This is a genomic window from Mesorhizobium dulcispinae (assembly GCF_033977345.1).
Classification (GTDB): domain Bacteria; phylum Pseudomonadota; class Alphaproteobacteria; order Rhizobiales; family Rhizobiaceae; genus Mesorhizobium; species Mesorhizobium dulcispinae.
Genome location: NZ_JAVIIY010000016.1, coordinates 1 through 57,671, shown reverse-complemented (window position 1 = coordinate 57,671; position 57,671 = coordinate 1). Strand labels below are relative to the sequence as shown.

Here is a 57,671-nt window from a genome sequence, read left to right as displayed (position 1 = left end):
GCCCTAGCTCCGTTGGACCTCGCTGCGATCGGCAGACAGGATCGCTATCCCGCAGATCGCTTTCAGGCTGTCAGCTAGGGCTGCCATAAGGGTTCTCGTAAAACAAACATTCAGGAGAACTTATGACTCGACCACATGAATATCTGCTTCGCCGGCTCTCCCAATGACACATAACACCAGATCCTCTTCAAATCCGTGATGATCCAAAAGGAAAACGAAAAATGCATACCTCAGAAAAAGACGCTGTGGCGCGCTCGAGGCTCCTGAAATTGCGCTCTCACTGGCCACGAACGATACTTGCTGCCACGGCATTGGCCATTGTAATGACCGCTCCAGCTCCAGCCGTCACCCAAGACGCTGACAAGCACTACTCCGACCAAAGCTTATTGGTTGGTGAAGACTGGATAAGTTGTATACTTGGGGCATTGTGCATTGGCGATCCAGAGGTCCTCGAAGACCTGCCGGTCACCTAGCCCGCTTGATGCACGGCGATGAGCTTTCGGCGGCCTGAGGCGGCGCTCTGGTCACCATTGCGGTACGTTTTGATAACCCTCGTCGGGCGCCGGGGTTGATCCGTCGGTGATGGCAGGCGGGGTTTTGCGGGTTGCGGTCAGCGGGTTCGTTTCGGGGCGTCTGCGCGCCATCGTTTATGTCGCGAGTTGCGGGATGCGACTGAGGACGAAGCGCAGGATGCGTTGGTCCGGGCAGGATGTCGGCAGGTGCAGGCGAATTTGGGTCTTCATCTCGACCACGCGCGCGCGGCGATCTTGATGAGGCGCAATCGCAACGTGTCGAATTGGGCGACTGCAAAGCTGGAGCGTTTCGGCATAGCGGCGCGCAGGCCCCACATCATCCAGTAGGCGCCGGCATGCAGGAACAGCCGGAACTGGGGTTGGCCGTCGCTCTGGTGCAGGAGGTGCGGTCGGCGGTTCTTCCACGACTTGATGTGGTTCTCGGCCGCGCCGCGCCGGCAGTAGAGGTCCGCATAGAGCGCCTTGGCCTTGCCACCGGCAAGGTTGGTGACGATGAAGCGGGTGTCAGTACCCTGGGCGCCGACCTCGACGCGGGCGATGATGCGCTCGACGCGGCTCCAGCTGCCGGCGCCGTCCAGGAACTCCTTGAACCTACGGACCTTACCCTTCTTCGCCGACGCTTCGAAGCGCGCCGTCGTGATGGCTTCCAGCTCCGCGACATGCTTGCGCAAGGTCGTGGCGGGCGCCACGCCGAGGATGAAGTCAACATCGTTGGCGCGGCACCAGTCGATGACCTGTGGACTGCAATAGTGGCTGTCGGCCCGGATCAGGATCCGCGTGTTCGGCCAGTTGCTCCGGATCGCCCGCACCAGGCGGCGCAGGTGAGGGCGGATTTCTGCCCCACTCGGCCGCCTCGCCGCGACGAAGCGGCCATCGCCATCGAACACCACGATCGGCTGGAAGCCGTACTCGTCGTGATGGGCATTGAACAGACGAAGCTACTGGCCGCCATGCACGGCGTCAAAGGTGTCGTCAATGTCAAGCACGATCCGCTTCGGAATCTGCCGGACGGAGGCGCAGTAAAGATCGACCATCGCCCGGCCCATCGCGACCAGTCCCCGCATGCCGGGCAGGTTCTCCAGCCGGCACATTGTCGATTGCGACGCCAGATCCCGACCCGAAGGGGTGCATCCTGGGCCATCTTGAAGATCGGATCGGAGCGCTGCCGGTTGGCATCATTGCCATCCTCATAACCGGCGGCAATCATCTTCATGCGCAAGCCGATCATATCGGCCAGGCTGTGGACGACCTGGCCCGGGCAGCGCGGATCATCGATGCAGCGTGCCAGACGCTCCGCCACCCGCAGCCACTTCTCCACCTCGGCCAGAGCCAGAACGCCACTGTTGGACGACAGCATGCCGCCGTCGAAACGGGCAACGACGGACTCGCCTCCGACAGATGATAACTGCTCAGCGGCGGCGTAGGATCGTGCATGGCGGGTGTGAGTCTCCGGAAATGATTAGGATTGGCGCAAGCAACCAAATCCTACGGCGTTTCAACGGCTTGCACCACATCCGCCAACCCTCATGAATCAGGCTAGCTGACCGGCATATGTCCGGCCTCCCGCAACGCGCCTAGGAAGAGAGCGGCATGGTCGTCGACATTAATCTTGGCCTGCATCGACAGGGGCATGCCGGTCCAATTCTCCAGTGGCGCGGTCAAACTCGAGAAAATTCCACCGACAATGCAATGGCGGATAGCAACGCCTTTAATGTCCAAAGCCAGCACGCCCGTCCGGTCACTTGGATATCGGATGGCCGCGATCCGCTGGACCGTCGCGTCACCGTCCACCCGCACGTCGAAAAGCAGGATACCGCGGCTCCTGGCGGCTATCGCCGCGGCTTTTTCAGTGAAGCCTATGGAGAGCGCGCCGACACTTTCGACCGCCATCTGGAATACCAGCGAATCCAGTTCATCCGCAGCCATGGGAGCAATTGCGCGCAACACAGAGGTGATTGCAATGACGCACACGGCTTGTTCACAGATGTCGGCCCACGCCCGATCGTTTGGTTTGGGTTGCCGGTCGGCAACTGACTGACGGTGTGCTCCGATTCGAGCCAATCCTGAGGCTGAAGGCGCGGGCTGGCTTCCGCTCGAGACCTATTAACAAACTCGGTTCCTTCGGTCCTCGAAGCTCGGGCACATGCAGTGAAGTGGGCGGTCTATCAGGTTCGTGTTTTTTGCAGGCTCGGCCCGCTTGAGCACAGCGGCACGTCAGCGCATCAAACTCTTCCTCAGTTCACAAACGAGGCTCCCTGGGGTACTGGGAGAGCAGAGAAATCTCCGGTCGCAGCCTACCCGGTCAAAACAGGAAACCCCAACGATGAAGACTCTCGTCGTCTGCTCCGGCGGATTGGACTCCATTTCCCTTGCTCACAAAGTGGCAGCGGAGCAGGAACTCGCCGGCCTCCTATCCTTCGATTACGGCCAAAGGCACGGCAAGGAATTGGACTTCGCCAGCCTTTGCGCGGAGCGTCTGAACGTCCCGCACCGCATCATCGACATCCGCGAAATCGGCCGCGGCCTTTCCGGCTCCGCGCTGACCGACAATGTGGAGGTACCCGATGGGCACTACGCCGAAGACATGATGAAGGTCACGGTGGTGCCCAACCGGAACGCCATCATGTTGGCCATCGCCTTCGGCTTCGCTGCCGCGCGCAAGTCCGAAGCGGTGGCGACGGCCGTGCATGGTGGCGATCACTTCATCTATCCTGACTGCCGGCCAGCCTTCATCGGCGCCTTCCAGATGATGCAAGACCGCGCGCTCGAAGGCTACGCGAATATTCGCCTCTATACGCCTTATGTGAATCTCACGAAGGCGGACATAGTTGAGGATGGAGCCCGACACGGCACGCCATTTGCGGAGACCTGGTCCTGCTACAAGGGCGGCCAGCGTCACTGTGGACGGTGCGGGACATGCGTCGAGCGGCGCGAGGCGTTTCATCTCTGTGGCCACCCAGATCCCACCGACTACGAGGACGCCGACTTCTGGCTCGACGCCTTGCGCAGGAGGAGCGTGTAATGTTCCGCATCACCAAGGAATTCCACTTTTCAGCCTCTCATCAACTCACGTCCTTGCCGCCTGACCACCAGTGCGCGCGCCTGCACGGGCATAACTACATCGTCGAAGTGGAGCTATCGGGCAAGGAACTGAACGAGCACGGCTTTGTCCGCGACTATCACGATTTGGCACCGCTCAAACGTTATATCGACGATAAATTCGACCACCGACATCTCAATGACGTGCTGGGACATGAAAAGGTTACCGCGGAATGTCTGGCCAGACACTTTTATGAATGGTGCAAGGCACGCTTGCCCGAAACCACGGCCGTGCGGGTTAGCGAGACGCCGAAAACATGGGCCGAATGCCGGCCATGACCGATACGCATCCCGCAATCCGCGTGAGTGAGATTTTCGGGCCGACGATCCAGGGCGAGGGCGTGCTCATCGGTCTGCCGACGGTCTTCGTCAGAACCGGCGGGTGTGATTATCGCTGTTCCTGGTGCGACAGTCTGCATGCGGTGGACAGGCAATTCCGGCACGAATGGGAGATGATGTCCTCCGACGCGGTGTGGCAAAATGTGGTCGCGCTTTCCGGCGGCCGCCCGTTGATGGTTTCGCTGTCAGGCGGCAATCCGGCTATCCAGCCTTTCGGTGCTCTCATCAAGCGAGGTCATGATGAGGGCTACCGATTTGCGCTGGAAACCCAAGGTTCCGTGGTCCGGGAATGGTTCGCCGAACTTGACGTGCTGGTCCTCAGCCCAAAGCCGCCGTCAAGTGAAATGAGGACCGATTGGGCTACTATCGAGGCATGCTTCCAGGCGGCGCAGGACAAGCCGCAAGTCGTGCTGAAGCTCGTTGTTTTCGACGAAAATGACTATGCCTTTGCGAAAGAGGCCGCCGCGAGATTTCCGCGACTTCCAGTCTATCTGCAACCCGGCAATCACACGCCGCCACACCCCGGAAATGAAGACGCGCCTGTCGACGTTGATGGAATAATGAAACGCATGGAGTGGCTGGTTGATCGCGTAACCCGCGACAGGTGGTTCGAAGCCCGCGTGTTACCACAGCTGCACGTTATGCTCTGGGGTAACAAACGAGGCGTCTAGCCAGCACTCGCCCGGGCGACAGCCTTCGGCATCCCATAGCAAGAAATCGACAATCAAGATGCCGATCGCGGCCTCGTAAAGAGCTTGCGTCGACGGCTTCCTGTGGCTGCCAGGCAGCATGTAGCGCCCAGAGCGACACTCCACCCTGACCGTCGGCCTTCTGTCGAATAGGCACGCGCCAGCGGCCAGTGCAGAAATCCGCATAAGCACGATATGAAGGATTGCTGACGAATGTCATTGCCAACGCGGTGGCGTCGCTCGCCGTCGCCCGCTCGCAGGGCGAGCCGGATAAAGTTCGACTGGCAAGGTCCTCCAGCGCCTTGCGGATCAAGTCTTCCCGCGGGTGAACGGCGCTCGCCGCCGGCCAGCTCGCGTGAACGCCGCGCAGGAATTGGGGGCGGGGCGAAAGCCGTCAAAGAGGCCAGCTGCTATCTGCAACCGATAGCCATGAACCCTCGCAATTTCCCGTGCTGCGGAAATGGCTAGCAATCGATCAAACGCGATTGACGCGAGTTTTACGATCAAAATGCTCAAACTGCCGCTGAGTGCCTGGCCGTTCCACGTTCGAAATACTTGTCGAACTTGACCGCAATGCTCCTCACGAAGGGACGGTTTTCCGTCGGCACGACGAAACTGTCGCCTCGGAGTTCAAGCAGTCGAGCAGGATCCTTAAGGGCGATGGAGCTTGCCTGACGAAGGAGCTTTTGGCCGGCTTTCCCGAAGTTCTCCACCAGGTCGATCGCCGAGAAGGCGAAATCGCACATCAGTCGCTCGATGATCCAGCCCCTGACGCGATCGTCGTCGGAAAATGCTACGCCGCGGACGACTGCCAGCTCCCCGCCTTCCACCCTGCGCCGATATTCGCCAGTCGAAGGCATGTTCTGAACGTAGCCGTGGCGAAACCGGCCAATGGACGAAGGGCCAAGTCCAATCAACGTCTCGCAGCGATCCTCGGTGTAGCCCTGAAAATTGCGATGCAACGCCCCCGCGCGGGCCGCAACCGCCAACGCATCGCCTGGCTTTGCGAAATGGTCGAGCCCGATTGATTCGTACCCCTTATCCTCGATCGCTCGCGCAGCAAGTCGCGATTGAGCGATTCGCTCCGTGGGACCGGGGAGCCATGCCTCGTCGATCATCGTCTGATGTTTCTTGAACCAAGGCACGTGAGCGTAGCCGAACAGCGCCATCCTGTCCGGTTCCAGGGTGAGCGCCTGCGCCACGGTGGAACGCACGCTCTCGCTGGTTTGATGCGGCAGGCCGTAGAGCAGATCAAGGTTCACGGAATCTGCTCCCCGGGAACGAACGCCGTCGACGACCGCCTTCGTCTGCAAAAAACTTTGCTCGCGGTTGATCGCCTTTTGCACTTTCGGATCGAAGTCCTGCACGCCGAGGCTTGCCCGCGTCATACCGATTTCGGCAAGCGCGTCGAGGCGGGCTTCGTCCATCTTGTTCGGATCGATCTCGACGCTGATCTTGGCATCGTCGAGAAAATCAAAATTGTCTCGCAGCGCCGTCCCCAATGCCACCATATGCTGCGGCTTCAGCATGGTCGGCGAACCGCCCCCGAAATGAACCGCGCGAATTCGGCCCTTGCCGCTGACAAGGCCGCCAACCGTCGCGATCTCAGCATACAACGAGCGCAAATAAGCGGCCACCGGCTCATAGTGGCGCGTCTGTTTGGTATGGCACGCGCAGAACCAGCAGAGCCTGTCGCAATAGGGAATGTGCAGGTAGAGCGATATTTCGCCGCCGCCTTCGAGCGCCTCCAGCCAGCCGCGGTAAACGACAGCATCGATACCCGGGTGGAAATGCGGCGCGCTCGGGTAACTGGTATAGCGGGGGACGTTCTCGCAAAGTCTGGCAGCTAGTTCCGGTCGCATGTAGTGGTCCACCTTGTTGCGTCGCCGGACTGTGGACTCGCAGATGAGCCAGAGCCCTGATTTCGGTCAGGCTCCAGCACGACAAACTGCCGCAAGGATTTTTCTACCGTCGATTGTTATCGTGCCGGCGCTTGGGCCGGGAGGGCGATCAGATCGGGAGAGCGATCAATGACAGTACGGCACGACATTCACAGTTCCGGCATCCCCGCCTATTGCCTGTCTTGCCAGGCACGGCGCCGCGGCCTCTGCAGCGCGCTCGATCCAGATCGTTTGGCCAAGCTCGCCAAGACTTCGTCGCGGCACAGCGTCGAACCGGGCGTCGAACTGATCGGCGATGCCGAGGCCCTCAACAGCTATTCGAACGTGCTATCGGGCGTGGTGAAGCTGACGAAGAGCCTTTCGGACGGCCGCCAGCAAATCGTCGGTCTCCAGTTCGCGTCGGATTTTCTGGGACAGCCGTTCAAGGCGAAAAGCGCGATCCATGCCGAAGCGGCAACGACAGTCTCGCTGTGCTCGTTTCCGAAAGCGGCAGTCGAACAGATGATGAAGCAATCACCGGAGCTCGAGCATCGCCTGCTCAGGCAGACGCTGAACGAACTCGACGAAGCACGCGAATGGATGGTGACTCTGGGCTGCAAGACCGCGCCTGAGAAGGTGGCGAGCTTTCTTCTCATGATCGCCCGCAACATCGGCTCCAGTGTTGGTCCGGCAGCCAGGTCGGCGTGCTTCGATCTGCCGCTAACGCGTGCCGACATCTCTGATTTCCTTGGAATTACGAACGAGACGGTGAGCCGTCAGTTGACCAGACTGAGAATGGACGGCGTGATCCGGATCGAGAACAACCGCCGTGTCACGGTAGACAACATGAGCCGGCTGGAAGAGCGTTGTGGTGGGCGGCGGCCGGGGCGCAACCGCCCCATTTACGAGACCTAGCGGCCGCTCCTGCCTCGCTTGCCTGGCCCGGGACAGGGCACGATCGCGTTCGAGCGCGATGCGTCGCCGCAAGCCTTCGATCTCCAATTCCTGAGCGGCGGCCGTTTCGGACAGGTCGAACGGCAGTTCCTGCACAACGCGATAGTGGCGATGACGTTGCGCGGCTGCCTCGTCAATCGCGGTGGCGATTGTTGCGGGCCTGAAGCGCTGGCCGGCGTATGACTTCCTCGTCTTGAAGGCCATGAGGAAATTGCCTTCTCCGCGTTTCATCAGAAGGCACTCCCCAGGTAGGTGTCGGTGATTTTCAGGCGCCCATGCCCCAGCTCGGCCGAGATCTCGTGGCGCGCCGCGCGGTCGGCGGCACGTTCGTTGCCGCTCATCTCGGCCCAGCGTTTGCCGCCTGCCAGCGGGCAGGACCGGCCGGTCAAAACACGGTAGCGCTGCTGGGCATAGGCGTGCCGCAGCCCATGGTGTTGCGCAGTCCCGCCTTCAGTGTCTGGTACTCGAACCGCTTGAGATGTTCGACATACGTCAGTTGCGCCGGGATCAACGATCCCCGGCCGGGGACAAGCCGCTTTGCTTCTTGGAGCACCTGCTGCTGTTCCAGCGTGGTGATCGCAATGGTTCGTGCGCGGCCGCCTTTCGTCCAACTGGCCTCCAAAGCGATATGGTCGCCGTGGATGGCTTCCTCCGGCTGGAACTTCATGGCTTCCTCGCGCCGCAGACCGAATGCGGACTGCAAGAGCAGGGATGTTTGAATATAGGGGCACTCGATGTCGCGGTGCTTGGCGGGGTCGAGGACTTGTGCGCGGTTGCGCGTGACCTCGCCGCGCTCGGCGACGCCGTACGCGGCATTGTCACGGTTGACGACATTGGGTTTGTTGACCTTCTCCGCCCACCAGCGCAACCAGGTGAGGCGGTTGCGGACACTGGCATCGGTGGTGTCCGCATCCAGCCAGCGCTCGACCAGCGCTTCGACGTGCTTGGGTTTGAGGGAACCGGCGGCCGGCAGCTTATAGCCGAGATCCGCGAGGTCATTTGCCATTGCGGTCAGGCCGCGCCGGCGGTTGTTCTGCGTGCCGTAAGAGCCGTCCCGGTTGCGCTGGCACAGCCGCACCAGGTCCATGGTTAGATCGTCCATCTTGCTCGCTTCTTATTTTTGGCTGAGTGTTGATGGCCGATGCACGTCCGTAGATCGTGGCACCCCGCGAAGGTCATTCGCGGCATGGCCGGAATGCGTAGTCTTCCTTACGGTATGAGCCTCCCGAGCCAGCCGGATGGCTGGCCGAAGTGGTTTGCCCTGTTGGGCATCCGGTTACCGAGAGGTCGAAACCGGAGGTGTGGCCGCGGCGGCGGCGCACGAATAGCTTGAGCAGGCATGTGTGCTCTCCTTTTGCCGGGGAAATGGTCGGGTGAGATAGATCGGGTTTTCTTGGCCCGCCCGGATAGTGAATGGGGTGGCCGCCCAATGGCCAGCGCATCGCGCCCGAAATGATGGACGCGTGCACAATCGAAGCGCAGCGTCATTTGCGGGTCATGCAGCAATGTTTGTGCGAACCTGTTGTCCACGGTGGGTTTGAGCGCGGTCTGTCACTCCCCAATCCATTGGCGAGTGACAGACCGCCGGCCGCCTGCTTTGTCGGACATCCTATGACCGACAAGCGGTCTCATCCCTCGCGCATCAGGCCAGCGCCGCTGGCCCGGCACCCGGATGACTCGGCGCGCGAGCGGTAGGCATCGTCCAGGCCGAAGCCAGGCTATCGTGGCCACCTGGAAACGCGTTTTCAGCGGTGAATCGCCGCGCCCTTGATTTGAAGAATGGGTCAGCCGCCTGGCGGCGTTTCTGCGTCTTTCGCTCCTTTGTGCCAGCCACGGGTCACAACGCCAGCAATGGGTCGTGTGTGCGCCGTCCGCGCCGGTCTGCAAGGCATCCAACCGTCTCCCTGCGGGACCGTCGGTCGGACCCTCCGTTGCAGGCCGGCTCAGCCCGTCCGGCGTCTTAAGCACCCGACCGGCCGCAATGACGTGGCCGGAGTATCAAAGGAGGAAGACGATGTCAGAAACTACCACCCAACGGCCGACCCACACCGTATTCGTTGCCGAGGGCGAGGGCGATAAGACCACCTGGACCGAAATTGGCGCGCTGTGGAGCCACGATGACCGCAAGGGCTTCAACCTCAACCCGAAGGCCATGCCGCTCAGCGGACGCCTGGTGAACCGCGAACGCCGCGCCAATACCAAGGCCAAGGAAAGCGTGGGGGCATGAGCCCGCACCGCTTTGGCGGCGCGGTGAGTGTCGCCGGCCACGCGTTCGCCGGCAGGGCTGCCGTGCCTATCCGATACCGGTTTATTCCAACGCAGCGGCTGGGACCCGTCCCGGCAGTCGCTGCCGTGACATGACCCAGCAATACCGTGCTGCACGGCGACTGCATCGAGGTGATGGCCGGACTCCCGGCCGAATGCGTCGATTTTATCCTGACCGACCCGCCGTACCTGTGCCGCTACCGCGACCGCAGCGGTCGCACGATCGCCAACGACGATGACCCGCGTTGGCAGCACCCAGCGTTTGCCGAGGCCTATCGCGTGCTGCGGCCGGGCAGCTTGTGTATCAGCTTCTACGGCTTGACCGCGGCAGATCAGTTCATCGAAGCGTGGCGCGCGGCGGGGTTCCGCACCGTCCGGCATCGGTCTTCAGCAAAAGCTACGCCTCTTCGAGGCGGTTCGTCGCGGCGCGGCATGAGTGCGCCAATATCCTTGCCAAGGGCAGCCTCCATTGCCATCGCAGACTCTTCCCCGACGTTTTGCCTTGGCGGTAAGCAGGCAACCGTCTACATCCAAAGGAAAGCCCGTCGAGCCGCTGCGGCGGCTAGTCGAGGCGTTCTGCCCCTAGACCCATAGACTTGCTGTTAAGGCGACCATTCCCTCCTGCCGCGCTCAGCGGCATGCTGTTACAGCGACTCGGACGTCTTGGAGGCAAATAGCCCCAATGCAATCGTCCCGACGGGCGAGTCATATTCTTGATGTCCAGCCGTTGCCCGCGCAGCAAATCGTTCACGCGCGACCATGCTCAGCGATCCGCGGAAAGCGGAATTCACGCCTCATTCAACTGCAATCCACGCTTCCGCATGTCGGACGATGCCTTGCCTATTTCTAGCCCACCCTCGGCCAGACGCCGGCTAACCGTCGCTACCCGCCGGATTTTGTAGTGTGAACGACATGCGCTGTCCGGTTTTCCTCCAGCTCCCACCATCATTAAGCCATTGAATAACATCGAGAACACGCTGCGTAGCCTTCCCAGCGGAGTTGGCACGACACTTGATACCTCCTCCTAGAAAGACGGCAGGGCTGCCGAGCGGATTCATGTTGGGGTTGATATTGCAATCGATGGAACGAAGAGAGGAAACCTGCATGTCGGATATTCGTCGGGTGCGTAAACCTGCCGAAAAACGGCGTCACCCGCGGAATCCGGGCGGCAATGCTATTGAGGGCATGCCTACGCTTCGTGACCTCTTTTGCATCCGTGATAGCCCGTCATTCCTGATGGAAGCCCATGACGCGCTCTCCGCCGCGATCGCGCAGCGGGCCGGTTTCAAGGCGCTTTGGGCATCCGGCCTCTCGATCTCCTCCAGCCTCGGCTACCGCGATACGAACGAGGCCTCTTGGAGCGAAGTGGCCGACGTCGTGGAACGTATGGCTCGTGTTGCCAACATTCCTATTCTCGTCGATGGCGAGACCGGGTTCGGCAATTTCAACAACGCTCGCCTTGTCGCCGCCCACCTGCACAGACGCGGCGCGAGTGGCATATGCATCGAGGACAAGATCTTCCCTAAGACGAATTCGTTCATCGGGGATCACCACCCGCTCGCCGACGTTGAGGAGTTCTGCGGCCGTTTGAAGGCCGTGAAAGATACCGTCCCTGACCACCGCTTCGTGCTGGTGGCTCGGATAGAGGCCCTCATTGCCGGCTATGGCCAGGACGAGGCACTTTTCCGCGCCCAGGCCTATGCCGAGGCCGGTGCCGACGCTATCTTGATTCATTCGCGCAGGCCCGATCCGACGGAAATCCTGGCGTTTGCCCATTCATGGCAGAATCACCTCCCTGTCGTGATCGTGCCGACGAAATACTATCGCACCCCGGTCGCCGAATATCGCGCCGCACATATCTCGGCCGTCATCTGGGCAAATCACAATATGCGCGCTGCGATCGCGGCCATGCGAAACGTCTGCAATCGCATCATTCGCGAAGAAGGCATAGCTGGCATCGAGCCCGATGTCGCCCCGCTGGAAGAGCTTTTCGAGTTGATGGCTTATGACGAGCTCGCTACCGCAGAGACGCATTATCTTTGGCCGAAGACCGCTGACGGTGCCCTGAGATGATCGGCCGACTTGAAAGTGCAATTTGCAAACTCAGAAGGCGCTCGTGCTGGCGCAAGGAACACGCCGGTTCAAATTTTCGGCCGGCGCCTCCAGGCGGCCAGCGACGCCGGCCACGAGGTCGATGTCTGATGGCCAGGGAAAGTGGATCAATCCGGTCGCAACGATCCGGTATGGGGCGACGACGCCATCAGAAAAAGCATTGATAGCTGTACCAATCCGTTTCGGGCTGCATCTGCCACGGCGCGCGTACGGCTGGGTTCTGCTGAAAAAGCTCGAACTGGCCTGCGCTGGCTTGCTAATGGCTGCAATCGTTTTGGAATTGGGCGTTCCGCCAAAGCGTCACCCGAGGAAATAACCAATGGTCGATAACTTTACCAAGCAAGCTGTTATTCTGGCCGCCGGCTTCGGCTCGCGACTGCGGCCATTGACTGACTTGAGGCCAAAACCGCTGGTTGAAGTCAATGGCACGCCAATTCTCCACAATGCTCTACGAAACCTTGAGGCCGTTGGTGTGGAAGAGGTCACTATTGTCGTCGGCTATCGCAAGGACGCGATTGAATATTCCTGCGGCCGCCGGTTCCGAAGCCTTGAAATCAGTTATGTCGAATCGGACGTTTTCGACAAGACCGGTAGCGCCTATTCGCTTTGGCTGGCGCGTCACGTCTTTTTGACCGGCGATACCTACGTTCTCGAAGGCGATGTCTATTTCGAGCCGGATGCGCTTCGCCGCCTCGCGACTAGCCAGTCCCAAAACGCCGCCGCCGTCGCTCCCTTCGAAGCGTCGATGGAAGGCTCGGCCGTCATTTTGAATGATCACGGCCATATCGCGGAATTGAGGATGGGACAGACCGCTGAAAACCTGACGGACGGTTCAGCGCAGCTGTTCAAGACCATGAACCTGATCCGCTTCTCCGGCGAGGACCTGCGCACCACAATTGTCCCCCATCTCGACGATCTCATGGATGCTGGTGCCGTCAAGTCCTACAGCGAGGAGCTGCTGTCTCAGCTGGTTCAGCAGAAGGAACTGCAGATCGCGGCAGTCAGGTGCGATGATCTCAAATGGTACGAAATCGACAGCGAGGAGGATCTTCTGATCGCTGAAAGGGTCTTTGCAACAGAGGGCGCGACGGCCGCGCAGTCCCTGGTAGCCGGCTCTGCAGCTGAGCCCTAGCAGAGGTGGACAACAGACAGGAGACAGACATGTTGGCGCAACGAATTGCTCTCCTTTCCGGATCGGGGACCGCCGCAGCTCGGGAAGCAGCAAAAGCAGCAGCAGCCAAGGGGCGCCGAATCATTGACCTCGCGGCTGGCGAGGTTATCACCGCTCCCCCGGTCTCGGTTCGCGAAGGCGCGATCACCGCCATAAATGCCGGTGTAAACCGCTATACTGAATCAATTGGCCTGCCGTCTCTCCGCAAGGCCGTTGCCAAGAAACTGTCGACTGAAACCGGGTTTGCGTGGGATACCGACAACATCGTCATCACTGCAGGTGCGAAACAGGGCTTGCTCGATGCCACCTTGGCGCTCCTCAATCCAGGCGACGAAGTCATCATTGTTCGTCCCTGCTGGCCGACATTTCCATCGCAGGTTCTTTTGGCGGGGGCAAAGCCTGTTTTCGTGGACGCCAAGCCGCCTTCTTATGTTCCTGAAGTCCGCGGCATCCGTAACGCGGTAACGCCCAAGACTACGACAATTATTATCAACTCGCCGAATAATCCGACAGGAGCGGTGTACGACCGGACGACCCTGCAGGCCATTGGTGATCTTGCAATAAACTACGATCTTTGGATCCTTTCCGACGAGTGTTACTCCGGTTTTGTTTTCAATGGTGATCGTCATCATTCGATCATTGTGGCTCATCCGGGCATTCGTTCACGAACCATACTGGTCAATGCCTTTTCCAAAGAGTTGGCCATTACGGGGTGGCGCCTCGGCTATTTCGCTGCACCACCGGAAATCGTCGCGGCGGCCAAAAAGCTTCACAGCATTACGACTTCGAATGCGAACGTGATTGCTCAACACGCCATACTGCATCACCTCGAAGTCGGCGACGGCAGCTACGAGCGGGAGATGCATCAGCGCCTCGCGGCTGCGCGGAAGGCGGGGCTAAAAATCCTCTCCAAGCTGGAGGACGTCGCACCACCGCGTGCCGAAGGCTCGTTCTTCTTCTACCTCGATCTCACACCGCTCTTCGCCGGGCTGCCAAGGACGAGCTCAACCCGCACCGTGGATGATGTGGCCCGCATCCTTCTTGAGGAAGCAGGCGTCGCTTCGGTTGCCGGAACGACGTTTGGTGACGAGACGGGATTGCGGCTTTCGTTCGGAGCGCCACCTGAAGAACTAGAACCGGCCCTGGAGAAAGTCGTCGCTACGCTCAATGGCCTGAAAAGCCGTTAGGCGGCAGCATGATTGACGGCAATTGCGGGCAGGGGTTGGCAAAAGACACGTGACGGAGGCGTTCACCCACTGGAATGACGTGCCGGATCGCATGCCCATGGGTCGCCGACAGCGCCCAGGCGCTCGCCACTAAGAGCTTCGTCGAGGAGTACCCGATGCTGATATACCTTCGAGACTACGCCAATGCCATTACGGCAACGAGCTTCGTGTTCGCGATCCTTGGACTTTTCCTGGCGCTGAACGGTCACATCGAGATCGGCACCGCATCGATGCTCTGGATGTGGTTCCTTGACCACTGGGACGGTCATGTCGCCCGCAAGACCAGTGACAGCCGCCGTCCAGGAGCTGCGGACTTCGGAAAATGTCTCGACGGCTTTGGCGACTTCATGCATGGCGTAATATTTCCGTCGGTCGTTGTCGTACTTGTCGGGCAAGGGGGCGTTCTATCGCTGGTGGCCATTCTCGCCCTCATCATGGCTGGCGCCATCCGCCTCAGCTATTTCGAGAGCTTCGGCCTGACCTCGGATGCCAAGTTTACGGGCATCCCCGTCTCTTATGACACCCCATTAGTCGCGATCCTGCTAATGGCGCGGCCAGGTTTCCCGGTTGCGGCGTTTCCGACAGTCTTCGCGCTGGCCTTTATCGCCCTCGCCATGCTGCACGTGACCACCGCGGTTAAGGTGCCAGCGATACGGGGCCGAGCAATTCCAAGCGCGACAATTCTGGCGGTCGTGATTTCAGTTGTTCTCGCACGACAGGGTCTCATCGGTGCGGCGAGTGATGATAGCTGCCGAGCATTAGAGACAATAGGAGGTCGAGAAAATGAATAGGGTGCACGTCCAACCTGAGTCGCTGGTCGACCGGTGTATCGACGAGAATGGATTGATCCGACTTAATCTCAATCATCCACCTCCCGTTCCCCAGATTTTCGATCAAATCTTCAAGGATGTACTTGAAGAACTGTTTCTGACAATGTCCCCTTCCAGCCTTGTCAAAACACATCGTTGGACAGGCTCCGACGAGGATCGGTCGAGAGCAGCGGAATTTACAGGCCGTCGGCTAGGAACACAACCAGACGCAGGCCGGGTTGTTTTGGCCCACAGTACACAAGCCGCCATGCATATGATCCTCCCGGGAATCATCCCTAAAGGTCGAGCGCTTGTCGTAGAACAAATGACCTATCCGCCGGTACGAACGTTTGGTGAGCGCTACGGAATTCCGGTGATTGACGTGCCCATCGATGCCGACGGTGTTGAGCCAAATGCTTTCGAGGATGTTTGCAAACAAACAAACCCCGCCGCTATATATCTTTTGACGACGTATCAGAATCCTACCACCATCACGATGTCTTTGGGGCGCCGCGCGCATATCGGGGAGATCGCTAGGCGCTATGGCGTCAAAATCATCGAAGATGATGTCTACAGCCTTCTAAGCCCGTCGCCCTTGACGCCGATTTCGGCAATGGCGCCGGAAATATCTTGGTATCTCTTGGGGACCGCGAAGAGTTTCGCGGCCGGACTGAAACTGGCATATCTCGTCGCTCCAACTGCGGACGAAGCTGCCCGCGTGTTCTGGCCGGGAGTTCGTGCGACCTATTGGATGGCAACTCCGATGAGCGCTGCCTTGATGTCCGGTTTCATTCGCCGGGGCGACGATCAGGCGATCTTGTCGGCGGTAAAAACCGAGCTGCGCAACCGACACGAACTTCTCGACCAGATCCTTTGTCATTGCCGCTACGTCACGGATCCCGGCTGTCTGCATGTGTGGTTGCCGCTACCCGAAGACACATCCAGTCGAGAATTGGCGGACGCCATCAAGAGCGATGGGGTGCAGGTGGCCGACAGCAGTTCTTACGCGTCTCAAAGCTTTGTGCCTCCTGAGGCGATCCGGGTCGGCATCGGCAATCCCGAGACGATTGGCCTGCTGAACTCCGCGCTTGCGACGCTTCATCGGCATCTTCCGCTTTCCAAGTGACCAGAGCTTGAAGCGCCTCGCCTCCCTCCTTCAGCGCAAGAAAGACGAAAGCTGCAGCTATGCAAACGAGCACGAAGAGTAAAGAGCGTCCAGGGTCTATAGCTGAGTTTGCAAGATTGGTCAGCCGCTACAGCCATCGGCCCGAGTATCCCAAACAAATGGTAGACCATATCAATTCCTTGATGTCGCGAGTTCCGGTGCGATATCCGGCAGTCGACATTGGAGCCGGGACGGGTCTCTTTACTCGACCACTTGCTCGCTTCCTCGAGCCAAGCCGCGCCGTAATCGGAATGGAACCAAGCGCAGAGATGAGGCGGGCGGCAAAAGATCATCCAGAAGAGCTCGAAAACGTCAGATACATAGCCGGGTTTGCAGAAGAGGTTGGTTATGCATCCAGGTCAGTCGCGCTCGTGGCCGCGGCCTGCGCGGCCCACCGCTTTGACAAGCATACGTTCCTTGCCGAAAGCCATAGAATACTGGTACCGCACGGCTGCCTAGCGATCGTCGAATATCGCTGGGGAGATACACAAAACAGTGTCGGGGACGAAATCTATTCGCTTCTTGAGCGACTTGTCGATGGGTACGACCGCAGGGCGCACTCAAATAGCGCTGGGGAATACGAAATGTTTGACGCGGCGGACGCCATTTCGTCGGCAGGACTCTTCACCAATGTGCATCAGCGCATTTTTACTTGGACAGTGCAGCGTCAAACGGAACAAGTCGTCTCCGCAGCCATGGCGCTTACGCCATCACTTAAAGCCGAAGCTAAAATAGGCCGAGAACCATTTTTGCAAGCACTCGGGGAGATTGTAGCACGGCACAGCAGTTCCGCCGGCAATGTGGAACTCAATTATGTTGGCCATGGTACCTTTGCTCTTGAGCGCGCCTCCGGAGCACGTGACTGATCGTTCCATTAACGGCATGCGAGACAGGAAGATGAAAGCGTCGGAATCCACGGGTGGCGGCTGGTCGAGACCGTGCGACGACGAAACTTGGACTTGTCCGGCTGTCGTCTCAGATCCGTCTTGTAGATGAAATGTTGCATCTGTAATCGCCGATCGGTGATCGGCGGTTCCGATTTCCAGCGATGAGGGACGGCGTATCTATGATTTCAGTTTGCGAGAGCGGTGTTGCTGTCGAGCATCTGCATGTATTGATTGACGGCGTGAATGAGGACGCGATTGCTCTGGCCCACTATCTTTCTCATCACGCCAGGCGCGTAACCGTTCTTCACCCTGAAAACTGTGAACCGGACAGCATTCAAGGGGCTTTCGATACTGATGGCCGGAGTATCGAATCCCGGCCTCGAGCCGAGATCGGCGAGATCGCCGATGCGGGGGTGCTCTTCATCTCCCTTTCTACGCCGCCGTGCGATTTCGTTGTCGATCGCGCCCGCTCCAAGGGTCTCATGCTTTCCAATCTTGCGGATACCATTCTGCGGGATGCGTCCGGTCCAACGATTGGGGTGACTGGCTCGGCCGGAAAGACAACAACGACATTCTTGCTGACGGCAATCCTACGGAATTCAAGGTTTGATGTCCTCGGTTCGACGGACTACCGGCTCACGCCTTCCGGACCCGGAAAAGCAATGCTGGACGCAATTGCTTCACGCAATGATACACCCTGGTTGGTAGTGGAATTGACTAGCCATCACCTGGATTATCTCACGACCAGCCCTTCGATCGGGATCGTCACCAATCTATTTCCGGATCATCAGGACTGGCATGGTTCGTTTGAAGCCTATCGGAGTGCGAAGCAGAACCTCTTGCGCTTTCAGAAGAGCGGCGACGTGGCGGTGCTCAATTTCGATGACTCCGAAGTCCGTGAGCATTTTCGTGGGCTCGGGCGAGGACGCGAAATCTATTTCAGTGCACTGGGCAATATAACTGATGGTGTCGTGATTGCGGACGGCCACATCGCATTGCGTTCCAGGGGTGCGTGCGACAGACTTTGCGCCGTTTCGGAATTGAGAATGCCGCGGCATCATATTCCGAATGCCCTTGCCGCTACGGCAGTTGCCATCGAACTCGGAGTGAAGCGCGAAACGTTGCGCGACGAACTGGTCGGTTTCCAGGGCTTGCCGCAGAGGTGCCACTTCCTCGGTAAGGTAAACGGAGTCGAGATATACGACGACACGATAGGTATGAACCCGCGCAAGGCCCTGGAGGGCTTGGAAACTTTTGCCGATAATTCGCTCGTTGTCGTCTCCGGAGGCGCGCTTCAATCACAGGGTGGAGAAAAACGGGTCAGCAGTCCATTGGAGAAAGCCGACCTGCGGCTGTTTTGCGAAGCGCTGCTGAAAAAGGCGAACGTCATCGTGCTTTTCGACGAAGGGGGCGATGTGATCGAGCAGACCCTTGCGGAAACAGGCAGAGAACTGCCGGCCGTTAGTCGCGCCGAAAATTTCGAAGCTGCTGTCCTTGAGGCCGTCCGGGCGGCGCGAACCGGTGCGCGGCTGCTGATTTCTCCCGTCTTCTACAATCCGCCATCGGATACGCGGCATTTCCTAGCGGATCTGATCGGCAAGTCCAACTGAACGGCGCCCTTGCAGGTTGTCGCAACATCATTTTTCCGACGTACAGAGGAAATGACCTATGGAAACTGATCCAGCCGATGGCCGGAACGGCATCGTGCCGATGCGCTTCATCTACCGAAGCGCGGAATGGTACGAGCGCCTTTATCCGCAGGCGGCCCAATGGGCCGAGGACTGTTTCCGGCTTGTGCATCGATTTGCAGAAAGGCGGCCTCGCTCGATCTTGGATATCGGCTGCGGCACCGGGCTGGCGCTCGCCCGTTTTGCCGGTCCCGATGTCGAACGGTGCGGCATAGACGCCTTACCGGTGATGGTCAAAGCCGCGCGCCAAAGAAATCCGGATGCGACCATCGGATTCGGTGACATGCGCGACCTGCATCTTGGGCGCCGTTTCGATGCGGTGATTATGCTCGGTGGCGTTTTCAGCCATGCGAAGACGAATGAAGATGTCCGCAGGACGATGCGGGTTCTTGCCGAACATACCCACCCCGGGGCGGTCCTCGTCATCGAGGGAATAAATCCCTGCGCCCTTCTGTCCGGTGCCGCAGGCCGGCGCAGTTGGTCCATTGATGTGGAAGCCCATAGCAATTCCTATCGGGGAGATGCCGAGATCTCGACAGATTTGCCAAATTCCTTGTTCCATCTCAAAAGAACTTGGTCAATTGATGACGAGGTGGTCGAAGTCGAGAATAGCGACCATCGCTTCATGCTGCCGCTCGAAATGGAAGCCCATCTCAATCATCACGGTTTTAGTTTGGTTGGATTCGCGGACAATGGGCAATTGCGACCCAGCGATATGAGCGGCCCGCGCGCCTGGTCGGTTGCGATCCGCAATGCCGACTGATCCAAACGCTGTTGCTGGATGAAAAAAGACGAGCCTTAGGGGCTCGCCTTGTCTGTAGCGCAATCAGGTTCCCCCAGCTTAAGCCTGCGGCAGGAGAGCCCGAACATCGCGGACCATGTCGGCCAGTACCGCCTTCGGCTCGCGGTGCAGGGTCACGACCGACTGGATATGATCCCGAATGAGATCGGTGATTTTGATCGCATTTTCGCCGGGGAAGCCGGGCCATGCAGTCAGGATTGGGAGTTGCTCGACACCCACCATCGCATTGGGATTGTCCGCGAAGAATTTCCCCAGCAAGTCCGGTGTCTTCACGGCGACACTGTTGGCTGGAATATAGCCGGTGGTGTTCACGAGTTTGGTTTGAGCGTCCGGCCCGGTCATGAACTTAACAAAATCCCAAGCGGCTTTCTGGCGATCGGGATCCCGGGTCAGTAGCATGGCGGCATTCCCGCCCGTTGGCAGTTTGCCATTCGGCTTGAGCGGCAGGTTCGTGGTGCGGATCCGGAAGTGGCCCGCCGCGGCTTTCTCGGCTGAGCGCAGATAGCTGTTGGAGGTGCCGAGAATGCCCATCATGCCGCCCGAAAATGCCTGTCGCGTCTGGTCCAGGGACATCTCGATCTGACCGGCTTGGCCGAATTGTTTGAACATCTCCAACGCCCAGAGCCCCTCCGGACCTTCGAAGGCGATGTCCTTCTCGTCGGGCGTCATGATGCTACCGCCTTGACTCATGACGAGGGCCATCCAGGTCCAAGCGCCCGAGTGGCCGATATAGGCGTAGTGCAGGCCCATTATGCCGCCGCCCTGCGTTCGGATCTTCCTGCCCAGGCTAATGATGTCCGGCCATTCTGTGGGCAGTTTGTCGGGATTGCCACCTGCCTTCTCCACCAGGTCAAGGTTGTAGAACAGTGTCGGCGCCGCGACGGCAAACGGCATGCCAACGGTCTTGCCATTCACCTTGGCCATGTCGAAGAGAGATGGCTGATAACCGAGCGACGCGAGATCGCCCTCGGCGTTAATGAAGGGATCTAGAGGGATTGCGAGGTCGCGCTGGGCAAGCAGATTGATACGGTTAAAACCTTGGAAGGCAACGTCCGGAATATCACCGGTTATCGAAGCGCGCAGGACACGCAGGGTAAGATCGTCATAGTCGGGCGAAGGCGTGTCCACGGTGACACGGATGTCTGGCCGCTTCTGCGTGAAATCGGCACAGAGCTTGTCGTAGAGCTCTTTCGGCGTGCTCGTTACGATCCGCAGTGTGATGGGTGCAGATTGTGCCAAGGCTGGCGCTGACAACGCGGCGGCTGCGGCGGCAGCAGTTCCGCGAAGAAAATCGCGTCTGTTAAGATCGGAAATCATTTCCACTCCACGATTGGGTTGGTGCTTTTGTGACCTTCAGCTTCGATAGCAGCTTTGGACGATGACCGCCTTTCCAGCAGATATCTCGGCCATGCGGCCGATGGCGGCCGTGCCTTCATAAAAGCGTATCCTCGTGTTGCGGAATTGATGACGCGGTGACTAACTGGTGAAGAATAATGGAAGAGGCGGTCACTCATACCCCTTCAGCCTTCACCGGTATCATGAAAGCATGCGATATTGACGAAACGAATGTCCCTGCGAGAAACACCGTGGAGATCGAAGACGACGAACCGGTCCAGCATCGCAAAGGGGCCCTGCATTTGTGGCAGGAAGTCTGTTTCGCGATCGAACAGGATATACGCCAAAGGCGGCTTTCGCCAGGTGATCGTTTGGCGACGGAAGAGGAACTGGGCAGGCGGTTTCAGGTTCATCGTAACACGGTTCGTCGCGCGCTCGATGTTCTAGAGGAAAAGGGGCTCATCCGGATAGAGCATGGACTGGGAAGCTTCGTGCAAGAGCGCGTAATTCCCCATGCTATGGCGCGCCAGAAAACCCTGCCCATTATTTTGAAGGGGCTGGATCGGGTCGGACGCGAAGAAATTCTCGGAAGCTCCACGGTCCGAGGGTCACGGGAGATCATCCCAGCCTTGCACTTGGCAAAGTCACAATATGTGCGGCGCGTCAATCTGCTGACGCTGATCGACGATAATCCGACGATGATCACCTCCGCCTATTTTCCCCTGCCGCGCTTTCACGGAATCGACAAGGCGATCGCTGAATGCGGATCGGTTCCCGAGGCATTAAAGCGGCTCGGCATTGAAGAAATCATTCGATATGAGACGAGGATCACAACCGGCCATCCGACTCGCATGGACGCCGAGTTGCTGCGGCAATCGCGTTCTCAGCCCGTGCTCAAGGTGAAGAACATCGTCACCGATGCCGTCAACCGGCCGGTTCTATTCACTGAGGTCAGAATGTCGGCTCGATGGATCGAGCTGGTCATCCGGTACAATGACCTTTGAAGGTTCTGGCTGCGAATCCGGCAGGCCAGCTCCGGTCTATTTGATGCCACCTGAGGTGAGGCCGCCGATGAACCAACGCTGAGCAAACAGGAAAACAATCACCAGCGGCGCGACCACGATCGTGCTGCCTGCCATCAATGGGCCGTAGTCTATTCCTGTATCTTCATTCTTGAAGGCCATGAGGCCGAGTGGTGGGGGCATCAGGCTCTGCTCGCGTACTGCGATCAGGGGCCAGAAGAGGCTATTCCAGTTACCGACCACGGAGAAAATGCTGAAAGCGATGATGGCCGGCAGGGCCATCGGCACCACGATGCGCCAGACGATGGCAAGCTCGGAGAAGCCGTCGAGCCTAGCTGCGTGGACGATATCGTCAGGAATCGTCTTGAAGAACTGGCGGAACAGGAAGATGCCGAAGGGCGAAACAACATAAGGGAAGACCAGCGCCGCGTAGGTGTTGAGTATGCCGATCTTGTAGCCAAGGATAAAGAGTGGCAGCGCCAGGACCTCGTGCGGGAGGAGCAGTGCGATCAACACAAGCGCAAAGAGCAGGTTACGACCAGGGAACTCGAGCTTGGCGAGCGCATAGGCCGCTGGCGTGCAGACAGCGATCTGAAGCGACAGAATCATAGCGCAGACGAGGACGCCGTTCAGCATGTAGCGCAGCAGAGGCGCCTTGGTCAGCGCCTCGGTATAGTTCTCAATCCCGTAGAACTGCTGGGGCCAAAAACTGAAAGATGCGCCAAAGATCTCTGCCGGCGGCTTGATCGAGAGCGAAACCATCCAGACAAAGGGGATGAGGATCAGCGCTGCGGTGATCAGGAGCGCCGCATGGCGGAGAATAGCCGTGGGCGCGGCGATTGCATAGGCAAAACGAAGGATGCTCATTGGTAATGAACTCTTTTGTCCATGAAGCGCGCCTGGATCAAGGTCAGCGCGACGACGATGAAGAGGAAGACGACGGCGACGGCGGCGCCATAACCGGTGCGCAGATACTCGAAGCTCTCGCGATAGAGCGTGAATAGCAGCAACTCGGAGGCGTGGCCGGGCCCGCCCTGCGTTAAAACCTGGACAGTGTCGAAGGTTTCGAACGCTTTCAGCGCCACGACGATGAAGACGAACATGAAGACCGGCCCCAGCATCGGGAGTGTGACGATGCGCAACCGGTCGAGCCAGAGATCCGCGCCATCGATATCGGCTGCGTCATAGAGATCCTGCGGGATTGACTTCAGCCCGGCAAGGAACAGCACCATTGCGAAGCCGAGGTTCTGCCAGATGCCGATGACCGCAAGCACCGGCAACACCGTGTTCTCGTCGCGCAGCCAGTTGGCGGTCGGCAGTCCGAGGCCCACGAGCGTCTGGTTGACGAGGCCGATAGTCGGGTGAAGCAGGGCCTCCCAAGCGATCGCCATGGCGGTGAGCGTCGCCATGTAGGGCAGGAAATGGATGGCACGGTAGAAGGCCTGGAAAGACTTGCCGCTTTCGATCAACAGCGCGATCGCGAGGCCGAGGACGATTGTACCGGGCACGACGATTGCCACGTAGACAACGGTATTGATCAGCGAGGCACGGAAGCCCTGGTCGAAGAAGACCTCCCTGAAGTTATCGAGCCCGACAAATGAGAGCGTTCTGGCGCCGAATTGCCAGTCGGTCAGCGCCATGCCGAAAATGCCTGCAACCGGCAGGAAGAACAGGGCAACAAGCAGTACTAGCGCAGGTCCGGTCAGCGACCATGCTGTGAGAGTTTCGGCGATCTTTTGATTGCGCCGCGCCCTGGTGATGCCGGAATTGTTCGTCGAAAGAGCCGCGTGTTTCTTTGTTATGGAGGAGGCTGTGTTCATTATGCGGGTTCCCGCATACGAAGCACTTTCGCTTCGGCATGATGATGGGAGCGCAGGCGCCGCCCGTCGGCGGCAAATACCAGCAAGCGTTCCGACTTCACACCAAGATGAAGAGTCTGGCCGGAGAGAATCTGTGCACCGCGTTCGGCGAGCAGCCGAGCAACCACCGGATGCTCGGTTCCGGGCACGTCGAGATGGACATAAAGGTCTGAGCCCATATGTTCGATCAGCCGCACCGCACCGGTCACGATGTTTACACCACCTGCATCCACCAGGTGGAACGCCTCCGGCCGGATTCCCAGAGTAAGAGCTGTCCCAGGGATACCTCCGGATTCGATGGCAAACCTGGTGCCTGCTGCATCGGCCAGGTTGGCTTCGCGCAGCCTTGCTCCGAGAATATTGATCTTCGGAGAACCGATGAACTCGGCCACGCGTCGGTCGTCCGGATCGGCATAAATCTGCTGCGGCGGGGCAACCTGCAGTAGCTCGCCTTCCAACATCACCGCAACCCGGTCGGACATAGTCATGGCTTCCGACTGGTCATGAGTAACATAGACGAAGGTGACGCCAAGCCGTCTGTGCAGCTCCTTGATTTCGGCCCGCATTTGGACACGCAGCTTGGCGTCGAGGTTTGAGAGGGGTTCATCCATCAGGAAGACCGCAGGCTCGCGCACCATGGCGCGCCCAACGGCCACGCGCTGGCGCTGACCGCCCGACAGTTGGCCGGGCCTGCGGGCAAGCAGGTGGCCAATGCTGAGCGAGTTAGCGGTGCGCATGACGTCTTGCTCGATCTTATCGGCCGCCCCTTTCGTTCCCGGGATAAAGCGACCAACCATCGGCGTTCTTTGCCAGGATGACAGCCGCCGCATCCGCAGCGGCACGCTCATGTTCTCCGCAACTGTCATATGAGGATAGAGGGCATAGGACTGGAACACCATTGCCACATCGCGCCACTTTGGTCGCACGCCGTCCACCACGCGATCGCCGATCGCCACCGAACCGCCGGTTTGCACCTCAAGACCCGCCAAGATCCGCAGAAGTGTCGATTTCCCGCAACCGGAAGGGCCGAGGAGGGTCAGGAACTCGCCAGGAGCAATATCCAACGAAAGGTTCCGAATAACGTTCGTGGATCCGAAATCCTTGCAAATATTGCGCAGTTCAAGTCCCGACATCGAGGCCTCTTCATTCGTGGTTGCCGGACCGAAGTCAGTGCGAGATGGAATTGGTGGCAGCTATGTATCAGGTATGTATCAGTTTGGTGAAAGTTATGTGACCGTCGAATGAACAACCGTATGACTCTCAGGTCATCATGCCTATGTGGCGCGGAGCTCGAGGGTACCGGGGCCGATTGGTCTTGCTGTGGGAAGAGAAGGAACAGCGGATTGGCATATGCACCACCAGACGACTTGTCTAGTTTTCGTCATCCGGGCTTCACGACATTTACCGACGGATTGATGTAGGGTTCACGACAATTGCAGGCGGATTAATGTAGGATTACCTACCTCTCAGACATTCGCCGGCGCTGCACAGTATTTGGTCAATGACGTCTCAATCTTCTCTCTTATCAGATCGCAAATGTTGGATGTCCGTTCTCGCGACAGCACCAGCGGCGGTTATTTCGGATAACTGGCACGCGCTGCCGACCCAGCCGGATTTTAACTTCATCAGCCCCCCACGGTTTGAGACAATAATGTTGCGCGCCCGCGCCGACGGCAGTGGAACGGTCTTTAATCTCGGTGAAATGACCGTCACGCGCTGTTCCCTTGCGTTGGGCAATGGGATCATCGGCATTTCATGTATTGGCGGGCGGGACAAGCGACACGCGGCGATAGCGGCTGTGTTCGACGCCATGATGCTATGCCAAGAAGGCGGGCCATGGCACGAACTAGCGCGTGAAGCGGTGCTTGCGGCTGAGGAGGCTAGCAGGAAACATCAAGTCGCAAAGGCCGCTAAAGTGCGCGCGACCGAAGTTGCGTTCTCGATGTCGATTGCCGGGCAGCCAGTATGACGCTGCTGGATTCCACGATGCATTTTGAGGTTGAGCCCTCGTTAGAGGCGGCTCATCACGCGCAAGCAACTTTCAGAGCCATCTTGCGTGCCTTCAGCCGTCCCGGCGAGATCGTTGCAGCGCCGCCAATTCTCCACGCGCCCTGGCCAATGAGCCAAAGCATGTTGTCTGCAGCGCTGTGTCTCCTGGATGGCGAGGTTTCCAGCTGGCTCGATCCGACCCTCAGAACCAAGGCTGTTGAAGACTTCCTCCGGCTGCGCACGGGCGCCTCGTTCGGTTGTCATCCGAGGGACGCTGATTTCGCTCTTATCGGCGATGCAAACAATATGCCGAATCTCGAACGATTTCGTGCGGGGACCCTGTTGGAGCCAAATCGCTCGACGACGCTTCTCATCCAGTTGCCGGACCTCGTGGGCGGCACGCCGATATCGCTGTCCGGACCAGGCATCAAGACCGAGGTTTCGATCTCACCCATGGGACTTCCTTTAGGGTTCTGGTCGAACTGGGATGCCAATGCGGCGCGCTTCCCAGTTGGCGTCGACGTTCTTCTCGTCGATAGAAAGGGTTTCTTGGGGCTGCCTCGCTCAATTCGCCGGAGCGCCCCATGCTCGTAGCAATCCGTGGCGGTGAACAGGCGATCGCAAGCGCCGAGCGGCTTCTTGCCGAGCAGCGTCGCGGTAACCCGGCAATACCAGAGCTGTCAGTTGAGCAGATTGGCGAACAACTGTCCCTGGCGGTGGACCGCGCCATGAACGAGGGCGCGATCTATGACAGGCATGGGGCGAGCTTGGCACTGAAGCAGGCTCAGGGCGACGCGGTGGAAGCGGCCTTCCTGCTTCGGGCATTCAGGTCGACGTTGCCACGGGCTGGCTATTCGGAGCCCCTCGACACAGGCTCGATGCAGATCGAGAGGCGGATATCGCCGATCCTCAAGCAAGCGCCGGGGGGGCAATTTCTGGGAGCCACCTACGACTACACTCACAGGCTTCTGGCCGAAAAACCATCGGAGGCCTTCGAGTTTCAGGTACCGAACAACAAGTATGCCGGTCCCATTGTCGCGCCACGTATTTCCGACCGGCTCGCCTGTGACGGAATTGCCGAAGCACTGCCACCCGGGGATTCCGAAAATCATGCTTCCGATATCACGCGCGATCCGCTCATGTACCCGGCCAGTCGCGACGCCAGATTGCAGTCCCTGGCAAGGGCTGACGAAGGCTTCCTGACCGGTCTCGCAAACTCCACCCTGCAGGGATATGGCCAGAACTTTCCGCTTCTGACCGAAATCCGGGTCGGCGATGTGTCGGTGGAATTCACAATTCCGGAACTCGGCTTTGCCGTCACGATCGGGCGGGTGACGCTCAGCGAATGCGAGATTCTCAACAAGAGGCTCGATGGGAAGAGTGCGGAACCGCGATTTACCCGCGGCTACGGACTGGCCTTCGGCCGCAGCGAAAGGCGTGCGATGGCGATGGCCGTCAGTGACCGGGCGCTGCGAGGCCGCGAACTGGGCGAAACGGTCCAGTGTGCCATCGAGGACGAGCAGTTTGTGCTGCCTAACGCGGACGGTGTCGAAGCGGCCGGCTTGCTGCAAAGCCTGAAACTGCCACACTACATCAGCTATCAGGCAGAACTCAATCGCTTGAGGGAGGTGCAGTCTTCACGCGCGCGGCCACGGGAGGATGAGACGTGATCCCTCCGGACGCAGGACTGGATGAGAACAGCTTTTACAATTTCGGGTACCTGAACGAAGTCACGAAGCGCATGCTCCGGCGCGCGATTTTGAAGGCGGTTTCGGTTCCAGGCTTTCAAGTGCCGATTGCAGGCCACGAGATGCCGCTTCCTCCCGGTTGGGGTACCGGCGGTATGCAGATTTCCGCGGCCCTGATAGGGCGCGCCGACATGCTCAAGGTGATCGATCAGGGCGCCGACGATTCCATTAACGCCACGAGCATCCGGAGATTCTTCGAACGGGTGGCGGACAGCCGTACAACGCTGTCAACCAGCGAAGCGACAATCATCCAGACCCGGCACCGCATTCCCGACGAGCAGCTTTCCGATGGCCAGATCATCGTGCTTCAGGTGCCGCTGCCGGAGCCCATGCGATCGCTGGAGCCCTCGGATGCCGTGACTCGCCGCCTTCATGCATTTCAAGACTACGGAATGCTCTATGTCAGGCTCTATGAAGACACGGTGAAGTTCGGTGATGCCGGTGCCGGAACAAATCATCCCGTGCTCGTCAATGGTCGGTATTTCGCCGCCCCTTCGCCAATTCCGGCATTCGACAATCACAAACTCGATAGCAGTCCTGCCCTTTTCCTGTTCGGGGCGGGCCGGCACAGGCGTATCTATGCTATCCCGCCGCATACCTGCGTCGCAAATCTGTCTTTCGACGATCGCCCGATTGTCACCCGCAAGCCTGACGGACAATGCAGCCTGTGCGGATCGACTGAGAGCTACCTGGATGTGATCTCTGACGATACGGGCATGAGCAGCTTTGTGTGCTCCGATACCTCCTTCTGTAGCGCCCAGCGAAGTGGCGAATCCACTGGAGGCCGGCCATGACCCACCTCATTCGAACCCCGGCCGTGCTTCGCGCCCGAGCGGTCGCCAAACGCTTCGACAATGGACTACTCGCTTGCCGCGACGTTTCTCTGGAAATCGCAGCCGGTGAAATCGTCGCCATCGTCGGGGAGAGCGGTTCGGGAAAGACGACTTTGCTGCGCTGCCTTGGCGGCCATCTGCCGCCTGACGAAGGCATCGTGGATATTCAGGGCGAAGATGATTGCCTGCACCCGATATGGTCGCTTCAGGAGGAGCAACGCGTCCGGCTCCTGAGATCGCGTGTGGGATTCGTGCATCAGCGTCCCCAGGACGGATTGCGCACGAGCATTAGCGCTGGGGCTAATATCGTAGAACCTCTCGCGCTTGCCGGCCTCCGCGACTTTTCGCAGATGCGCCGCATCGCGAAAGAATGGCTCGGATACGTTGAGATACATCCCGACCGGGTGGACGATCTTCCGGGGGCTTTTTCCGGGGGAATGCAGCAGCGCCTGCAGATTGCCCGCAACCTGGTCAAGCGGCCCCGGCTGCTTCTCATGGACGAGCCGACCGGCGGTCTCGATGTCTCGGTTCAGGCACGGATTCTCGATCTACTGCGGCGGCTGGTGCGCGACCTCGACGTCGCCGTTGTACTCGTCACGCATGATCTCGGGGTGGCGCGGATGCTCGCCGACCGGCTCTACGTTTTGAAGTCGGGAACGATCGTCGAGCAGGGCCTCGCCGATCAGGTCTTGGACGACCCTCATCACCCCTACACCCAATTGCTAATATCGTCGGTACTAAGAGCGTGAGCGCCGGCAGATCGGAGAGCAGAAATGACGCGGATAGTGTTTGGCAATGCACAGCTCGTATTGCGGGACAAGGTGGTGCTGGGCCATGTCACGGCTGAGGACGGCTGGATCATAAGCGTTGAAGCCGGTGACGAAGTGCCTGCGGGAGCGATCGACCTCGAGGGTGATTTCCTCATGCCGGGTCTAATCGATCTTCACAGCGATCACCTTGAGAAGCATATCGTGCCCAGACCTGGGGTCTACTGGCACCCGCTTTCGGCGGCAGTCTCCTACGATGCCCAGGTCATCAGTTCCGGCATCACCACCATGTTCGACAGCTTCGGATTGGTGGGGGAGGAGTTCGACAGCGATCGCAATGGCGCGCTCGGACGCATGCTGCGGGGTATGGAGGAGGCCGCGAATGAGGGCCTGCTGCGCGCCGATCATTTCATACATCTGCGCTGTGAGATCATTGAACCCGATATTGTGCAGCGTTTTTCTGGTTTGCAGGAGCATCCCAAGCTGAAGCTGGTCTCTCTCATGGACCACACGCCCGGGCAGCGAACTTTTCCCGACCCGCAGAAATGGAAGGTGCATCAGAAGCGCAGGACTGGTGCCTCCGATGCCGAGCTTGACGCCATCCTGGTCGCCCGACAGCAAGCTCGAGATCAATACGCTGCCCTAAATCGCCGCGCCGTCGCCGAACTCTGTCGAGAAAGGGGTATCGTCGTGGCAAGCCATGACGATACGACGCTCGAGCACATTCTTGAGGCAGAAGAGCTGGGTAACGGCATTTGCGAGTTCCCGACCACCGATCTCGCTGCTGCCGAAGCGCACAAGCGCGACATCCAGGTGGTAATGGGAGCACCTAACCTGGTACGCGGTGGATCGCATATAGGCAATCTCTCTGCCGGCGAGTGCGCCAAGTCGGATCACCTCGGCATCCTGACATCCGACTACGTCCCGGCAAGCCTTCTGCACGCCGCATTTCTCCTGACCGGGGAGGCGATTGGCTGGTCGCTGCCTCGATCGATCGCCACGGTGACGGCATCCCCGGCGGCATGCGTGGGCCTTTATGATCGAGGCGAAATTGCCAAGGACAAGCGTGCCGATCTTCTACGAGTCCGCGTTCACGGTGGCCTACCCGTCATCCGCTCCGTATGGCGCGCCGGCAACCTCGTGTATTGATCTCCAAGGTCTGAAACATCATGACTGCCTCTTCATTTATTGCTTTCATCTCCGATCCGCACCTGTCCGAAGAACGGCCTTTCTTTCAGTTCAATTGGGAAATCCTGGTCGACGAACTATCCCAGCGACGACCGGATCTTGTCCTTGTCGGCGGGGATCTCGCGCTTGATGGTGCGAACAATCCGTCAGATCTTTGGTTCGCGCGGCGGCAACTCGAGCGGCTGGGGTGCCCATGGTTGGCAGTGCCGGGAAATCACGATGTCGGCGACCTCACCAAGGCGGCGACTTCCGAAGCAGCCGTCACCGAGGAACGGCGGAACCGCTATCTCGAAACAATCGGCCGGGATTTCTGGTCGTTCGACATCGGCGACTGGCGGATCATTGGGCTAAATAGCATGATCCTGACTTCGGGGTTCGCAGCAGAAGCGGAACAGGAAAGATTCCTGGCTCGCTCGATTGGCGAAGCCGGGTCGCGGCAGGTGGCTCTCTTGTCTCACATGGCCGTCTGTGATGCCGCCCTATCGGAAGTCGATACGACCGGCTGGTTCGTGCCTTCCGAAAGTCGCGACATGCTTGGCGCCTATTTCCGTGCGGGAAAAATCCAGCTTTGCTTGAGCGGCGACATGCACCAGAGCCGGGATCGCACGATCGAGGGGATCCGGCATGTCTGGGCGCCGAGCACGGCCTTCGTGACCGACATGAGGGAAGAGTGGCGTCCGAAATTTGGCGGCCGTAAACGCGTCGGTTGGACCGAAGTGAGGTTAGGCAAGGACATCGAAGTCACGATGCATGAGCCGCGCCGCATGGTAGACTTCGACATCGGCAACTGGGTTCATGACGGTACTGGGCTTTATTATGAGTTCGCCTGCGGCAGCCGCTTTGCCGGTTTTGGGACTGCTGCCAAACAGATCGCTCCGTGATGGCGGATGCCGAGGTCAGCGATACTGCGGGACGTCGGAATCTGCATCCGGTCGTTCATGCCAAGGGCCTATCCAAGGCCTTCACGCTTCACACTCAGGGCGGCATCGTTCTCCCTGTTTTTGAGGATATCGATCTGACGGTGATGGCCGGCGAATGCGTGTGCCTACACGGCTCTTCCGGCGCCGGCAAGTCGACCCTACTGCGCTCACTCTACGCCAACTACAAGCCGGACGGGGGAATGATCCTGGTGAAGCACCTCGGCGAGACCGTCGATCTGCTCGCAGCCAAACCCAGGGAGGTCGTCGAGATCCGCCGCAGCACGATCGGCTATGTCAGCCAATTCCTGCGCGTCATCCCGCGCGTGCCAACGCTCGACCTAGTCGCCGAACCGGCAGTCGCAATCGGCATGCCGGGAGACGAGGCGCGGGCGAAATCAAAGGAATTGCTGGCTCGTCTGCGCATTTCCGAACGTCTTTGGTCAATTGCGCCGGCCACTTTCTCGGGCGGCGAGCAGCAGCGGGTGAACATCGCCCGCGGCTTCGTCGTCGATTACCCGATCCTCCTGCTCGACGAGCCGACCGCCTCACTCGACGCCGTCAATCGGCAGAGCGTGATCGAACTGATCAACGAAGCGAAAGCGCGCGGAGCGGCGATCGTCGGAATCTTCCATGACGAGGAGGTGCGCGAAGGGGTCGCCGATAGGCTATTCGAGGTGGGCAAACTTTCAACGGGGCGCATGCGCGAGGTTCTCTGATGCCAGGAGCTTCTTCACCCCGATATGCCATCCACCATGAGCCAGCGCTAGAACACCGTTCACGGCGGCAGCGCACGCATGGGTTGGGCGGGAAGCCTTCCCGCCGGGAATCTGCGCCACGGACAGAGATGAGTTCGCTCTCAAATCCGCGCACCGGTGGTAGGGGCTCGACGCGACATCAAAAGCAAAGCACCGTTCCGGCTTAAGGAAGGTACTTCGGTCGAAGCTCTCGAATGGGCACTTCAGCAGGCGATCATCTTCGAGGTCGATCGGCCAATGCGGTGCGCGCTGCACACGTGGCGGGGTGAAACGAAGCAGCTTTGGTCAGGCGTGGCTCCAGCACGACCATTTGTTTGGCATTTACGTCCAACGCAACCCGGCTTCGACCGCAGTCGGCCGGGGTCTTGGCGAACCCTTCGGCAACATCCACCAAAGACACCCCCTCTCCACATATACCATTGCACCTCCGATTATTCCTAATCGGAGCCAGCGGTACTTATCGCCCAAAAGTCACTTTCATCGCCGGTTCGGCAAGCACAACTGCGACAGTGTTACAGGTTTCGTTGCCGACGGTTCACGACCCCGTCGTCGAATATTGATGCTTGATACCTAACTCTAGCATGTATTTTTCAATCATCGAGTTGGAGGAATTTTCTTTGAAGTCCTCCCATTTGCTTAACTTGAATGGAGATCTTGAATGAACATCAAGAGCCTACTTCTTGGCTCAGTTGCGGCACTGGTCGCAGTGTCCGCTACCCGCGCCGCCGACGCCGTTGTCGTCGCCGAACCGGAGCCGCCCGAATACGTCAAGATTTGCGACGTCTATGGCGCCGGCTACTTCTACATCCCCGGCGCCGAAACGTGCCTGCGCATTGGCGGCTATGTCCGCTACACCATCGGCGCCGGCGACGTCGGATCGTTCGACGGTGCGAGAACCTCGGACGTCAGGACCGGGGCAAGTCAGGGGACGTGGCAAAAGAATTCTCGCTTCGATCTCAAAACCTGGACCGGCCAGGAAACGGAGCTTGGCACGTTGAAGACTTATACCGAGACGCGCTTCAACTTCCCTAATGGTGGCCCCACCGCCACGACATTGAACTTTGCCTGGATTCAGCTCGGCGGCCTCCGGGTCGGTGAAGACTACTCGGTTTATGATTCGTTCATCGGCTACGCCGGTGGCGTCTACAATGACACGATCATCCCCTACGGTATCAAGGACACCAACCTCATCAGTTACTACTTCGACGCGGGCAATGGCCTCAGCGGCGTGGCCTCGCTTGAAGAGGGCGCTGGCGCGACCGGCACAATCGACAGCTATGTTCCGCATGTCGTCGGCGGAGTGAAATACACGCAAGGCTGGGGCGCCATAACTGGTGTTGTCGCTTATGATAGCAACTACGAATCCGTGGCCGGCAAGGTTCGTGTGGACTACAAAGTGACCAAGGAACTGTCGCTGTTCGGAATGTTCGGATATGGCTCCGACGGTAAGCTCAACGATGACTCGACAAATGCCATCGACGCTCATGGTCGTGGCTTCTACAAACCGTGGGGCGGCAACTGGGCTTTCTGGGCCGGTGGCACCTACAATTTCAACGAAAAGACTTCATTCAACATTCAGGTATCGGGTGATCAGCTCAAGAACTACGGTGTTGCTGCAAACGTTGCCTATACGGTGGTTCCAGGTCTTACTGTCACTGCCGAGGTCGACTACGATCACTACGGTAACTTCGGGGTCGTGACGGTCAATCCTTCCAACGTCAACTGGACCAACGCTAACAAGAAGAACAACCTCGGCGGCATCCTGATTTTCCAACGCTCCTTCTAGCGCGTCAAACCTTTGAACCACAGCGTCCGCTATGCAATCGCGTGCGCTGTGGCTTCGCCGTGCCGGCAGCGCTGGCTGACCGGGAGCCCGAAGGCTCCATCAACGGCCCTCCCGAGTGCTTAAGAGATCGACTATGCTCCAAGCTAATGCAGCCGAGAACTGCCTCCTTGCGAACGTCATTCGCAGGACGTCTAGCTGATGACAACGCAAGGAGCTCGAGCCCAGGCGCACGCGAGCCAGATAGTTTCCGTTCATAAACGCCAAGCTATTGAATTATTTCAGGAATCGTGATTTCCTGAGAGAGAAGCCAGGCGGTTTCGGGTAATTACGCTGAACCTCGCCTTGATCGCCGACTACGCAGGTTGGCCGGGGCGAGAGCGAAATCTGGACGGGAATGGGTCGAGTACGGGTCTCAGTCGCAATTGCCATGGTCAAGTCCTCGTCTTTCCTTGTAACACATCTTGCGTTGTGAAGAGTGCATGCCGAACGGAGCCCTCGCCCCAGCCGGGCTCCGCTTCGGAAGAAACGAGCGCCGACGATCTTGCATGGGAGGTGACTACTGTTTTTACGGCTTCTGTGAATCCGGCTCCTCGCCTTCCCAGAGATTGGCAGCGTCAGTCTCACGGAATTAACCTCGGTGCGCGGTCGCCTCGGCCTGCCGATCGAACGCGACCGGCATTTCCGGGCAGGGAAGACGCTCTCGGAATACGCAACCATTGCGCGGCAAAACGGAGCAATCCGCACCTGAAGCGCTCATGCCGCGCCCGGCTTCCCGGGCCCGGCATTTGGGTTGTCAGAAATGGGGTGGCGACCGTCAGAGGCCCAGGGTGGGGAATCCTATTTGCGAAACTCCGAAAAGAGCGTGATCTCGGCGCCGTCCAGCGATATTATGTTACGTCCGGCGGTATATAGGCGTAGTGGAACGGCCCCGAAATTGCTGGATCGGACGCCTCTATGAGACGTCCAGCATGATTGATGATCACATTCCCGTCACCGAGCGCGACCCCTCAAACGGTCCAAACTTAGAACCCGAATTCAAACTCCTCCTGGGGTTCTTTAGTCAGCAACGAACTCTTCTTCTTCCGCTTACCGGCGGGCGGGCAGGCGACCATATCCTCAGTGCCAGGCCCGGTCGAGATAAGACGAACCTTCGCAACTTTGCGACGCGTCTGTTGAGATCCGCGACAAATTCATCGACGTGGCGGCTGTTCAAATTCGAACGCACGCCCCGGACCGATCGGTCGAGATAATCGGCCCCTGTCAAAACGATGTAATCTGGTGAGTTGGCGATGACGGCCTGAGACACAAGATCCATGTCAGGCAAACCTACCCTACGACGCCGGTTGGGAATGCCCCAAGCACCGCCACCATGTTCATTAATGCCAAGCTTATCGGCCTCATCTATGGTTATTTCCTCAGTCAAGGAACCAGCATGATTGCGTGTAGGAAACGCTTTCACACGGTAGGGGTCACAGGTTCGAATCCTGTACCGCCCACCAGTTTATTCAATTACTTACCTAAAATATTATTTGCCCGATTGCCGCGATGTAACTTTCGTGTAACTGGACTTTGATTGTCGCAGTTGCAAGCCGGCAAGACCTCCCGCACACTCGGCGAAGCGTCACAACCCGCTTTAGGCCCGTTTTGTGGGTTTGAAATTTCTCAGGATAACAAGAAGGAAGTAACTCCATTGACTGAAGCGGGCGGACCGGCCACTCACGCAGGCATCAGATACCAGGATCAAGTCGCTGCGCTCTACCTCGGCCGGATGATAGATCCGCGCGAGCGGCCACGGCAAGATCGGCCGGTAGAGGTGAGGATGGAAGCACCTCAAAGTGTGGACGATTTTGTTGTCCGCTTCGCTGATGGTTCGCGTCGCTTCTTCCAGGTCAAGCTCTCTCTCGAACCCTCTGGCGAGGTGTGGAAGTCGCTTTGGATTGCCTTTCGTCGTCAGTTAGACACCGACTTCACGCCGGATGACCGCCTTGAGCTGGTTTTGGGTGAATCATCGCCGCTCGCAACGCAGTTGTCTGGGCTGATAAAACGGCACGACAGTTCAGATGTTATCGAATGGCAGAAGCGCCTGACGGCGAGCCAAACCAAGCATGTTTCTTCGATTCAAGAGCTTCTCGACGACGATATCATGGAGGTGTGGCGTATCGTAACACGACTCGACGTAAGTATCTGGCCCGAAGATGGGATAGCGCGGGACTTTGTCCCTCAATGGATGCCACCGTCGTCAGGTACGTCCCTTCAACTCTTTGGGGCCTTGTCTGGCATTGCTTTGGACGGTGCGACTACCCGCTCTACTTTTAACGGATCAAGGCTCTACGACCGTCTCACCTTAGAATTCCAAATTGCTATCCTAGACCCCCCAAACTGGGGAACTGCGCAGTATCGGCAGGCGGTAGCTGCGCTCGCATGCGTTGAAGTACCAGGAACTGACTTCAGGCAACGGCCCGCCGCACATTTCCTTTGGCCAAGATGCCTTCGATACGATCGAGATCGCCGGCCTGATTTCGACGACGACCTGCCCGGATGGAGAGATGTGAGTGCTGATGGGTTGGTCGATTTGCGCGACTTCCCCAGCGTCGACCTCGGCGCGGTGGTTGTTGTTGCGGGACCGGGGTTTGGAAAAACCACGCTTGTCCATGCGATGGCGCAAAAGGTCGCTACTGGCGGTCGGCTTCCGGCCATTATTCCGGCCACCAAGCTTTCAGATTCTGACCTTTCAATCGCCGATTACCTATCAGTGCGGTTAAACAGTGAGTTTGACGTCAGAATTGATTGGCGCGCTGCTGCCGACGCCGGCTCGCTCTTGCTCTTGCTCGACGGATTGGATGAGGTGTCAAGTGACAGACGCACCTTGATATTGGAACGCCTAAATGTGTATCGGGCAAACCACCCCAGCGTGCGCTGGCTGATGACCGTGCGAGATGCGGCGGCATTGTCACCGCCGGACGATGCGACGATGGTAGAGCTGGCGCCACTCCAGGACGAAGACATCTCGGCATACGTCAACTTCTACCGACCGGGTGAACCCGGCGTGGCCGAAGCGCTGCTGGGCAGGATAGAGGCACGTCCCGATCTCGCGCATTTGGCCCGCATTCCTATCTTTCTTGCCCTCATGCTTGTTATGCGGCAGGAGAAGGCAAACCTTCGCCGCAGCGATTTGCTCGACACTTATCTTGAAACGCTGTTTCGTCCGGCAGCGTTCAAGGACGCAGAAGGCGACAAAGTCGACACTGCAGTGCTCCGCCAGATTGCGGAACGTGCAGCTTTCGAGGCGCTGGAGACGGACACGATCGGAATTAGCATCAAGCTGCTGGAACGGTGCGTTAGAGACATTGCGCCCCATCTTAGCAGCGACGACGTACGGGAAGCCCTGGTTCGCCGCGGCATCCTTCGTAAGTCGAGCCTGACAAGGCTGACTTTTCCGTTCCCGATCGTCCAGGAATATCTCGCTTCGGCAGAGTTGCTAGAGCATCACAAGGACCAGATCGCACCACGGCTGGGCAAGATTGTGCGACGTCCATGGGCGCAGGCTATTCAGTTCGCATTGGAGCGCCATCCTAATCCCGAGCCGCTTATCGACGAGATCCTGGGGCGTGAGGACGATGTATTCCACACAGGGTTACGGTTGCTCGGTCGTTGTCTCGCGAACGGCATGTCGGTCTCGAAACCACGTTGGCAAACGATGGGCGACCGTTTCGCTGAAATCTGGGGTGGGGCATCGTGGCGTACAAACAAATTGATCAATGGCATCATCGTTGATGCGTTTTCGCAGCCATTGCACCCCTCGATCCGCATCAGACTCGGAGAACGCAGGCTCGTTCACGAGGGTGCCGATTCAATCGTTGCGCGGCTTCGCGATACCGCTCTGTCGTTGGACGTTCTAGGTGAACTTCTCGGCGGCAACATCGAAAATATGCTCCACCTTGGTGAGATTCAGCGTGAGGCAGACCGCCTCGGAACGGCTGCTTTCAACCTTTACATCGCCCAATGCCGCCGGTGCGCTGGCGAGCGGGGGAATGAGCATGCGATCAGTTCGCTCATCAGCCATCTCAAGATGGGTTGCGTCGACGCCGATGTCGCATTTGCTGCCGCAAGCGATGAAACCTTGCCCCTTGAGGTCCGGCTATCTGCTTGGAGTCAATCAATGCGCAAGCTCGATGCGTCGACTGAGGAACTCATCATACGAATCTTGGCAAGCGAAGGGTATCATCCGACGTCGTCGGCCGCGCAGGCCTTATCTTCCCCGCAGGTGGATATTCCATCGATCTTACAACTTTTGAAATCGCCGAGGGTGCTGGAGGAGCGCGCCTTGAAGGTCATGGAATACCTAATTTGTGACTGGGAACGGGACGGTCGAGTTGACAGGATCAATCAGCTCCTTGCAGAGGGCGGCATCAGCGAAGAGATGCAGAATTTGGCTTCTCTGTTCGCTGTCAATGCCGGGAATGCAAACGTCTTCGATACCTTACTCGACCGCATTCCCACGCTGAGCACTGAAATGGTAGGCGCTACCGTGATTATGTTCGGCCATTTTCATGATCGCACACGCGTGGAACGTGCGGTGGCGGCGATAGCGGTCCGGAACTGGAGCCCGGTTGATCGCGTCGTGATTACACACTCTCTCACGACAGGATTGACCTATCGTTTGAAGATGATGGGTTTGCGTTCGGGCGCTTTAGAGTCCATCCCTCCGCATCCGGGGCGAACCGCCCCATTCCGTCTGCTTTCGGATTGGCTTGCGCAACAAGATTATGAGCCCCGGGCGTTCTTGAAAATTACGCTCGACGCGGCGAGCCTCGGAGTGCCTGGCTCCGCCACCAACCTTCGCGCAATCTTCGATGCAGCCATGGCGGCGCCGCCCGACGAGGAGCATGCTGACGGCTCATTGGCAGGGCGGGCCTTGGAGGTCCTTTACGCCAACCGTGAGGCGCCTTCTTTGGATGAACTGGAACGTCTCGCGTTTTCCTCTATGTACAATCTCGCCTCCAGTGTCGTAGGGCTGATCTCCAAGGGCGGCACGGCGATCGAAGCCGAGAGCTTGATGCGGCTGTATGAGAGTGTTCCGTCCGGCATGCTCCGGTCGGTGGTTCTGGGTGTGCTGGAACCACTCGCCGGACATTTGGGGCTGCGTATCACACGGTCCGGCAAAAAGCTCACGGCCATGGCAATCTGACGGCTGTTCTTCAATGAGGGGTCAGGGAGGGCGGCTATGAAGCGCATCAAAATCGACAGCGTTGAGCCCGGGGACATTCTGTTCACGGCTCGACCGGGCACTAGCAAAGTGATCCGCATCGCGACACACGGCACTGTGTCCCACGCGATGATTTGCGTCCAGCATGGCTCTTTCATCGACTCAACGATGGATGGCGTCCAAGCGCGGAATCTGCAGCGCGAGCTTTTCGAGGACGACGAAAAGGTGTTTCACTTCCGCCTAAAGGAGCCGCCATCTCGGGAAGTGCTGTCGAAAGTTATCGACTATGCCCGCGCCGAGATCGGTGCGCGGTATTCCCTGGCGGAGGCAATCCGAACGGTAAGTCGGACCCGGAAGCCGAGGACGAGGCGCCTGTTCTGTTCTCGATTGGTTGCAAGAGTTTATAGGGAAGTAGGCATCGACCTCGTGCCGGACGCTGACTACTGCTCACCCGAAGATTTGCGGGTCAGTTCCTTGCTTGAGGAGGTGCCGACCGAGACAGAAACGGTCTCTGCCGAGGAAGTTGAATGGTGGAGAGGCAGAGAGAATCCAATCAGCGCTACGCATCAAGCCCAAAACGCAGTGCTCGATGCGGCGCGTTCTGTTGATCCGGGCGTGGAGAACTTCAATGATCTCTATTCGCTGCTCGCCAAGCGGCCTGATGCAGACCCAGTCATAGCAGCTGCCCTTCGACAAAGCGGTTACCTTGATCTCTGGCGAACAGAGGTTGATTTGCATCCATGGCGCTACGTGCCAGGCCTCATCGACAAGATATCTGGGTCGTCCGAGGATCTGAGGGACTATTGCATCGGCACAGTCAGGGAGGCTTACAGCGGCAACATCCGTTTCGCTGTCAATCTCATCCTGTTGCGAGCCTTGCATGTCCGATACCCGCGCGAGTCGCTTCGGCTGGAGATAGAGCTTTATGAAACCCTTGTGCGGAACGACCAGAAGCGGCGGGAAGTTGCCTACAAATGGCTGTCTGATCACTATCCAGACGACCTGAAACGCCACATGGAGCAGATCGAGCCCCATAGTGCCTATTGGTACTCGATCGTTGACCGCGTCGAACCGCACCTGGCGGCCCTGTCTCGTCACGCCGTAGAGGCGGAGGGCGGTACGAACGTGTGCTCATCATGCGGAGACGAGCCAGCCTTGGACTATCGGTTGGTCAACGGCGCCGAGACCATGCCGGGGGTACCGTCCTTGCGCCTCTGCGGGGACTGTATCGAAATTCGGCGGGGCATGGGCAACGTGCTGGCCCGGTTTCTGCCCGCTATCGACGCGCCTGAAGGCTAGCAGCCACGATCTCATCTTACGGCAGCGGCGGCCAACAGTGAGAACGGCCGACCAATCGGTTATCTCGCGCAAAACCTTCCACTGCGTTGATGAGCTGGAGACACCGGCTTGGATACTCCGCGGCTAGTCTGTTTGGGATAGCCATGAAACGCCCTCTTCGTTCTTTGATGGACGACGATACCGCAGATGTCGACCGAATTCAGGGGCAGCATCCCGGTCGTGCGCGCCGCTTGAAATTACGACAACAAATATGCAACAATCGTCCATATTGGTGCAACAAGTTGCCAAAAACTGCAACAATGGCGCTTGCATATCCACTCTTGAGGTGGCATTATGCAACTCGCTTCAATCCAAATTAAAGGCCCGAACCATGGACCATTTTCCTATTGTGCAGGCGCTGTGCCGCGCCGCCATGGCTACGCCGAATCCTGCACTTCGCAAGCAGATCGAACGTCTTTCTGCCGCTCTTAAGGAGGCTGGCGAGGCAAAGCAGGCAGGAACACTGAATGGCATCCTCACCAGCGCCGAGCGTGCCGAAGAGATGGCGCCGAGCCGGTTGGTGCGTTCAAAGGCTGCGTTTGCAGGAGAGACCCTCACGCCGAATACGCCACTGCCGGTCGACAAGGAGACTTCCAGTGTTTTGGCGGAGGTGATTTTTCCTCACCAGATCAGCGCGACCGGACCGCTTTTCAGCTCTCCGGTCGAAGCTGCGGTCAAGAGCTTACTGGACGAATGGAACCACCTGAGCGAGCTTGAAGCGCTTGACGTTGCGCCGGCGAAGTCCTGTCTGATCTTCGGGGCGCCGGGGACCGGAAAGACCCGGCTGGCCTATTGGATCGCGAAACAACTCGACCTGCCGCTTGTCGTGGCGCGGCTCGACAGCCTCATGTCATCCTTCCTGGGTACTTCCGCCCGCAACATAGGAGCCCTTTTCTCGTTCGCGGGCCGGTACCGCTGCATCCTGCTTCTGGACGAATTTGATTCTCTGGCCAAGCTGCGAGATGACCCCCAAGAGGTTGGCGAGATAAAACGGATCGTAAACACGCTGCTCCAGAACCTGGATGCACGCTACGAGGTGGGTCTCACTATCGGCATCACCAATCACCCGCAGCTTCTTGATTCAGCGGTGTGGAGACGCTTTGAGATACAGCTCGAAATCCCGGTCCCAGACCTTCCTTTAAGGCTCGAAATGGCACGTGCGTTCATGGTGCCGGCGGATGTCCCGGAGTCGCACATCAAGCTGTTGGCGTGGTTTACGGATGGTGCAACCGGCGCCGAACTAGAAACGCTAGTCCGCAGCTATAAAAAGCTCCGTGCTGTGCGAGGTGATGCGTCAGAAGAGGTCTTTGACGTGTTCCGGCAGTTCGCCACGATGAACAGCGGCCGGCTGAGCAAGCCTAAGCGCGGGCTACTTTTCGGAGATCAAGCGAACCTGATCTCCGCACTTCACGATGCCGAAAGCCCACCCTTTTCCATGACGGAGTTGGGCGAGCTGATGGGGCGGGACAAGTCGACGATCAGCCGCATCATTAAGCAGGATCGCAAAACGAAAAAGAGCGATTAACCATGGCCACTCCCGTTCAAATCGTCCTCAACGCCAATAACTTCTCGGAAGACCGTGACGTGCCATCGGGACGTGGCAACCGGACAGATTTCTTCCAGGACAATGAAAGTGCGTTCCCAGCTCACCGGGAGAAGATCGCCGCGCAACTCGAGGGGGTGGCAGAAGAGATCCGTCGCAACATGGTCTCATTCGGCGAGGTCGGCCATGTCAAGGTCATCCTGCGCCGTCGCGCCTGGGCGAAAAGCCATCGCCCCTTGACTGCGCTGTTCCCCAACGATCGAACCCCGTTGGTTGGTGGCCTGGATCTCGGCGAGCTCATTTTAGAGGTCACGCCCCGTTCCCTGGACCAGGCGGCGGGTCAAGTCAGGTTGGCGGAAGACCGTGTGAAGTGGGAAAAGAACAAGATCACCAACAAACTCGAAGCTCACCCGACTGCCCGGCGCAGCGAGACCGGCGCTATCGAAAGGATCGAGATTTATGGCGCGGCCGACCGTCGCCGCTTCGACATCGAAAAGGCCGTCGTCTGGCTCTCAAATAGCAAGACCGGAGGACAGTATGAGGTCGAATTGTTCGATTCTCCGCCACCGCAGGGGGATTGGGACGCGACCGGAGTAAGGCAACGCCTCTACGTATCCTTTCTGAAGGGACTGCAGGGCTTCGGAAGTGGCCTGACGGTAAACCGTCTGGCGGATAAATCATCGCGCAGCATGGCGCGAGTATCCGTTCGACTTGAACGCTCTTCGCTTCCTCCCCGCGTCCAGATTACCGGGGAGGGACCAGCCCCAAACCAGAAATTCTCTGCTCCAGCGCCATTTGACGACAGGGTGGAGCGTCATATGCAGGTTCTCAAATTCCTTGAGAGCCACCCCTTGGTCAAACGCATTGAGTTGCCTGGTATCTTGGTGCCAAGCGCAGTTGCATCGAGGCCCAGTCGAACATTGCCGAGCGGTTTCGTCATGCCTGTTCGGGATACCGGACGGAGCTGGCCGCGAGTTGGCGTCATTGATGGTGGAATTAGTGACGCGGCCTTGGGCGACTGGCTGATTGGCAGATGGGATCAATTGGCCGATGGCGATATTGACGCGACGCACGGTACCTTTATCGGCGGCCTGTTGGTTGCCGGCTCCACCCTCAATGGACCCGACACGTGCGCCGATCCCGATGGCACTGAAATATACGATGTTGCTGTGCTGCCTTCTACGGACACGGCATTCACAACTTACCATGGCGACCTCAACGGATTTTTTGAGCAGGTCGAATACGCCATCATCGAGGCGCGAACCCGCCACAACGTGCGGATCTTTAACTTCAGCATGAACGTGCAAACGCTCGTGGCCTCCAACAATTACAGCAAGATCGCTGAGCGGCTCGACCAAATCGCGGACACGCACGACGTTCTGATCTGCATCTCCGCGGGCAATCTCACTACGTCCCGTCAAGAATGGAGCGCCGACGTTACCTCTGTGCTGCAGATGATGGCGGTCAGCCAGAACGACGGCATATTTATCCCTGCGGAGAGCGCGCGGAACATCTCTGTAGGGGCATTGAACCCGGCTTCCCTCGACGGTGCCATCGGCCATGTGCCGGCGAACTATTCCCGTCGCGGGCCAGGAATCCAGTGCCTCGTCAAACCAGACTTTGCCCACGTCGGCGGATGCGGGCATGGACTGGCGTCCAAAGCGCATGGTCACTATTCGGTTGATCCCAGTGGCAACGTCACTGAAAGCTGCGGTACCAGCTTCGCTGCACCGCTTCTGGCCAAACAGGCAGCCCTGCTCGATGCGCAGATCGAGGGCAATGTGTCGAGGGAGACACTCATCGCCCTGCTGACCCACCATGCCAAAACCCCGTCGGGGATGGGTGCAAAAGAGTTAAGTGTGATCGGGCGCCAGCTGGTTGGGCATGGAACACCGCCCTCGGTCGGCGAGATCCTGGATGGTGACGATAGCCAAATTACTTTGGTTTTCGCGGCACGCCTGATGCCCGGGAAACAACTGAAGTTCGAGTTCGCATGGCCGGCCTGCTTGGTGGAAAACGGCAGATGCCGTGGCAAGGTTCGGCTGACGCTCGTCGCCAGCCCACCGCTCGATCAGCGCTTTGGCGCCGAGTTTGTGCGTGTCAATGTCGAAGCCGCACTCCAGCAGGAAGCGGTCAAGGATGGGAAGCACAGTTGGAAAGGGCAGCTGAAGCCCCTTTACCTTCCAGAGTCGTCCGTCGACCATCCGGTCGAGGCAGAACGCATTGAGCATGGTCTGAAGTGGAGTCCGGTCAAAGTCTACGGGGATCAGATGCCGCAGGGCCGGGGATCGTCTTCCACTTGGAGGCTGTTGGTCAGTTATCTTTCGCGAACTGACAACACGGCTGTGCCCCAAGAGGGTATCCCGTTCACCGCCATTCTCACGATTGAGGACATGGCCGGGGAGGAGCCTGTGTTCAATGTCATGCGGCAGCAGTTGGCCTCCAGTCCGTTCCAGATATCTGACATTCGGACGGCCGCTCGCGTGACGACACGCGTTTAGGACCATGGTTGAGGTCCAGCGCGCGGGAATTGAAGGCAAGGCGTTACACAAATCCTTGCACATGGCTTTCACAAATGCCAAATAGCGATTGTTAAGCAACGAGATATGGGAAGGCTATTCGGTCTCCAAAACCGCAGGCCGTAGGTTCGATAACAGTAGTAGATGAGAAACTTAAGAATCTAGTTAGACGCGCAGACCGAACAGCCCTATTTCCATGGCCTGTTCCGTCCGCGCCGACAGATCGTGCTGCAGTTTGCGGATCTGATTGGGACTGTGACCACGGTGGAGCAAGAGCGCGGTCAGATAAAGTTCGATCGCATGGATCGCCGACAACCTGAACGGCGCTCGGGTAAGGGGCTTGCCGGGTCGGCATTGCTGAAGCAATAGGTTTGCCGCTTCGCGGTACTCTTCCGCCAGTTCGCGAATCTGCTGTGGGGATGCCAACTCGCCCGGATATTTGGGTTCTTCGTTCGCCACTTCCGTCGCCCCTTACCGTCTGCGGTAGTAACAGTACCATCTCGGCGGTTCGTCGGCGGCCTGCAGTCTGGCTTTGTATTCGTCGACCTGGCGGGCGAGCCCCCGGGCAACTGACCAGAGACTGGAGCCGACGTTGAGTTCGCACAGCCAAGCGTAGGAAAACAACCTGGCGATACGGCCGTTGCCATCAAGGAAGGGGTGTATCCGTCCAGCCGGTGGTGTGCTGCAGCGCAGGCGATGATCCTGCGCAACCGTGCAGATGCTTGGATTGATAGGCTTCAACAAAGCGCTTCAGGAAGTTCTCGATATCGTCAGGGTCGGGCGGTATGTGGAGACCGACTTGGACGTGATTTTTCCGCAGTTCGCCCGGAACGACCGGCAGTTTTGCGCCAGTGGCGGGGTTTGTTACCCACAGGAGTTCTTCAGGAAGTCTGCTGCAGAACTCCCGGTGAACCCAAAGCAGGAATTCGATGGAGACAACGGGTGCTGGTCCGGCACCTTCGTCGATGAGGCGCTGCACGTCGATATGGGCCTGAGCTTCAATTTGCAGGTTGCGGCGTTTGGCATCGTTCGCATAATCACCCTTGAGAGCGCGGTCGATATCGATCGGGTGGGTATCGTGGCCTTCGATGAGGTTCGAGTAGTAGCAGTTCATTGCCCGGACGAGATTGCCGAGGCTGTCCCGTAGGACGGGATGGATACGACCACCGAGGCGGCTTGCCCTGTCCACCAATTCGGTAGCCAGTTCCTCGAGAACATGCTTATAATCCTCAGGAAGCAGCGGTTCCATAAGTGCTGTAGATGCCATTTTTTGCCGATCCTTTTGCCGGTCGAATCGTAAAGTCGGAACATAGGGATAAGGCAAACGGATAGATCGAACATTGCCGATATTTTTGCCGATTTGGGAAGCAGATCTATGCGGTTCCGTCGTATCCACCTTGGCCTAGTGCGGAGCTCCCCCTCCAGGAGATATCGATAAAGGTGGTTTCGTGTGGGGCTAACGTCCGACAATCGACAGCGGTTTAGTAACCGGCAAAAAAAGAGATCGGCTGGTATACAACAAGCTCGTTCGCAGGATGACCAGCGCCGGGTCTGTTCACCAGGTATCAGATTCCACGAGGTGGACCTGGTCCCCGGGCAGCAGTGGCCCGGCACGAAGATGCAGGCCGCAGGATGAATGCAAGAGACTTTCATGACGATATCGTCGAGCCAACCCTGAAGGAATTTGACGCCGATTTCGGTAGCAGGCGGCGCGCCTTTCTTGCCGTTGCTGTCGTTGATTCTCTGGTAGCGCATATCTATGCGGAAGCGACGCAGAACAACATCGACCCATACGACTTCCTCGGGGGGCGCTACGTTAGACGAAGCCAGAACTCGAATGGCAAAGTGGTCGAAAAAGATATCAACATCACAGACTTCGATGAAACAAACGGTCAAGGCGTCGTCTTCACGACAACAGTGTCATCCGATCAGCGAAATGACAGCTACTTCCGCCAGCGGATTGCAGATGGTTGCGACGCGTTTCGGCTCATCCGAGACCTAGCGAAGGCGAACAAGCATGCCGAACTTGTCAGGCACAAGCCGTTGGTGTCATCGTCGGATCAGGCGATTTCAAAGCCGATGGGTTATGGACTGGGCAGGTACGGAAAGGGGCGTTTTGGCGGTGTCCCACAGATGATGATCCGGCTCAATGCCCCCACGACCGGAAAGGAAGAACCCGAGGAGGTCTATTTTGAACACGTGCTGCACGAAGCCTATTGCGTGGTAACTGATCTTCTAGGCGTGTTGGACCGGCGGCGAGGGCGTGAGCCGCGCGAATACGCTTGGCACACCGCCAACGAACAGGAACTTTAAAACCCCCCATGCCAGTTCCTCCACACCGTAAGTGGGCCGACATGAATGCCTAGGCGGATCGCCTGCTACCGTTGGCGGCAGTATGCATTCCATGCCAGCCCGATGGCAGCAAATGACCATTCCCGCCGTTTGCCGTAGGCAGGACTTTGGCGGGTAGGGCATCCGGACAGTCCGGTTTCCCGCTGGAAGTTCATGAACCACGCCGTGGATTTCGGCTTGCCGCGTGCCGTGGGTGGATCTGGCGGATGATGCCGCTGTGCGCCCAATGGCCTTGCGGGTTGGCAAGCGATGCCGGGTCGGCCAGATAGGCACGGAGCTTTTGCAGCGACGCGTCCTCTGGGGTCTGGTGCAGGTCGGCGCGGAGCTCCCTGACGGCGAGGGCGGCGCCTTGTTTGGCGGCTGCGGTCAACAGTTCGCGCAACTGCGCGTTCGTCAATACCAGCGCTTGCAGGGCTTCCATGAATCAAGCTTTCATTGATGGATTGTCGCGGCTAGAACTCGCCGCCGGTCGATTGCCTCACGGTCCTCAAATGACGTCAAGCCCTATATGCCGAGCAGGGCACCCCGCCTTTCAGTGACCGGTCGCAAGGGATCGACCAGGCCAAGGTCGTAGATCATGGTCGTTTCAAGGTTGCCCTTGTGGTCGACGTAGTGGGAGATCGCTTCATGCGACACCCCTTGGCCGGTCAGCATCAGCGAAATCGCAATCCGCTTTAGGTCGTAGAGCTGGAAGTACGCCGGCACACCGGGGAGGGCCTTGAACCGGTCGAGCCCCTTGCGGAAGTTATCGCGCGGCTGGGTCTGGTCGGTATGAGACGGGAATAGCAGCTTGCTCTCGGGCCAGCGGAGGCGTTGGGCCTGCACTGCACCATGGCGGCAACGCGGGAATGGATCGGCACCGAACGGTAGGCGTACTCGTAGAGCGAACGCGACAGTTTGATGCCCTCGGTGTTGTGCTTCTGCCAGATCAGCTTGTCCAAATCGAAGTGGTCGAATCCTGCCTTGGCGAGATCACTGGGACGGGCCATGGTCAGGAACAGGATGCCCATGAAATTGCACAGTTCCTGTATCTGGTCGTTGCCGGTCACCAACCATGCCTTGCGCAGCGATGCCCCGCGGCCTGGCCGAGTTGGTTCGCGTCAGGCTGGTATCGAGAAGTGAAGGTCAAGAGCGCACAGAGTCAGGCCACCCGGTCCATGCTCGTCGCACGGTCAAGATTTGTCGAGATCCGTCGCGATCTCGAAAACCAGACATGGTCCATGCTGAAGGAATACGGGCTGCAGTTCAGTCGATCGATTGGGTCACAGTTCCGGCGAAAGGATTGGGAACTAGTTGCTGACGGCCATCCGCTTCGGCCTTTGGTTCAGGCGGAGCGACGGCAGCAATTACGTCATCGTTTACAGAACTGACCCGATCGGCGTCCAGCCGGTTCACACCCTACGCGACCTCCGGCGCGGAGACGTCCGCCGCCTGGCTCAGATGACTCTTGGATTGAAAGAATCCCCGTAACGCACCTCAAAACTGGAGAGAGATGATTGGATCGATTGATACCACTTTGGGATTTGCGAGATTTGCGTGCTCGAGCGCAGGCAGTGTTCGCGTGCGGTTCTGGCCATCTCCTCGAAATCACTGTAGCCGACCGCAAGCTGATGCATCATTTCTGCAGCTTTGTCCTCGATGTCCGGCTCGTGGAGGACAACGCCGTTAAGCCCATTTACGACCTGCCTCTTCAGACCAAAGGCGGACGACACTACGACGGGTTTGCCTCGGAACAGAGCCTCTGTTGCTGTAAGGCCGAAGCCCTCTTCGCGAGATAGCGCAAATACTCCATGGGCGTTCTGTTGCAGCCGGCCGACGATTTCCGCATTTGCGTCGTGGTCCTTCATCGAGATGCAGACCAGATACACGCGCCGCCGCACTTCCTTCGATAATTGAGTGCATAATAGGACGCATTTCTCGAAATACTCCCGTCCTTCAGGATCGTCGGCAACATCCAAAGGATCCGGTCCCGCGATCACCAGGCGTGTATCGTAGGCCTCCGCGAGCGCCGTTTTCACAAAGCGATCGTAAGCGGCGATAATCCGGTCAATACCTTTCAGTCCATCCCATCTGGATACATGAAGGAAATACCGTGAGCCGAGAATGTCCTGAAGGGAGGGTGTGGGCTCGAATTCTTGGCCGTTGAACGAAACCGAATGGTCTAGCGTCTGGCCCGCTGGCCCTTCATAATTACGGTTCTTGCTTGAAAATGGGCTGATCGATGGCGGGATGATATCTATGGGCACATCAGTATCAAAGGCATATTCCTTGGCGCTTAGGACAATGCGTTGGAATTGATGGAGGTATTCGCCCAAGAGTCCCCAGATTTCGTCGACTGTCGGGGTGCGCTTCGGATATCCGATGTGGCATCGCCAGATAGCCGGGTGCTGGTAAGATTCAAGGAACTTCGCAGCTGCAACAAGAGGCTGCGGATCATGAATTACCACAAAGTCATCAGGCCTGATGATCCTATCCAGCTCCGCAGCGCCTTTCTGCGATGCCTCAAGATAATGCGGGAGCAGATCATTCAAGCCTGCCACCTTAACGTCGTGAAGAGAATTATGAAGCGCTTTGGTGAATTGAAAAAATTGTTCTTCCTTCGGTTTAAAGATGAGCCAACGCACATCAAAACCAAGCTCCCGAAGCAGGCAAATGTGGTGTGGAAGCATTTCGGCCACCCCACCGCCGAATGCGGTGGAATTTATGTGCCAAATACAACGGCTGCCGATCATGTTACGAGCTTCTCCGGACGAACGAAATAGTTCATCGAGGAGTTCGTCATAATGGTTTCGCTCCGCCACGTAATGGGCAAGTACCGAGCCTTCTACCAGCACCTCATCAAAAAGTGAGGTGCGGGGTTTCGTTGATACTTTCATTCGTGGTCCCTTAAGTCTGTGGAGCAGGTTCAACTCAGCCAGTTTGAAAGGAAGCCTCGGCAAAGTTCTCTATCCAGTCCCTTGTGTCAGGATGACCTCTGGCGTTGGGGCCAACGCCGACGCAGTCGCAGCCTGCCGCGATCGCCGCTTCAATTCCGGTGGGGGAATCCTCAAAAACCAAGCATCTTTTGCCGGCGATGCGCAGCATTCGCAACCGCGTTTGATAGGGTTGCGGATACGGCTTTCCCTGACTGACGTCCTCGGCTGCAATCATGATCCGCGGCCAGGAGAGTCCAGCCGCCTCAAGGCGGGCAAGGGCCGAAACCCGTGCCGAAGAGGTGACAATAGATCGCCTTTCTGCTGGGATGGAGCTATAGAACTCTACGGCGCCCTCGATCGGTTGCAACAGTCTCATCGCTTGAACCTCGTAATCGGCAATGCGATTTGCCTCGCGTTCTGGCGAGAGATCGGGCGCGATCGCCGCCACCAAATCTATGTCGCGGCGGGCGGCCGACATCCGCACCGCGTTATCCGGACAGATCCGTTCCTCCCGTGCCCATCGACGGAGTGCGCTTTCGACCACAGCCTTCGAATCTACAAGGGTTCCGTCCAGATCGAAGGCTACGTGATCATAGTCGTCGAGGTGAACATTAACGGTTGCGGTTTTCGTGCGATTTTTCAATGCTTTCCACCTAATATCAGGCCCAATGATGCTTTTGGAAAGGCAGGCTCTCTCTGTGGTGTGAAATGCCTCCGCGCAGTATTCGACCATGGCTGTGTCAGTGACCTGTGCAGTCATGTCTTCGTCCCAACGGTGTGCCGGCTGCAAAGCGGCAAAAAATCTTCCAAGATTTTCCCGGCGAGTATCTGGCGTTGCTCATTCACCGGCGATGGCAGAGGCGAAGCCCCGCGGCAGTAGGTCATATCCAGATAGATCTTGCCGTTGATCTCCTGCGCTATAGCCCCATTGCCGGGGGCGGAACATGATGGATGACCCGGTGTCCCGCTCCCGTTCAGCCAAATGGCCGATAGCGCCAGGACCGAGCATCTAAATTGCGCCTTTACTGAGTGACATCGCCATTCGCCTGGCGTTGGCCATGATTGTGTGGGTCGGATTGCTGTTCCCGGCAAAGTTCATAACGGAACCATCCATCACATGGATGTTGGTCAACCCATGGACCCTGCCGCAGCTGTCCACGACCGAGTTCCTCGGATTGCTACCGGCGCGCATCGTGCCGTGCAGGTGGGAGCTGCCTTTTCCCGGGAAATATGGCTCTCGCTCGATGCGGAATGCGCGAAGGTGGCGCAGAATGTCATCCGCGCGGTCGGCGAGAAAATTCCTTCGTGCACGGTCGTTTTCCGAGCTTCGGTATTCGAAACGGATATAAGGGGTACCGTACTGGTCAGCGGCCTCGTCAAGCGCGACGCGGTTATGCGACCATGGCTCTTCTCCGGCTATGTAGTGCAGGCGCACAACACCTACGTTCTCATTCGGCGAAGGGAAATTCGCTTCATAAATGAGCCCGCCAAATTTGCATGGCGCGCCGTTATGTTCGTAGAACTCATCGGTATAAACGGTCGAATGCGGTCCCCAGTGCGGAGCAAATGCATCGGAGCCCCGATCGGCTCGCTCCATGTAGCCGACGGAGTAGCCGCCAATCTTGAACGAGAGGCCGCGTCCAACGAGACCGGATTCGTTTCCTATTCCCTTCGGTGCATGGTCACCCTTCGACCGGAGCATCAATGCCGCTGTTTGTATCGCGTTTGCGCAGACGATGACCCTTTCAATTGGGATCCGGATCAGTTCCGATGAGAGCGGCACATAGCACTCAAGGGCTCCAGCCCGACCGTCGTTCTGCATTTGGATCCGGTTGACGAAACAGCCGTATAGAACCGAGATTGTCCCTGGCAGGGCGGAGTCATCCAAAATGTTTCTTGCAAGCACTGATGCTCTCGCATCCGTAGGGCACGCCAGTTCATCGCAAGCCGAACAATTGATGCATCCCTTGTTGGTCCCTGGCGGCCTGATTGCCAGTGGGATGGTTTTTGATCTTATGCCGAGTTCCTGCATTGCATTGGATAACATCAGCCCACGCGGACTGGCTGGATACGACGGAAACCCATTCGCGCCACTGATCTCCAAGAGATGCTCGATCTCCAAATAGTAGGGTTCGAGCTCCTCAAGAGTAATCGGCCAGTCAATCGCCATGTCAGTCGTAAGATATTGGGAAGCTGACAGATCTGCTTGTCGGTATCTGAACGTTATCGCGTTGTAGAACCCCATCCCCCCGCCGACGCAGCACGCTGTCCAGGGGTTGCCATCGGCGTGGCCATTGGAAGTGAGTGCCTTGCTGTAGGCCGCTTGATGAGGCCCGAGCATGGCGCCAGGACAAGCCGGGCCTCCATATTCCAGGACGGCCACATGGCACCCCTTTTCCGCAAGTGTTCGGGCGACGATCGATCCAGATGGCCCGGAGCCGATAACAACCGCATCGAAGTTTGTGTAATTACACGCGTGCGCTGCAATGTGTCTGATGTCCGTCACGGGCATTAGTCTCCTGTGAGGTTTGTGGTAGCGGGCCAGCGGGCGGTGTTCGCGATTGACATCAGGAGGTGCTTTATACGGGCCGCGTAGTGGGGGGCGGCGATGCCTGCCGGGCCATTGGCTGGGTGGCGGCAGGTGACGAAGAGGCCGTCGTACTTGGATGCATCCGGAAGAGTAGCGGCGGCGGCATTGGTGGGGTGACCATGAAACGTCTTCTCCTTTTCAATGATGACGTGGTGCGGATGACACCGCATTTACTGTGCCAACGAGAAACCGTTTTAACTCAATTCGATGCTTGTACTCTGGTAGTCGCATTTCCAACATTGTCGGACATTGGACAGTGTCAAACGCCAAGCGCTTGCGGGCTCGATCCGCCGTCAAGAATCATGGACGCGGCAGTCTCAGCCTTCGTTTCGAACGTCTTCGTGCTCGAGGCCACCCGGGCGCTGGCCCGCACGCCTGGCCGAGGGCGAAAAGTCCCGGACCCAGCCGCTGCACCTTGACACCCTCGTCGCCGACCGGCAGGCCCTGCAGCGTCGCCTCGGCGCTATCTCGTCTCGGGTCAACGAAGCTTGCCGCGACAGCTCGCCGACAGCCCGGTTTGGCTCATCAGCGGGGCCGGGCAAAGAGCGGCGTCACGATCCTCACACTCACAGCGATGTTTAGGCAACCGGTCGCAGATCGCGCACCGGGCGGCATAGACGAGTCAAGTGGGCGGTCCCGGAATTAGGTGGTTAACCAGTTCCGGCTGTTCCTGCATGCCGGCGCCTACTGGCTTATGTGGGGCCCGCGCGCCGCGATGCCGAAACGAGCTTTGCCGTCGCCCAATTCGACACGTTGCGATTGCGCCTCATCAAGATCGCCGCGCGCGTGGTCGAGATGAAGACGCAAATCCGCCTGCACCTGCCGACATCCTGCCCGGACCAGCGCATCCTGCGCATCGTCCTCAGTCGCATCCCGCAACTCGCGACATAAACGATGGCGCGCAGACGCCCCGAAACGAACCCGCTGACCGCAACCCGCAAACCCCCGCCTGCCATCACCGAAGGATCAACCCCGGCGCCTGACGAGGCTTGTCAAAACGTGCCGCAACGGCGACCAGAGCGCCGCCTCAGGCCGTCGAAAGCTCACCGCCGTGCATCAAGCGAGCTAACTGCTGACCAGAGCACGAGGTCTGCGCATTGTCCGATATAGCTGCAAGACTTTGGGCTACCACGTGCGCAGTTCTGCCAAATCGGCAGCTGTCTGCAGTGACTCAGCATCCCAAAGCGTGTGGCCGAGACTAGTCGGGCCGGCTTCCACATGAGGCGCGCCCGCTGGCCAGAAGGGGCGATCTCGCGCACCAATAACGAACGTTATCAAAGTCTGCGACGGCTGCTTCAGTCGCGAAGCGGCTGGGAAACAAATGCGGCCCTCCGCTCTGGCTCGCCCTGAATTTTTTGCGGCAGGACCCGTAAGTCTCTCGACAGCTAACCCTGTTAACAAACCGATTTGTTGAACGGGCAAGATTTGTTGAACGGGCAAGTCGTCGAAGCGGCGCTTGAGTCGATCGAACGCCTGCAATGAATACCTGGCTGGTATCGATGAACAGAAGAAACGCTACTTCAACGCTATTCTCAGACGGCCTCGCGACAGACTTAACAAGCCGGTCAGAAATTCTGGAAATGTTCGAATAATCTGCGAACTCGGAAACAGGAGCATACATGGAATCCCACAATAGCGGATGGTTCAATACCGAGGGTTGGATGCGCGAATACGCTGCCCTGCAAGAGCGGCAGCGGACGGAACAGCCACACGGCACGTCTGAGGATCACAGTGGTTTCGAGCAGCACCTAAGCCAATTGCAACTCGGTTCCTCTGATACGAGCTCCGCTGAGGCCAGTTCGCCAGACAGCCCAGCCGCAGAGGTCCATAGAAGGAGTCTCCACACTGACAATCGCGCTATGACACGGAACCTGCGGGATGATCGGTTCGGCAACGCGCGCCACAGCCTAGACCAGCCTCGCGCTCACTTTGACAGCTCCCCTGCAGAGGTGTCGCAGTCTGGGTTACATGACAGGTTGTTCAGTAGCACGCGCTACACTGCCTCGTTTGAACCGCTGGCTGCGCCCACCAGGGATGACAAAAGCCGCGGTTTGTGGTCGCGTTTCAAATCAGAGATCGGAAAAACCTTCGGAAGCAAAAAGTCGTCGGGCGGTTCGGGGTCGAAATTTGTCCCTACAGAGCTTCGCATGGATTTCGCCAAACGCAGTCGCTCTTCCGCCAGCGGGGACATGTATCCCCAAGACGAGCGCCTCATCGAACTGTTTAAGGAAACAGTGCAAGCGTACGAAGTTGTTCCCGACGGCACCATCGGCCGAGGGGCCGGAAAGGTTCCCGCTCCGACCATCAAGGACAATAAGGCGGCTCTTGCGAGTTTTGCTCGTTGGCTGCGAGAAGAGAACAAGAAGCCGATGGCTCCTCGGCTTCTTAACGAGCCAAGGTCGCTGGCCAATGACGTCGATGAGTACATCGCACTCGGAATGGACCATCGTGACCGCCTCAGGTCGGCAATGTCTCATCTCCGGAGGCTTTCGCCTGACGGCCAAGTAATCCAATCAGCTGGCACTGGGCCCCGCCTGATGGGGCGCCAGTCAGCGAATCCTCATCCCGACGACGCTCTCATCATCGATGGCCTACTCAAACAAGAGCTAAGCAAGCTGGGGCCCCGTCCAACTCGCAAAGAGAGCAACCCCGCCTCAGCCATGGCTTCCAAGCAACGGAGGTTTAGCGATTGGCTCCAAAGGGAGGCCAGGGAGAGCATCGTGAGCCGAATCAACGGCACCGATCAGCAGCAAAAGTCGTTGAAAGCAGATTTAAAGGACTTCAGCAAAGCCACAGGACAGCAAGGCGCTCGACTGGATCAGATTCGGCAGTACCTAGGGGCTGAGAGTCAATCGACCAAGCTTCATCCGTATCCAGATGACGCCAGCGTCATCGATGGCCTGGCCAAGGAGCAAGTGAGCAAGCTCGGAAACGACTCGACTCGCCAGCAGAGACAAGCAGTCGCGAAAATTGCTTGGGAGCTACGCAGGTTTAGTGATTGGCTCCAAAAGGAGGGTAGGGGGAGCATAGCGAGCCGGATCAACGGCAGCGATCAGCAGCAACGTTCATTGAAAGCAGATCACAAGGAGTTCGACAAGACCAAGGCACAAACCGCCGTAAGTCTCGAACGGTTTCGGCAGTACGCAAGCGATGGGACCACGACCGGGATCCAATCGATCAGCAGGTATCATCCGTATCCCGACGACGCCCGCATCATCGAAGGGTTTGCCAACGAGGAGCTGATGAGGCTCGGGTCGGACGCCACCGCCCGACAAAAAAACGTGATCGGAAATATTGCTAGCGCGCAACGCGGGTTTAGTGATTGGCTCCAAAAGGAGGGTAGGGGGAGCATAGTGAACCGTATCAACGGCAGCGATCAGCAGAAGCGATCGTTGAAAGCCGATTTCAAGACTTACACCAACGCTAAAGGACAAAGCACCGTGAGTCTCACAAGGCTGGGGCAATACTTACAAGTCGTCGAGGCGAACGCTGCGCTGGGGTTGTCCCTTGAGCAGGCAAGCGGGCGGGAACCTGCCGGTTCGCAAACCGACAGTTACGATCAGTCGCAGCTTTGGCGTGATGCGGACGAGGCAGGAGGCCACGGGCCTGCCGGGTGGGGCCGTCCCTGGTCGGGGCTGTCGTCGCATTCGGACGAACGCGCCGCATCGCAAGTGGAAAGTTACGATCAGTCGCGGCTTTGGCTCGACGTGGACCAAGCCGCGGGCCAGGGACCAGCAGGATGGACCTCTTCCTGGTCATCGCAGGAGGTGGACCACGCTGGGCGGGGGGAAAGCGCCGCCTCCCAGGAAAGCTATGATCAGTCGCAGCTTTGGCAGGAGGTGGACCAAGCCGGATGGCAGAGACCTGCCGGTTGGACCTCTTCCTGGTCATCGCAGGAGGTGGACCACGCTGGGCGGGGGGAAAGCGCCGCCTCCCATGAAAGCTATGATCAGTCGCAGCTTTGGCAGGAGGTGGACCAAGCCGGATGGCAGAGACCTGCCGGTTGGGACCGCCCCTGGTCAGGGCCGTCGTCGCAGTCGGATCAGGATATGGGGCCAACTCAGCCGTCCGCGTCAGCTCGGTCATCAGATATCTACCGCGGTCTTGAGTCCTTGGTCGATTTGCCGTCCACACCGGCCGAGTTGCGTGATGATGCTCACTATGAGCCGTTTCTGGGTACAGCCTCCGATGCTCAGGTTGGGGCGCTCAATCCGCAAGCCTCGTCTCACCGCAGCGGACGGGCGCTCGGCGCCAGGGAATGGCTCGGCGATGTGCATATCCAGGGAGATTACGAACTGCTGGCGCAGGAGCTGCAGAGGGACAATCCAGATCTCGCCGTCCGAACGCGGCTCGTCGATCCCCTGGTAGCTCATTACCATCTGCGCCTGGGCTCCGACAGCGTCGTGCTCAGGGCTTTCCAGCGCATCGTCTATGATCACAATGGCAACGATACAGCCGACTTCCTGTTCCTGCCTGTCAACGATGCCAGCGCTACGGATCCTGACCGCCGCGGCACCCACTGGTCACTACTGCTGGTTGACCGACGCGAGCGGGCAAGGCCGGTTGCGTATCATTACGACTCCGCCCGGCGGCACAACGACCAGCCCGCAGCACTGCTCGCACAACGGCTGGGAGCCCGCGTGGAGACAGTCCGCATGACCCAGCAGCGCAATGGCTATGATTGCGGGGTCTTCGTGCTCGACGGCACGCGGGCGCTGGTCAGGCGATTGGCGCAAAGGCGGCGGCCAGCCATGCTGCACCTCGACAATCTTGTCGTCGATCGGCAGGCACTGCAAAACCGACTACGGGGCTGATGTAGGATCTGCTGGCAGATTGAGGCTAGTGGATTGAATCTAACACTTGGTGCCCACGTTTGACGGCGGCGATGATTTTGTCGGGGTCGGCGGTCCAGGTGAAGGGTTTGGGTTGTCGATTGTGCTCTGCGAGGAAGCGGTTGATGGGCGCCTGCAGGTCGATGACAGAATGAAAGACGCCTCGCTTGAGGCGTCGCTTCGACAGCTTGGCGAAGAAGCCCTCGACAGCGTTGAGCCAGGAGCAAGACGTGGGGGTGAAGTGGAAGGTGAAGCGCTGATGGTGGTTGAGCCAGGCACGCACCTTAAGGTGCAGTCGCCGACGCCATTCTCGACAGGATTGTTCATAACGCCCACCGCATCGTGCTCCTGGGCGACAGCATGCGAAAGCAAAAGGCGGCGCCCCTCTTGACCAGCGCCGAAAACGGCGAAATCAATCACCCATGACGACAACCAGGCACCCGAGGACCACCACCGCCAAACTGTCCGGGACTTAGTGAAACACTGGAGTGCACCCCCAGACTGAGACAAGGAAAATCGCGGACATCGTCCCACGTTAAGCTATGCCGCCTTTTC

Annotated in this window: 46 protein-coding genes and 6 pseudogenes; 35 read left to right on the top strand and 17 right to left on the bottom strand. The window is 58.5% G+C overall.

Going from position 1 to position 57,671, the window contains the following annotated elements:
• Nucleotides 1-739: 739 nt before the first annotated feature.
• Together RFN30_RS26560 and RFN30_RS26550 are read right to left on the bottom strand one after the other, a co-directional pair.
• Nucleotides 740-1,890 (bottom strand): annotated as a pseudogene (locus tag RFN30_RS26560) (IS1380 family transposase).
• 179 nt (nt 1,891-2,069) lie between these two features.
• Complete coding sequence (locus tag RFN30_RS26550) at nt 2,070-2,459, bottom strand: hypothetical protein (RefSeq protein WP_320265034.1); 390 nt, start codon at nt 2,457-2,459, stop codon at nt 2,070-2,072.
• Nucleotides 2,460-2,856: 397 nt separating this feature from the next.
• On the opposite strand from RFN30_RS26550, the gene queC reads away from it, so the two are divergent.
• The 3 genes from queC to queE are packed head-to-tail and all read left to right on the top strand — an operon-like array spanning nt 2,857 to nt 4,642.
• Entirely contained in the window at nt 2,857-3,555 is a 699-nt protein-coding gene (queC, locus tag RFN30_RS26545) for a 7-cyano-7-deazaguanine synthase QueC (RefSeq protein ID WP_320265033.1), read from the top strand.
• Nucleotides 3,555-3,911, top strand: a complete 357-nt coding sequence (gene queD, locus RFN30_RS26540; protein WP_041003134.1) for a 6-carboxytetrahydropterin synthase QueD — start codon at nt 3,555-3,557, stop codon at nt 3,909-3,911. The genes queC and queD overlap by 1 nt, the downstream gene beginning before the upstream one ends.
• Nucleotides 3,908-4,642, top strand: coding sequence for a 7-carboxy-7-deazaguanine synthase QueE (queE, locus tag RFN30_RS26535; protein ID WP_320265032.1), 735 nt, complete (start codon nt 3,908-3,910; stop codon nt 4,640-4,642). The genes queD and queE overlap by 4 nt, the downstream gene beginning before the upstream one ends.
• A 530-nt stretch (nt 4,643-5,172) precedes the next feature.
• Here queE and hemN read toward each other — a convergent pair.
• A complete protein-coding gene (hemN, locus tag RFN30_RS26530; protein ID WP_320265031.1) occupies nt 5,173-6,522 on the bottom strand; it encodes an oxygen-independent coproporphyrinogen III oxidase in 1,350 nt (449 codons plus the stop codon).
• A 168-nt stretch (nt 6,523-6,690) separates the two neighbouring features.
• Here hemN and RFN30_RS26525 point away from each other — a divergent pair, with 168 nt between their 5' ends.
• A complete protein-coding gene (locus tag RFN30_RS26525; RefSeq protein ID WP_320265030.1) occupies nt 6,691-7,455 on the top strand; it encodes a Crp/Fnr family transcriptional regulator in 765 nt (254 codons plus the stop codon).
• 269 nt (nt 7,456-7,724) lie between these two features.
• Here the strand turns inward: RFN30_RS26525 and RFN30_RS26520 are convergent.
• Nucleotides 7,725-8,596: pseudogene (locus RFN30_RS26520) on the bottom strand (phage integrase N-terminal domain-containing protein).
• Between the two features lie 912 nt (nt 8,597-9,508).
• Here RFN30_RS26520 and RFN30_RS26515 point away from each other — a divergent pair.
• From RFN30_RS26515 to RFN30_RS26465, 11 genes are all read left to right on the top strand, one after another.
• Nucleotides 9,509-9,721, top strand: a complete 213-nt coding sequence (locus RFN30_RS26515; protein WP_320265028.1) for a hypothetical protein — start codon at nt 9,509-9,511, stop codon at nt 9,719-9,721.
• A 146-nt stretch (nt 9,722-9,867) separates the two neighbouring features.
• Complete coding sequence (locus RFN30_RS26510) at nt 9,868-10,353, top strand: class I SAM-dependent methyltransferase (protein WP_320265027.1); 486 nt, start codon at nt 9,868-9,870, stop codon at nt 10,351-10,353.
• Between the two features lie 591 nt (nt 10,354-10,944).
• Entirely contained in the window at nt 10,945-11,832 is an 888-nt protein-coding gene (gene aepX, locus RFN30_RS26505; protein WP_320265066.1) for a phosphoenolpyruvate mutase, read from the top strand.
• 121 nt (nt 11,833-11,953) lie between these two features.
• The gene (locus RFN30_RS26500) at nt 11,954-12,187 is read left to right on the top strand and encodes a hypothetical protein (protein WP_320265026.1); all 234 of its coding nucleotides are present in this window, start codon (nt 11,954-11,956) and stop codon (nt 12,185-12,187) included.
• Between the two features lie 3 nt (nt 12,188-12,190).
• Nucleotides 12,191-13,003, top strand: a complete 813-nt coding sequence (locus RFN30_RS26495) for a phosphocholine cytidylyltransferase family protein (protein ID WP_320265025.1) — start codon at nt 12,191-12,193, stop codon at nt 13,001-13,003.
• Between the two features lie 29 nt (nt 13,004-13,032).
• The gene (locus RFN30_RS26490; RefSeq protein ID WP_320265024.1) at nt 13,033-14,229 is read left to right on the top strand and encodes a pyridoxal phosphate-dependent aminotransferase; all 1,197 of its coding nucleotides are present in this window, start codon (nt 13,033-13,035) and stop codon (nt 14,227-14,229) included.
• 155 nt (nt 14,230-14,384) lie between these two features.
• On the top strand, nt 14,385-15,059 hold the full coding sequence (locus RFN30_RS26485; RefSeq protein WP_320265023.1) for a CDP-alcohol phosphatidyltransferase family protein: 675 nt from the start codon (nt 14,385-14,387) through the stop codon (nt 15,057-15,059).
• Nucleotides 15,052-16,203, top strand: coding sequence for an aminotransferase-like domain-containing protein (locus RFN30_RS26480; RefSeq protein ID WP_320265022.1), 1,152 nt, complete (start codon nt 15,052-15,054; stop codon nt 16,201-16,203). The genes RFN30_RS26485 and RFN30_RS26480 overlap by 8 nt, the downstream gene beginning before the upstream one ends.
• Nucleotides 16,204-16,319: 116 nt before the next feature.
• Nucleotides 16,320-17,108: a class I SAM-dependent methyltransferase gene (locus RFN30_RS26475; protein ID WP_320265021.1), complete on the top strand. Its 789-nt coding sequence runs from the start codon at nt 16,320-16,322 to the stop codon at nt 17,106-17,108.
• Between the two features lie 182 nt (nt 17,109-17,290).
• A complete protein-coding gene (locus RFN30_RS26470; RefSeq protein WP_320265020.1) occupies nt 17,291-18,739 on the top strand; it encodes a Mur ligase family protein in 1,449 nt (482 codons plus the stop codon).
• 58 nt (nt 18,740-18,797) lie between these two features.
• Entirely contained in the window at nt 18,798-19,580 is a 783-nt protein-coding gene (locus RFN30_RS26465) for a class I SAM-dependent methyltransferase (RefSeq protein WP_320265019.1), read from the top strand.
• A gap of 78 nt (nt 19,581-19,658) precedes the next feature.
• Here the strand turns inward: RFN30_RS26465 and RFN30_RS26460 are convergent, their stop codons facing one another.
• Entirely contained in the window at nt 19,659-20,936 is a 1,278-nt protein-coding gene (locus RFN30_RS26460) for an ABC transporter substrate-binding protein (protein WP_320265018.1), read from the bottom strand.
• 176 nt (nt 20,937-21,112) lie between these two features.
• Between RFN30_RS26460 and RFN30_RS26455 the strand changes: the two genes are divergently transcribed.
• Nucleotides 21,113-21,958 (top strand): GntR family transcriptional regulator, encoded by an 846-nt coding sequence (locus RFN30_RS26455; RefSeq protein WP_320265017.1) that lies wholly within the window; start codon nt 21,113-21,115, stop codon nt 21,956-21,958.
• 36 nt (nt 21,959-21,994) lie between these two features.
• On the opposite strand, the gene RFN30_RS26450 is transcribed toward RFN30_RS26455, so the two are convergent.
• Genes RFN30_RS26450 through RFN30_RS26440 form a run of 3 tightly spaced genes read right to left on the bottom strand, consistent with a single transcriptional unit; the run spans nt 21,995 to nt 24,968 of the window.
• On the bottom strand, nt 21,995-22,843 hold the full coding sequence (locus tag RFN30_RS26450; RefSeq protein WP_320265016.1) for a carbohydrate ABC transporter permease: 849 nt from the start codon (nt 22,841-22,843) through the stop codon (nt 21,995-21,997).
• The gene (locus RFN30_RS26445) at nt 22,840-23,796 is read right to left on the bottom strand and encodes a carbohydrate ABC transporter permease (RefSeq protein ID WP_320265015.1); all 957 of its coding nucleotides are present in this window, start codon (nt 23,794-23,796) and stop codon (nt 22,840-22,842) included. Before RFN30_RS26445 ends, RFN30_RS26450 begins: the two co-directional genes overlap by 4 nt.
• The gene (locus tag RFN30_RS26440; protein ID WP_320265014.1) at nt 23,796-24,968 is read right to left on the bottom strand and encodes an ABC transporter ATP-binding protein; all 1,173 of its coding nucleotides are present in this window, start codon (nt 24,966-24,968) and stop codon (nt 23,796-23,798) included. Before RFN30_RS26440 ends, RFN30_RS26445 begins: the two co-directional genes overlap by 1 nt.
• Before the next feature lie 368 nt (nt 24,969-25,336).
• On the opposite strand from RFN30_RS26440, the gene phnG reads away from it, so the two are divergent.
• The 14 genes from phnG (at nt 25,337) to RFN30_RS26370 (ending at nt 44,409) form a co-directional block, all read left to right on the top strand.
• A complete protein-coding gene (phnG, locus tag RFN30_RS26435; protein ID WP_320265013.1) occupies nt 25,337-25,804 on the top strand; it encodes a phosphonate C-P lyase system protein PhnG in 468 nt (155 codons plus the stop codon).
• Nucleotides 25,801-26,418 (top strand): phosphonate C-P lyase system protein PhnH, encoded by a 618-nt coding sequence (gene phnH / locus RFN30_RS26430; protein ID WP_320265012.1) that lies wholly within the window; start codon nt 25,801-25,803, stop codon nt 26,416-26,418. Before phnG ends, phnH begins: the two co-directional genes overlap by 4 nt.
• A complete protein-coding gene (locus tag RFN30_RS26425) occupies nt 26,409-27,494 on the top strand; it encodes a carbon-phosphorus lyase complex subunit (protein WP_320265011.1) in 1,086 nt (361 codons plus the stop codon). The genes phnH and RFN30_RS26425 overlap by 10 nt, the downstream gene beginning before the upstream one ends.
• Nucleotides 27,491-28,366 carry an alpha-D-ribose 1-methylphosphonate 5-phosphate C-P-lyase PhnJ gene (locus RFN30_RS26420; RefSeq protein WP_320265010.1) on the top strand — a complete coding sequence of 292 codons (876 nt, stop codon included), beginning with the start codon at nt 27,491-27,493 and terminating at the stop codon, nt 28,364-28,366. Before RFN30_RS26425 ends, RFN30_RS26420 begins: the two co-directional genes overlap by 4 nt.
• 8 nt (nt 28,367-28,374) lie before the next feature.
• Entirely contained in the window at nt 28,375-29,154 is a 780-nt protein-coding gene (locus RFN30_RS26415) for an ATP-binding cassette domain-containing protein (RefSeq protein WP_430699088.1), read from the top strand.
• A 24-nt stretch (nt 29,155-29,178) separates the two neighbouring features.
• Entirely contained in the window at nt 29,179-30,321 is a 1,143-nt protein-coding gene (locus RFN30_RS26410) for an alpha-D-ribose 1-methylphosphonate 5-triphosphate diphosphatase (RefSeq protein ID WP_320265008.1), read from the top strand.
• A gap of 20 nt (nt 30,322-30,341) precedes the next feature.
• The gene (locus RFN30_RS26405) at nt 30,342-31,241 is read left to right on the top strand and encodes a metallophosphoesterase family protein (protein WP_320265007.1); all 900 of its coding nucleotides are present in this window, start codon (nt 30,342-30,344) and stop codon (nt 31,239-31,241) included.
• Entirely contained in the window at nt 31,241-31,996 is a 756-nt protein-coding gene (gene phnL / locus RFN30_RS26400) for a phosphonate C-P lyase system protein PhnL (protein ID WP_320265006.1), read from the top strand. The genes RFN30_RS26405 and phnL overlap by 1 nt, the downstream gene beginning before the upstream one ends.
• A gap of 697 nt (nt 31,997-32,693) precedes the next feature.
• On the top strand, nt 32,694-33,821 hold the full coding sequence (locus tag RFN30_RS26395; RefSeq protein ID WP_320265005.1) for a porin: 1,128 nt from the start codon (nt 32,694-32,696) through the stop codon (nt 33,819-33,821).
• A 580-nt stretch (nt 33,822-34,401) separates the two neighbouring features.
• Complete coding sequence (locus RFN30_RS26390; protein ID WP_430699087.1) at nt 34,402-34,569, top strand: DUF2958 domain-containing protein; 168 nt, start codon at nt 34,402-34,404, stop codon at nt 34,567-34,569.
• Nucleotides 34,570-35,394: 825 nt separating this feature from the next.
• Nucleotides 35,395-39,009 (top strand): NACHT domain-containing protein, encoded by a 3,615-nt coding sequence (locus tag RFN30_RS26385; RefSeq protein WP_320265004.1) that lies wholly within the window; start codon nt 35,395-35,397, stop codon nt 39,007-39,009.
• Between the two features lie 36 nt (nt 39,010-39,045).
• Nucleotides 39,046-40,326, top strand: coding sequence for a YiiX/YebB-like N1pC/P60 family cysteine hydrolase (locus tag RFN30_RS26380; protein WP_320265003.1), 1,281 nt, complete (start codon nt 39,046-39,048; stop codon nt 40,324-40,326).
• Nucleotides 40,327-40,696: 370 nt separating this feature from the next.
• Nucleotides 40,697-41,890, top strand: coding sequence for an AAA family ATPase (locus tag RFN30_RS26375; protein ID WP_320230262.1), 1,194 nt, complete (start codon nt 40,697-40,699; stop codon nt 41,888-41,890).
• A gap of 2 nt (nt 41,891-41,892) precedes the next feature.
• Nucleotides 41,893-44,409, top strand: a complete 2,517-nt coding sequence (locus RFN30_RS26370; protein ID WP_320265002.1) for a S8 family peptidase — start codon at nt 41,893-41,895, stop codon at nt 44,407-44,409.
• A gap of 183 nt (nt 44,410-44,592) precedes the next feature.
• Here RFN30_RS26370 and RFN30_RS26365 read toward each other — a convergent pair whose 3' ends face one another.
• Genes RFN30_RS26365 through RFN30_RS26355 form a run of 3 tightly spaced genes read right to left on the bottom strand, consistent with a single transcriptional unit; the run spans nt 44,593 to nt 45,694 of the window.
• Nucleotides 44,593-44,886, bottom strand: coding sequence for a hypothetical protein (locus RFN30_RS26365; protein ID WP_320265001.1), 294 nt, complete (start codon nt 44,884-44,886; stop codon nt 44,593-44,595).
• A 12-nt stretch (nt 44,887-44,898) separates the two neighbouring features.
• Complete coding sequence (locus tag RFN30_RS26360) at nt 44,899-45,168, bottom strand: Fic family protein (RefSeq protein WP_320265000.1); 270 nt, start codon at nt 45,166-45,168, stop codon at nt 44,899-44,901.
• A complete protein-coding gene (locus RFN30_RS26355; RefSeq protein ID WP_320265072.1) occupies nt 45,074-45,694 on the bottom strand; it encodes a Fic family protein in 621 nt (206 codons plus the stop codon). Before RFN30_RS26355 ends, RFN30_RS26360 begins: the two co-directional genes overlap by 95 nt.
• A gap of 365 nt (nt 45,695-46,059) precedes the next feature.
• Between RFN30_RS26355 and RFN30_RS26350 the strand changes: the two genes are divergently transcribed.
• Nucleotides 46,060-46,740 (top strand): hypothetical protein, encoded by a 681-nt coding sequence (locus RFN30_RS26350; RefSeq protein WP_320264999.1) that lies wholly within the window; start codon nt 46,060-46,062, stop codon nt 46,738-46,740.
• Nucleotides 46,741-46,930: 190 nt separating this feature from the next.
• Here RFN30_RS26350 and RFN30_RS26345 read toward each other — a convergent pair whose 3' ends face one another.
• Both RFN30_RS26345 and RFN30_RS26340 read right to left on the bottom strand, forming a co-directional pair.
• Nucleotides 46,931-47,200: a hypothetical protein gene (locus RFN30_RS26345; RefSeq protein WP_320264998.1), complete on the bottom strand. Its 270-nt coding sequence runs from the start codon at nt 47,198-47,200 to the stop codon at nt 46,931-46,933.
• Between the two features lie 83 nt (nt 47,201-47,283).
• Nucleotides 47,284-47,604, bottom strand: coding sequence for a hypothetical protein (locus tag RFN30_RS26340; protein ID WP_320264997.1), 321 nt, complete (start codon nt 47,602-47,604; stop codon nt 47,284-47,286).
• Between the two features lie 250 nt (nt 47,605-47,854).
• On the opposite strand from RFN30_RS26340, the pseudogene RFN30_RS32450 reads away from it, so the two are divergent.
• Nucleotides 47,855-48,104 (top strand): annotated as a pseudogene (locus tag RFN30_RS32450) (IS110 family RNA-guided transposase); the annotation flags it as partial.
• Nucleotides 48,105-48,215: 111 nt separating this feature from the next.
• Here RFN30_RS32450 and RFN30_RS26330 read toward each other — a convergent pair.
• The 3 genes from RFN30_RS26330 to RFN30_RS26320 form a co-directional block, all read right to left on the bottom strand.
• Nucleotides 48,216-49,655, bottom strand: a complete 1,440-nt coding sequence (locus RFN30_RS26330) for a glycosyltransferase (protein ID WP_320264995.1) — start codon at nt 49,653-49,655, stop codon at nt 48,216-48,218.
• 34 nt (nt 49,656-49,689) lie between these two features.
• Entirely contained in the window at nt 49,690-50,454 is a 765-nt protein-coding gene (locus RFN30_RS26325) for an HAD-IA family hydrolase (protein WP_320264994.1), read from the bottom strand.
• 249 nt (nt 50,455-50,703) lie between these two features.
• Nucleotides 50,704-52,200 (bottom strand): GMC oxidoreductase, encoded by a 1,497-nt coding sequence (locus RFN30_RS26320; RefSeq protein ID WP_320264993.1) that lies wholly within the window; start codon nt 52,198-52,200, stop codon nt 50,704-50,706.
• A 736-nt stretch (nt 52,201-52,936) separates the two neighbouring features.
• Here RFN30_RS26320 and RFN30_RS26315 point away from each other — a divergent pair.
• Together RFN30_RS26315 and RFN30_RS26310 are read left to right on the top strand one after the other, a co-directional pair.
• Nucleotides 52,937-53,175: pseudogene (locus RFN30_RS26315) on the top strand (transposase); the annotation flags it as partial.
• 1,256 nt (nt 53,176-54,431) lie between these two features.
• On the top strand, nt 54,432-57,098 hold the full coding sequence (locus RFN30_RS26310; RefSeq protein ID WP_320264992.1) for a Ulp1 family isopeptidase: 2,667 nt from the start codon (nt 54,432-54,434) through the stop codon (nt 57,096-57,098).
• Between the two features lie 25 nt (nt 57,099-57,123).
• Here the strand turns inward: RFN30_RS26310 and RFN30_RS26305 are convergent.
• Nucleotides 57,124-57,408, bottom strand: a pseudogene (locus tag RFN30_RS26305) (IS630 family transposase); the annotation flags it as partial.
• Nucleotides 57,409-57,410: 2 nt separating this feature from the next.
• Here RFN30_RS26305 and RFN30_RS26300 point away from each other — a divergent pair.
• Nucleotides 57,411-57,542 (top strand): annotated as a pseudogene (locus RFN30_RS26300) (ATP-binding protein); the annotation flags it as partial.
• Between the last annotated feature and the right edge of the window lie 129 nt (nt 57,543-57,671).

Excerpts from the sequence above, each read along its gene's own strand:
- RFN30_RS26550 (WP_320265034.1), bottom strand. The coding sequence starts at position 2,459 with ATGGCTGCGGATGAACTGGATTCGCTGGTATTCCAGATGGCGGTCGAA.
- queC (WP_320265033.1), top strand. The coding sequence starts at position 2,857 with ATGAAGACTCTCGTCGTCTGCTCCGGCGGATTGGACTCCATTTCCCTT.
- queD (WP_041003134.1), top strand. The coding sequence starts at position 3,555 with ATGTTCCGCATCACCAAGGAATTCCACTTTTCAGCCTCTCATCAACTC.
- queE (WP_320265032.1), top strand. The coding sequence starts at position 3,908 with ATGACCGATACGCATCCCGCAATCCGCGTGAGTGAGATTTTCGGGCCG.
- hemN (WP_320265031.1), bottom strand. The coding sequence starts at position 6,522 with ATGCGACCGGAACTAGCTGCCAGACTTTGCGAGAACGTCCCCCGCTAT.
- RFN30_RS26525 (WP_320265030.1), top strand. The coding sequence starts at position 6,691 with ATGACAGTACGGCACGACATTCACAGTTCCGGCATCCCCGCCTATTGC.
- RFN30_RS26515 (WP_320265028.1), top strand. The coding sequence starts at position 9,509 with ATGTCAGAAACTACCACCCAACGGCCGACCCACACCGTATTCGTTGCC.
- aepX (WP_320265066.1), top strand. The coding sequence starts at position 10,945 with ATGCCTACGCTTCGTGACCTCTTTTGCATCCGTGATAGCCCGTCATTC.
- RFN30_RS26500 (WP_320265026.1), top strand. The coding sequence starts at position 11,954 with ATGTCTGATGGCCAGGGAAAGTGGATCAATCCGGTCGCAACGATCCGG.
- RFN30_RS26495 (WP_320265025.1), top strand. The coding sequence starts at position 12,191 with ATGGTCGATAACTTTACCAAGCAAGCTGTTATTCTGGCCGCCGGCTTC.
- RFN30_RS26490 (WP_320265024.1), top strand. The coding sequence starts at position 13,033 with ATGTTGGCGCAACGAATTGCTCTCCTTTCCGGATCGGGGACCGCCGCA.
- RFN30_RS26485 (WP_320265023.1), top strand. The coding sequence starts at position 14,385 with ATGCTGATATACCTTCGAGACTACGCCAATGCCATTACGGCAACGAGC.
- RFN30_RS26480 (WP_320265022.1), top strand. The coding sequence starts at position 15,052 with ATGAATAGGGTGCACGTCCAACCTGAGTCGCTGGTCGACCGGTGTATC.
- RFN30_RS26470 (WP_320265020.1), top strand. The coding sequence starts at position 17,291 with ATGAGGGACGGCGTATCTATGATTTCAGTTTGCGAGAGCGGTGTTGCT.
- RFN30_RS26465 (WP_320265019.1), top strand. The coding sequence starts at position 18,798 with ATGGAAACTGATCCAGCCGATGGCCGGAACGGCATCGTGCCGATGCGC.
- RFN30_RS26460 (WP_320265018.1), bottom strand. The coding sequence starts at position 20,936 with ATGATTTCCGATCTTAACAGACGCGATTTTCTTCGCGGAACTGCTGCC.
- RFN30_RS26455 (WP_320265017.1), top strand. The coding sequence starts at position 21,113 with ATGGAAGAGGCGGTCACTCATACCCCTTCAGCCTTCACCGGTATCATG.
- RFN30_RS26450 (WP_320265016.1), bottom strand. The coding sequence starts at position 22,843 with ATGAGCATCCTTCGTTTTGCCTATGCAATCGCCGCGCCCACGGCTATT.
- RFN30_RS26445 (WP_320265015.1), bottom strand. The coding sequence starts at position 23,796 with ATGAACACAGCCTCCTCCATAACAAAGAAACACGCGGCTCTTTCGACG.
- RFN30_RS26440 (WP_320265014.1), bottom strand. The coding sequence starts at position 24,968 with ATGTCGGGACTTGAACTGCGCAATATTTGCAAGGATTTCGGATCCACG.
- phnG (WP_320265013.1), top strand. The coding sequence starts at position 25,337 with ATGACGTCTCAATCTTCTCTCTTATCAGATCGCAAATGTTGGATGTCC.
- phnH (WP_320265012.1), top strand. The coding sequence starts at position 25,801 with ATGACGCTGCTGGATTCCACGATGCATTTTGAGGTTGAGCCCTCGTTA.
- RFN30_RS26425 (WP_320265011.1), top strand. The coding sequence starts at position 26,409 with ATGCTCGTAGCAATCCGTGGCGGTGAACAGGCGATCGCAAGCGCCGAG.
- RFN30_RS26410 (WP_320265008.1), top strand. The coding sequence starts at position 29,179 with ATGACGCGGATAGTGTTTGGCAATGCACAGCTCGTATTGCGGGACAAG.
- RFN30_RS26405 (WP_320265007.1), top strand. The coding sequence starts at position 30,342 with ATGACTGCCTCTTCATTTATTGCTTTCATCTCCGATCCGCACCTGTCC.
- phnL (WP_320265006.1), top strand. The coding sequence starts at position 31,241 with ATGGCGGATGCCGAGGTCAGCGATACTGCGGGACGTCGGAATCTGCAT.
- RFN30_RS26395 (WP_320265005.1), top strand. The coding sequence starts at position 32,694 with ATGAACATCAAGAGCCTACTTCTTGGCTCAGTTGCGGCACTGGTCGCA.
- RFN30_RS26380 (WP_320265003.1), top strand. The coding sequence starts at position 39,046 with ATGAAGCGCATCAAAATCGACAGCGTTGAGCCCGGGGACATTCTGTTC.
- RFN30_RS26375 (WP_320230262.1), top strand. The coding sequence starts at position 40,697 with ATGGACCATTTTCCTATTGTGCAGGCGCTGTGCCGCGCCGCCATGGCT.
- RFN30_RS26370 (WP_320265002.1), top strand. The coding sequence starts at position 41,893 with ATGGCCACTCCCGTTCAAATCGTCCTCAACGCCAATAACTTCTCGGAA.
- RFN30_RS26355 (WP_320265072.1), bottom strand. The coding sequence starts at position 45,694 with ATGGCATCTACAGCACTTATGGAACCGCTGCTTCCTGAGGATTATAAG.
- RFN30_RS26350 (WP_320264999.1), top strand. The coding sequence starts at position 46,060 with ATGAATGCAAGAGACTTTCATGACGATATCGTCGAGCCAACCCTGAAG.
- RFN30_RS26345 (WP_320264998.1), bottom strand. The coding sequence starts at position 47,200 with ATGGAAGCCCTGCAAGCGCTGGTATTGACGAACGCGCAGTTGCGCGAA.
- RFN30_RS26330 (WP_320264995.1), bottom strand. The coding sequence starts at position 49,655 with ATGAAAGTATCAACGAAACCCCGCACCTCACTTTTTGATGAGGTGCTG.
- RFN30_RS26325 (WP_320264994.1), bottom strand. The coding sequence starts at position 50,454 with ATGACTGCACAGGTCACTGACACAGCCATGGTCGAATACTGCGCGGAG.
- RFN30_RS26310 (WP_320264992.1), top strand. The coding sequence starts at position 54,432 with ATGGATTTCGCCAAACGCAGTCGCTCTTCCGCCAGCGGGGACATGTAT.